Genomic DNA, 56879 nt, shown 5'->3' on the forward strand with positions numbered 1-56879 from the left:
AGCGATGACTTCGCTTGCATAGACTTCAAGATCTTCGCGGCCGAGCAGTTGCGCCGCCCATGCGGCAAGCATGCGATTGCGGCGTGCGGTATTGCGGAAGCGCATGGCCTCCTGATGGGCAAAGGCAGCCTCGAAGGCCTGTTCACGGTCGTAAAGCAGATTGGCCATATCACGTCTCCCTTGTCCTTGATGTCGCAACCCGAAGCGGCGCGATTTCTTTGGAATTGTCAAAAGGATGACGCTAAAACTGACGATTGAAAAGCACCCTGTTGAAGCTAATTCGATTGAAATTCTTTAGCTTAATCGATTTTTATGACTCGGCTTCTCGCCACAATGCGCGATTAGGGTTGGAAATATGTGCGCCCGCATTGAGTATGAATTGCATTTTCGCTATTGCGGCGCTTAATAAAAGAACTGCGCAGACATTCTGCTGCGCCAACGAAGCGAGTTCATCATGAATCGTCGCCGCCGCGTCTATGAGGGCAAGGGCAAGATCCTCTATGAGGGGCCTGAGCCCGGAACATTGATCCAGTTTTTCAAGGACGACGCCATAACCGTGCCGGAAGCCCGGGCCGAGACCATTGATGGCAAGGGCGTATTGAACAACCGCATTTCCGAATATGTCTTCACCCATCTCAACCAGATGGGTATTCCGACCCATTTCATCCGCCGGCTGAACATGCGCGAGCAGCTGATCAAGGAAGTCGAGATGATCCCGCTCGTCGTTGCCGTGCGCAATGTCGCCGCCGGTTCCTTTTCGCGCCGCCTCGGCCTTGAAGAGGGGACTATTCTGCCGCGCTCGATCATCGAGTTCAATCTGAAGTCCGATGAGCTTAACAACCCGCTGGTCTCGGAAGAACACATCACCGCGTTTGGCTGGGCAAGCCCGCCCGAGCTTGATGACATGATGGCGCTGGCGATCCGGATCAATGATTTCCTCTCGGGGCTCTTTCTTGGCGCCGGTATCCAGCTTATCGACTTCAAGATCGAATGTGGCCGCTATTATGAAGGCGATACGATGCGCATCATTCTGGCCGATGAGATTTCGCCCGATTCCTGCCGCCTGTGGGATATTTCCAGCCGGGAAAGGCTGGATCGTGACCGGATGCGACTGGACAAGAGCGGCGTCTTGAGTGCTTATTCCGAAGTCGCCCGCCGACTTGGCATCATCAATGAGAACGAACCTGCCCGCGCCAGCGGACCGGTTCTGGTTAAATAGTGTTGGGGAAATAGCAGTGATTAAAGCACGCGTAATCGTCACCCTGAAGAACGGCGTTCTCGATCCGCAGGGAAAGGCTATCGAAGGAGCGCTTGGCACGCTCGGATTCGGCGGCGTCAGTGAAGCGCGTCAGGGCAAGGTTTTCGAACTGTCTCTCGACACCTCCGATGCGGACGCCGCCCGCACCGAAGTCGCCGCGATGTGCGAAAAGCTGCTGGCCAATACGGTCATCGAGAATTACGCAATCGAGATCGCCTGAGCGACGCCGAAGGACTTCTGCCATGAAAACCGCCCTGATCCAGCTTCCCGGCCTCAACCGCGACCGTGATATGATGGCCGCCATCACCAAGATTTCCGGTGTTCCTCCGGTGACGGTCTGGCAGACGGAAACGGAATTGCCTGATGTCGATCTGATCGTCATTCCTGGCGGCTTTTCTTATGGTGACTATCTGCGTTGCGGCGCCATTGCGGCACGCATGCCAGCGCTGCAGGCTGTGGCTGAGAAGGCGCGTCAGGGCGTGCGCGTCATTGGCGTATGCAATGGCTTCCAGATCCTTGTCGAGGCGGGGCTCCTGCCCGGTGCACTCATGCGCAATGCCTCGCTGAAATTCGTCTGCCGCGAGGTCAAGCTTGAGGTCGCCAATAACAAGACGGCTTTTACCAGTAACTACGCCGAAGGCCAGATCATCCGTTGCCCGGTTGCCCATCATGACGGCAATTATTTCGCTGAGCCGGAGACGCTCGCAGCGATGGAAGACAAGGGCCAGGTTGTCTTCCGCTACGCAGACGGCACCAACCCCAACGGTTCGGTTCACGATATTGCCGGCATCGTCAACGAGGCCGGCAATGTTCTCGGCATGATGCCGCATCCCGAGAACCTGATCGAAGCCGCCCATGGCGGCAGTGATGGCCGTGCCTTGTTCGAGGCGGCGCTTGGCATCGTAGAGCCCGCCTGATCACCGTTTCTTTCGGAAACTGAAATGCAAAAAGACGCCGGGCAAAACCCGGCGTCTTTTGGTTCATCTTTCGTCGCCGAAAGCTCAGGAACTGGCCTCAGACTTGCGGCTGCGGCTGCTCCGCTTCGACTTGCCTTCACCCTTTGGCGCATCAGCCTTGAGTTCCGACGGCTTGACCGGTGTCGAATCCGGAATGGCTTCCAGGACCAACTCGCTGGCAGCGCCTTCCGTTTTCTTGACGGTAACGCGAACGATCCCGCCCTTCTTCAGCTTGCCGAACAGGATCTCATTGGCCAGAGGCTTCTTGATGTGTTCCTGAATGACGCGCGACAGCGGCCGTGCGCCCATCTTCTCATCATAGCCACGCTCGGCCAGCCATTCGATTGCCGCATCTTCCAGTTCGAAGGTGACGTTGCGATCGGAAAGCTGCGTTTCCAGCTGCATGATGAACTTCTGCACGACCTGGTGGATGACCTCGGTGGGCAGCGGCGCGAAGGGAATGATCGCGTCGAGACGGTTGCGGAATTCCGGCGTGAACATACGGTTCAGCGCTTCTTCATCATCACCCGTCCGCTTTGATGAGCCAAAGCCGATCGCGGATTTCGACATTTCTGTCGCACCGGCATTGGTGGTCATGATCAAGATCACATTGCGGAAGTCGATCTTCTTGCCGTTGTGATCGGTCAGCGTGCCATGATCCATGACCTGCAGCAGGATATTGTAGATATCCGGATGCGCTTTCTCGATCTCGTCAAGCAGCACGACACAATGCGGGTGCTGGTCGACGCCATCGGTCAGCAGGCCACCCTGATCGAAGCCGACATAGCCGGGAGGTGCGCCAAGCAGACGGGACACCGTATGGCGCTCGCCATATTCGGACATGTCGAAGCGGAGCAGTTCCACGCCAAGCGAGGAGGCCAGCTGCTTCGAGACTTCCGTCTTGCCGACACCGGTCGGGCCGGAGAAGATATAGGAGCCGATCGGCTTGTTGGGTTCGCGCAGGCCCGCACGGGCGAGCTTGATCGCGGTCGCAAGCGCATCGATCGCCGCATCCTGCCCGTAAACGACAGAGCGCAGTTCCTTTTCCAGATTGGCAAGCACCTGCTCGTCATCCTTGGACACTGTCTTCGGCGGGATCCGGGCCATCGTCGCAATCGTCGCCTCGATCTCCTTTTCGGTGATCATCTTGCGGCGCCGCGATGCAGGCAGCAGCATCTGTGCCGCACCGCTTTCATCAATCACGTCAATGGCCTTGTCCGGCAGCTTGCGGTCAGTGATGTAACGGGCCGACAGCTCGACAGCCGCCTTGATCGCCTCATTCGTGTAGCGCAGGTTGTGATATTCCTCGAAATAGGGCTTCAGCCCCTTCATGATCTCGATGGCATCATCAACGCTTGGTTCATTGACGTCGATCTTCTGGAAGCGGCGCACCAGCGCCCTGTCCTTCTCAAAGAACTGGCGGTATTCCTTGTAGGTGGTCGAACCGATGCAGCGGATCGTTCCGGAGGAAAGCGCAGGCTTCAGCAGGTTGGACGCATCCATCGCCCCACCCGAGGTCGCACCTGCACCGATGACGGTGTGGATCTCGTCAATGAACAGCACCGCGCCGTCATATTCTTCGAGTTCCTTGACCACCTGCTTCAGACGCTCCTCGAAGTCACCGCGATAACGCGTTCCCGCCAGAAGCGTGCCCATGTCGAGCGAAAAGATCGTCGCATCAAGCAGCGCTTCAGGGACCTTGCCCTCGACAATGCGCTTGGCCAGACCTTCGGCAATCGCCGTCTTGCCGACGCCGGGGTCACCGACATAAAGCGGATTGTTCTTGGAGCGGCGGCACAGAACCTGAATGGTCCTATTGACTTCCGATTCTCGGCCGATCAGTGGATCGATCTTGCCGCTCATCGCCTTCTCATTGAGATTGACGCAATAGGCCTTCAGCGCATCCGGCTGCTTGCGGCCGGTTTCCTCGCTGTCGCGCGGCTGGCTGGCCTCGCTTTCTTCCGACGCGCCGGAAATACCGCGTGGCGGCCGGCTCTCCGATGTACCCGGCTTCTTGCCGATACCGTGGGAGATGAAGTTGACGGCGTCGTAGCGCGTCATCTCCTGCTGCTGCAGGAAGAAGGCAGCATGGCTTTCACGTTCCGCGAAAATCGCCACCAGCACATTGGCGCCGGTCACTTCTTCGCGGCCGGACGACTGGACATGAATGACAGCACGCTGGATCACGCGCTGAAAGCCCGAGGTCGGTTTGGAATCCTCATCATAACCGGTGACCAGATTGGCCAGTTCGGTATCGACATATTCGGTTACGTTCTTACGCAGGACGTCGAGGTCTACACTGCAGGCGCTCATGACGGCAGCGGCATCCGAATCATCGATCAGCGCCAGGAGAAGATGTTCCAGCGTTGCATATTCGTGATGCCGTTCATTTGCATAGGTCAGAGCCTGATGCAGCGCCTTTTCAAGACTGGGAGAAAATGTTGGCACGATCAGAACCTCACTTCTTTTCCATGACACATTGCAATGGATGCTGATGCTGGCGGGCGAAATCCATGACCTGACTGACCTTGGTTTCAGCCACTTCATAGGTATAAACACCGCATTCACCGACGCCATTATTGTGGACGTTCAACATGATGCGGGTCGCCGCCTCGCGATCCTTCTGGAAAAAGCGCTCCAGAATGTGAACCACGAATTCCATTGGCGTATAGTCATCGTTCAACAGGAGAACCCGGTAGAGGCTGGGTTTTTTAGCCTTGGGCTTTGTGCGCGCGATCACCGCTGTTCCGCGGTTCGGATTGCCCCCTTTTTCGGGTGGATCATCTTGCATCCGGATCGGCATCGCGATCATTTCATCTGGCTCCGTTTATCCTTTCGGGTCTCAACGAAGATATCATCAGGCCCATGCTTCTTATCTCTATCTGTTCGTTCCGAGTTCGTTTTCAAGCTCCCTTCGACAAATACGATCTTAATGCTCATCGCGCGACGTTGTCATTAAGAAAATATGTCCGACCTGCCGGACGTCAGTTCTGTCCAACCGGAATTTGACGGGCCGAAATCAAAGCAACATTACGCGGTCTGAAGAGATCTCTTCAGTCTGGTCGCTTCCGATCTCATCTAAGGCTGTGGAAGTGAGGTTGAGGCGAATAGAACGATGACAGGCACGCCGTCAGTCGAAACCTCCGGACGCGCCTTTTCTCGCAAATGGTATCGATCAATGGATGTTTCAATGCATCGCGTTGATGAAGCCAGGCCGATAAAAATAATTTATCGGTGGCGGCAGCAGTTCGGTTGGAGTGGAAATACCCCCACCCCTATTCACAATAGTGCTTGCCGGAGTTGCGCTGCATCAGATCGAGGTGCAGATGGTCGTCGTGCTCAGGATAGCCGGGGCCGAGCACGGTATTGAAATAGGAGCAGCTGTCTTTGCGGATGGCCGTCAGCAATCCCCTCTCCCGAAAGGCAAAGATGCTCTTTTTTGAGACCTCGATGGTCTTGCCGTTTTTCAGAGTCAGGCCGCCAATATCAATTGCGTTGCCGGTTGCATGTTCCGACCAGTCGGTGTTTTTCTTGCCATTATTCATGCGGCGGCATGAATAGCCCCCCATTGTGTTGATGGAGGCAATGCCGGTGAGGTAGCGCACGCGCACGGCCGGTGCGACGTCATTTTGCACCCATTCGGCAAGCGACAGTGCCGTTTCGCAATTGATCGTGACCGCAGGCGAAACCTTGATGTCACCCGAAAGTCCCCTGAGTTTGATCGGATAAGGCACGTCGCAGTGAACGCCGTTGGCAATGGCTTCCATTTCGGCAAACGTCACGCCCATTTTGGCAAGTTCGCTGCGGCACTGGCGCTCGGCAAGCGGCATGATCTGCGGCAGCTTGCTCTGTGAAGGGGATTGCGACGCGGGCGGCATCTGCGACATGTCAGGGCGCGACACAGGCGCGATTGACGCGGTTTCAATCGGGTCGACGTTCGGATTGCTTTCGGCAATGACCGCTGCGACTGCATCCTGCGTTGAACCGGTGGTGCTGATCTCTGCCCTTGTTACTGTCACAGACGGTTGCTCGGCGGCAAAGCCGAGATAGCCATCAATAGAAGTGCCCTGCCCCGCTGATGTCTGTGCAACGACCTGATCTGCAGATGGTGTTGCGACGGTCTTGGCTGTCGAGCGAGCGGGGGTTGCTGTCGCGGTCTGACCGGGTGCCGGCGTCGGGATCGGTGCCTGCTGCGGTGTTGCTGTTGCGACCCTGGTTTGCGGCGGTGGAGACGTGTCCTTCGTGTCGATCGAAAATGAAGTCATCAGCCCCGAGACTGAACACGACGTCAGGGCAGCCGTAAGGGCGGCTATAGAAGCCGTCCGCCGAAGGAGCGAGGGATACGCCATACTATTCCGCTCTTTTTTCTCAAACCGATAGAGGGATTAAAGCAGAGAAGCGTAAACAAATGCTTTGTTCTCGGCGCTTTTGCATGGCTGGCTTGCGCTTTGTCATCTTGTATCGGCAGGACGGATTTCTCATGTTCCGCACAGTTGCCTCACACAGGCTGAGGGCGAAAACGACCAATTCAGGAGTTGGAGATGATTGATACTGGGTCGCCGAAGGGCGAACTGACCATGCGGACAGTCGCGATGCCGGCAAATGCCAATCCGGCAGGTGATATTTTTGGCGGCTGGGTGATGTCGCAGATGGACCTTGCGGCCTTTGTTCGCGCTTCGGAGCGGGCTGCCAACCGTACTGTCACGGCCGCGGTCAACTCCATGTCTTTCAAGCTTCCGGTCAAGATTGGCGATACGCTCTGCGTCTATACCCATTTTGATCGGGTCGGACGCACCTCCATGACTGTCGATGTTGAGGCCTGGGTGCATCGCCATGACAAGCCGAAGCGTGAAAAGGTGACGGAAGCGCAGTTTGTCATGGTCGCGGTCGACAAGGACGGTCAACCGACACCGGTGCCACCGCAGCACTGACAGAGGCACCTTCAGCGTTGAAGGCAGGGGCAATCTCGCGTTACAGCTTGTAAATACAGCCAATGTGACGAATCGGAACGACCTGATGCCTGCCACAACGCCGCCAAAATCCGGCCTGCCCCGCTTTTTCCTGCGTCGGACGGGGGCTTTCATCATCGACAGCCTGATCTATTCGGTGCTGTTCACCTTTCTGGTGGGGGCCGTGGGCTTTCTGCTGCCCGCGCTGCAGCCGGCGCTTGGGACGTCATTTCTGAACAGCCGAACCTGTTCCAGTACCGATGTGCCAGCCATTGCCGGCGATATTGAATCGCTCTGGCCTGATGCCGGCGGCGATGGCCTCAAAGCACAACGCTGTATTGTCGACAGTGTTTTCATGGCGAAGAAATATTATGTCGTGGTCACCGAAACCCGGAAGGGTGGCGATGGAACCGATGAGACGCGCTCGGTTTCGATCCAGACCGATGCCGCCGGGACGCCGATTTTTCCACCTCCCTTTGCAGACCGCCTGACCAGCCTGCTCGATATCGCTTTTCTGCCGCTCTATTTTGCTGTTGCCACGGGGCTGTTCGGCTGGACGCCGGGTAAGCGTGTTCTCTCCCTCATCGTCACCCGCCAGCCCTATGAAAAGCATCCGGAATCCATTGGTTTTGCTGTTTCCGTGAAGCGTGAATATCTGAAATTCTGGCCAATCTGCGTCTTTGCTGTCATTCAGTTCGTCCTGTCGGGAGCTGCGCCGGAGATCCATTCGATTGCCGAGGCTGTGGCAATGCTGGACGTGATTGCCACGCCGAGCCGCGCCCTTGGCCTCTCGTTGCTATCCGGTTCGGCTACCATTCTGGTTCTGTTCGTCTGGTGGGTCTTCCCGCTGACATTGTGGCGCGGCCGCATGTATCACGATGCCATGTGCGGCAGTTTTGTCGTGGCGCGCAACTGAAGCTGAACTTAACCGTTCAACTGCGTTTCCATGGCGGAATAGCTGAGTCCGGGAAACACGGTGTTGGCCAGCGTGCTGCGGGAGATCCCGAACTGGCGGGCGAGCATCAGCGCAAAGATTTCGCGGACGTCGGCAGTCGGCTTCAGGTCGCGATCATCGAGAAGGTCACCATCCTTCAGTCCGGGCCAGTTGGTGATAATGCGGCCGCCGGGGATCGCGCCGCCCGCCAGAATGGCACAGCTGCCGGTTCCGTGATCCGTGCCGCCCGTCCCGTTCTGGCGGGCCGTGCGGCCGAATTCGGTTGTTGCGATCACGGCAGTGTGGCGCCATGCCGCTTCTCCCATCGTCAGCTTCAATGTCACAATGGCGTTCGCCAGCGTGTCCGTGGCGCTGTCGAATTGCTGCTTCTGGTTGACATGCGTATCCCATCCCAGCACCGAGAAGGCTGCCATGCGATATTCATCCTTCAAGAAGCTGCCGGCCATGCGGGCAAGGCCAATTGTCGAAGCGCCGGGCTTGCCCTTGCCGAAAATGGAACGGGTGTTCTGATCGGCGTCCAGTGCCTGACGGAAGGCGGCAGCAAAGTCCCGGTCGCTGGAAAACAGGTGCTGCAGCATGGCAATCTCGTCACCCGACATGCCGATGCCGTCGCGCGGCGACCAGATTTCCGCGGGGCTATTGCCCTGAAGGATGAGGTCAGCGCCGGTCGCAACATCAATTGCGCGAATATCACCGCCACGCACCAGGCCAACCGCACGGTTCAGCCAGCCGCTGCTTTCGGCATGGCTGCTGCCGCCGGTTTCAAGAATGTCCTGACCATCGAAATGGCTGCGCTGATTGCGATAGGGGGTCGAAACAGCATGTACGAAGCTCAGTTCCTGTGACCGGAACAGTGGATAAAGCTCTTTTGCGGCCGGATGCAGACCGAAGCGTCCATCGAGGTCCAGCAAACCTTTATCGGGTGTCAGCGCCAGTTCTGGCCGAAGGGAAATCAGCCGCGGATCACTATAGGGCTGAACCAGATCAAGCCCGTCCATCGCGCCGCGCAGAACAATGGCGACGAAGCGATTTTCGCCCTCCCCCTTCGCCAGCGCGAACCGGCTGGTGAGCGGCAGGGCAGCGAGAGAGCAGGCACCGGTGAGAAAGGCGCGGCGGCTGCTATTCGTAACAACATCCATTGATCATCCTTCATCGCTGATTGAATTGCGGGGATGCCAGAATGGCGAGCCGTGCAGCCTCACGGCTTGGTGCACGAGCGATAACGTTCTCAAGTGTCGCTGATGTCAGCGGTCCCAGCGCATTGTCAGCCAGCTGAGCAGGCTCGATTTGTGAATTGATATGCCGTGTCAGTTGTTGTGCGAGCTGCAGCCGCGCCGCCAGCTGATGTGCGGTAATCCAGCTCTCGCGGTCCTCGTCAAATCCCCTTGGACTTGGCGGATCCCATATGTCCTGCCCCATTGATGGAAGCGCTTCGTTGAATAATTGGTCAATATCGCTGCCGGCAAGTGTCCTGCGACTGACCGTCAGGGCACGCAGCGATGATATGAGATAGTCGCAGGGCTGTTTTGCCTTGCCAAATTCGGGTGACCACGCAGATGGATGACACAGCATCACCCAATAGACCTGATCCAGCGCGCCGCCGCTTTCGACCCAGGTCTGCGTCATGGCGGAAACCAGTTGCTCATCCGGCTGGTCGGATATGAAATGAACGGCCAGCTTGCGGCTAATGGTTTCGGCGGTTTGCGGCGCGACCGAAAGATCGGTGAGAAAGCGATCAATATCGGAAAGATTGTGCCCGTCGGCCGCGTAGCGACGCCCCATTATGGTAAATGGCCCCGCTGCACTGCGTGACGGATCGAAAACAGCGCGCATTTTCGGGCGCTCGACTGTCAGTCCGGCAAGCAGATAAGCCGCCTGGCGCACATCATCCTGCGTGTAGCCGCTGCCAGCCCCAAGCGTATGGAGTTCCAGAAGCTCTCGCCCGAGATTTTCGTTGATGCCCCGGTCCTGTTTTTGCCCAGCGCGGGAATCTGGATCCATGGATGTCGTCTGATCGAGATAGATCAGCATGGCCGGGTCAAGTATGGCGGCGCGCAGAAGCATGGCGAAGGACCCGGCGATATTCGGCCTGATGCGCTCAGCCTCGAATAATGGAACCATCAGACGGAGCTCCGGCGCCTTGCTGCTGGCTATACTGAAGTGATCCGACCAGAAGCGAACAAGTCGCTGGCCAAAGCCATCGGATGACATGACTGCATCACGCAGCATCATCACGCGGTCCTGTTCCATTGTGCGCGAAGCGGTGACGCGGAGCTGACGAAGCGCCTCCCTGTTGCTTTCGTCCTGCAATTGGTGCTGGCGGCGGGCCGTAAATTGCCCGACATAGCTATTCAACTCCCGCTTGCGCTTATCAATGCCGCCAACGGGATATGACGCCCGGGTGCGCGCAACGGTATGTGCCATTTGCAAGATAGACTGGGGGCTGCCGAACTTGCCATGATCTGCTGGCAACCCGTAGCCGAAGCGAATGGCGGCGATGGTGACTTGACTATCATGCATCTGCTTTGAAATCCGGCCCTGTGTCGCAGTCATCGTGCAGGCGCACCGATTAAGAATCGGTTGAACTGGCGTACGCCAGCAATCTTGCTGCACCGTTCGCTAACGGTTACAGTTTAAATGTGGAGAAAATGAAGAAGGTTCATGGCAATTTGCTGCACTGCGGCTAAAATTCGCCCGAGCGTCGGATTTTCCAGGCTTTGTCCGGTCTGGGGCTGATGTGAGATCAGCTGCTCAGGATCGAAGTTCCGTTTTCGTTCTGTTTTTGCCGGGCGGGCTCTTCCAATTTTGCGGGGAAGCGTCCATATTCCGGTCATGGCCAGATCACCAAAGAAACCAGTACCTGATAACGGCTTTGAGGAAGCGCCTCAGGCCCCGTTTGAGGCGGCACCCTTTGAGGGTTCCGTCAGCGACTGGGTGAAAGATCTTGAGCGCGAAGCGGAAGCCGAAGCGACGGATTCTCAGCGCAAACTCGCCTCCCGCGCCGGCAAGCATCGTGCCCGTGCTTCCGATGGTGCCAGCACGCGTGGCGGCCGGGAAAACCCGACAGCGGGACGGACCGCGCGCGGTGTTTCGCTTGGCGCTTCAAATGACCCCAAAACACGCGCTGCCGCAGGTCTCAATCCGGTTGCCGGTGTCGATGTTTCACTCGAAGAAGCCGGTACGCTTGCGACCGGTGCCGTTACAGCGACCGTGGATGCGCTTTCAAAACTGATCGAGAGCGGCAATCCGCTGTTCAAGGATGGCAAGATCTGGACGCCACACCGTCCCGAGCGGCCCGAGAAATCGGAAGGCGGAATTCCGCTGAAGATGGTGACGGAATATAAGCCGTCAGGCGATCAGCCGACGGCAATCGCCGATCTCGTCGAGGGGTTGGGTTCCGGTGAGCGCAGTCAGGTTCTGCTGGGCGTGACCGGATCGGGCAAGACGTTCACCATGGCGAAGGTCATCGCGGAGACGCAGCGCCCTGCCGTCATCCTGGCGCCCAACAAGACACTGGCAGCGCAGCTCTATTCGGAGTTCAAGAACTTCTTTCCCGACAATGCGGTGGAATATTTCGTTTCCTATTACGATTACTACCAGCCCGAGGCCTATGTGCCGCGCTCGGATACCTATATCGAGAAGGAATCCTCGATCAACGAACAGATCGACCGCATGCGTCACGCGGCAACACGCGCCATTCTTGAGCGTGATGACTGTATTATCGTCGCTTCCGTTTCCTGCATCTATGGTATCGGTTCGGTCGAAACCTATACGGCGATGACCTTTCAGATGGAGGTCGGTGATGTGCTCGATCAGCGCCAATTGCTAGCCGATCTCGTGGCCCAGCAATATAAGCGGCGCGACATGGATTTTCAGCGCGGCTCCTTCCGTGTTCGCGGCGATACGATCGAGATCTTTCCGGCCCACCTTGAGGACGCGGCCTGGCGCATTTCGATGTTCGGTGACGAAATTGACCAGATCACCGAATTCGATCCGCTGACCGGGCAGAAAACCGGTGATCTGAAATCTGTCAAAATCTATGCCAACTCGCATTATGTGACACCGCGGCCAACCCTGAATGCAGCGATCAAGGCGATCAAGGAAGAGTTGAAGCAGCGCCTGGAAGAACTTGAAAAAGCTGGACGTTTGCTCGAAGCACAGCGGCTGGAACAGCGCACGCGCTATGACCTGGAGATGATGGAGGCGACGGGATCCTGTGCCGGTATCGAGAACTATTCCCGCTATCTGACCGGTCGGCGCCCAGGGGAGCCGCCGCCGACATTGTTTGAATATATTCCCGACAATGCGCTGATTTTCATCGATGAAAGCCACGTCACGATCCCGCAGATAGGCGGTATGTATCGCGGTGACTTCCGGCGAAAGGCGACGCTGGCGGAATATGGCTTCCGCCTGCCCTCCTGTATGGATAACCGGCCGTTGCGCTTTGAGGAATGGGATGCGATGCGCCCGGATACGGTTGCCGTATCGGCGACGCCCGGCAATTGGGAGATGGAGCAGGCTGGCGGCGTCTTTGCCGAGCAGGTCATCCGCCCGACCGGCCTGATCGACCCGCCGGTGGAAATTCGCCCGGCCAAGGCGCAGGTCGACGACGTGCTGGGAGAGATTCGCGAGACCGCGCAGAAGGGATATCGCACGCTGGTCACCGTTCTGACCAAACGCATGGCCGAAGATCTCACCGAATATCTGCACGAACAGGGTGTTCGGGTGCGTTACATGCATTCCGATATCGATACGCTGGAGCGGATCGAGATCATTCGCGATCTGCGGCTCGGCGCCTTCGACGTACTTGTCGGCATCAACCTTCTGCGCGAGGGACTGGATATTCCCGAATGCGGTTTCGTTGCCATTCTCGATGCAGACAAGGAAGGTTTCCTGCGATCGGAAACCTCGCTCATTCAGACCATCGGTCGCGCAGCGCGAAATGTCGACGGCAAGGTCATCCTGTATGCAGACCAGATCACCGGATCGATGCAGCGCGCAATGGACGAGACCGCGCGACGGCGCGAGAAGCAACTCGCCTATAATGAGGAGCACGGCATCACGCCGGAATCGGTCAAGGCCAAGATTTCCGACATTCTCGATTCCGTCTACGAAAAGGATCACGTCCGCGCCGATATCGGCGGCAAGGATGGCAAGGGCTTCGCTGCCGGAGGCCATCTGGTTGGAAACAACCTTCAGGCTCACCTTGATGCGCTGGAGAAGAATATGCGCGATGCGGCGGCCGATCTCGACTTCGAGACGGCGGCGCGCCTGCGTGATGAGATCAAGCGGCTGAAAGCGGCTGAGCTTGCCAATATGGACGACCCGATGGCGAAGGAGGAAGCGCGCGGTGCCGAGACGCGCAAATCTGCATCGGGCTATTTTGCCAAGCCGTCTCTTGATGACATGGGGCCGGGAACCGACACCGCCAAACCGCTGTTCCGCAAGAATACACTGGATGAGATGACGGTGGGACGCACGGAAAAGCCTGCAGGAGGCGATGCAAAGCCGGTGAAGCGTGGCAAGATCGGTGCTGGCAGCTATGAGGATCCGGCCGAATCCAAGGCACGTGGGCGGCGCAGTGGCAAGACCGGAAAGCCGGGACAATAAATACGCCTGCTACGGCTATGCGACAGGGATTTGCCCTGTTTCATTTCGATGTTGAGCGGCCCCAGCTCTCTTGTCTTGAAAGGCGGAACCAGCTGGCCGAAAGCATTGCTGGTATTGGAGGCAAGCCAGTCTCCACGCCGCGCCTTTCGCCATCAATCGAGCGACCGTTTTGGTTTTGGCCGACAAAAGATCTGGCGCTGCTTTGAGCAGCAGCGCTTTACGCTACGATCGATCTGAAAATGCCCGCTCTATCTCTGCAGCAATGGCCACGGTTGCATCAACCGGTTCATAGGAATAGGGCTCGATCTTGCCTGAAAGCGAGCGCACAAGTTCCTTCTTCGTAAGACTTTCCAGGAAATGTTCGAGTTTGGGATTTATGCCCTCAGGACGAATGGTGAAAACCGGCTTGCCGGTGAAGAGCGCCTCACCCACCATATTATGGCTGTCTGCAGTCACCGCAAGATAGTCGGCGCCGGCCAGAAGCGCCTGATAGGGGTTCTCCCCCTCGCCCGTCCAGATCCAGTGCGGAACATCTGCAAGCAGGGTTCTGACAGCGCCGATCAGATCTTCCGGCGTGCGTCGTGACGTCACCACAGCCACGCTGCCGACAGCAGGCAGGGCCTGACGGACGGCATCGAGAAACGTTGCCAACGCCGTTTGCCGGTTGCTGGCGCGCGACAGCGGATCGCCGAGAATCAACGCAAGACGCGGCGACGGCAGTTGCATGAAGGGCCAGTCCTGCGACTGAAGCGCTTGGTCCAGCCCTTCACGTGTCAGGCGGTGGGGTGCCGTGTCGGTGACGATGACATTCTCACCGCGCAGTCGGTCATGTGCCGGCACCCAGATCAGATCGGCATCGGACGTTCCATGGCGCGGATCCTTGAGGAAAACGGTAAAGGTCCTGCCGGCAGAGGCCTTTCTGATTGCGCGCAGATAGGCGACCAGCCGTCGTCCCGACGCGATGACAAGATCAGGAAATGGCGGCGCAATCGGGCTTGTCGGCACGCTTGGCCGGTGGCCTGGCGGAATGGGCCCGGCAGGCATGAACCACTCCCAGGGGGGCCCTGGCAGGATGGTCTTTTCGACAACGGAAACACCAAGCCGGTTGGCAACGCCAAGGCACTGAACCCGGTCCCCGATCTTGCCATCGGTCAGCAGCCAGGCTGTCTTGCCCTGAAGCTTATGTGCTGAAACCGTCATGCGCCACGCACCATCTGGGCAATTTTCACCGCATAGCGATCCGTCATGCCGGAAACATAGTCAGACAAGGCATGCAGCGCTGTATAGGTATCGCTTACATTTCGCAGGTCGATGCCCGTGGCACGAGCCAGTTGCTGCGGATAGGATTTCAAGTCTTCTACCTTCCAGTCGGCCGCAGAAAGTGCATCAAAAACGGGCATCAGCCCGTCCAGAACCTGATGCACGACATTGCGGCCCATGACTTCCAGTTCGGTTTTACGGGGCGAGGTGAAGATGCGTGTATTGGCAAGCGTTGCGATTTTATCGAAGCGCTCTCCGAGCTCTGAAGCATCAATCAGCGCATCCGAGAAAGTACCCGCCATGATCGCGTCATAATGCGTGCGAAACGCCTCGACACTTGCCGCGATGGACTGACTTATCGCCATGGCGCGAAGAAAGGCAATGTTTTCAGCCTCGCTATTGCCAGCAATCGGTTCGCGCCCCGCCAGGTCGGAAAGAAGGTCCAAGACCTCATGATAACCCAAGTCACGCGATGTGAAAGCGTCCTCGAGATCGAGGATATTGTAGCAGATATCGTCAGCAGCCTCGACCAGAAAGACTAGCGGATGGCGTCGCCACCAGGGGGCGCCATCCGGCGTCGCCTCGGCGATCAAACCGGTTCGTTCCGCCACGCTCTCAAAATTTCGCGCTTCGCTTTCGAAGATGCCGAATTTCTTCAGGCCGCAATAACGCTCCGTGAGCGTCGTTCTTCGCCGCGCTGTCACCGGATATTTGCTGAAGGTCGCAAGCGTTGCATGGGTGAGCCGCATGCCGCCATCACCACGATACATTTCAAGGTTTGTCAGGATCCGAAACCCTTGCGCATTGCCTTCAAATGCTTCGAATTCCTCGGCAAAGACCGATTGCCGGTCAGCAAACAGACCGCGTCCGGCATCAAATCTTGCAGAAAACCAGGCGCCGATCGCATCTTCGCCCGAGTGGCCAAAGGGCGGATTGCCGATGTCATGCGCAAGGCAGGCCGCATGAACGACACCGGCAAGCACCATACGCTCGCCAGCGCCGATCAGGCCCTGTTCTTCAAGGAAATTGCCGACATCAATGCCGAGCGAGCGCCCGACACTTGCCGTTTCGACGCTGTGAATCAGACGGTGGTGAATGTGGTCATTATCGTAGAGCGGATGGACCTGGGTTTTGTTGGCAAGGCGGCGAAACGGCGCGGAAAAGGAAATCCGGTCGGCATCCTGATCGAATGCAGGCCGGTGGGGCTGGTGCCGGTAGGATGGATGGCCAAGCCTGCCAAGATCGAGAAGCCGGTCCCACTCCATCACATGCGCCATGTCTCAAAACCCCGTCCTGTTCTTGTCAATCATTCAAGCTTCCCCTGCCCGCAACCGGTCACCAGACCGTTTTATTCGGCGGCCTTGCCGGATGGCGCTTCAAGCGAATAGCCGTCATCCGCTTCATCATCGCTTTGAAGTTCATAGGCATAACCCTCCAGCATGGTATAGGCCTGCTCGATGAACTCGATCTGCTGCTCGGCACTGTGAATGGCCTCGGAGATCGACTCGGTGCGCGCTCTCAGCATGGAGCCGAGCACGTCGCTGCCGCCGGCCTTGTTTTTCTTGCGCGCCAGCCTGTCGAGATGCTTGCGTACCCGTGTGCGGTGACGTTCAAGCTCCAGGATATGGAACCGGTTCTTGAGGATGTCGTCCGACAGCTTGCGGCGCATTGCTGCAACCGGATCGAAACTGCCCGGTTCGCGATCATCAAGGATCATCTCGTTGACCAGCGGTTCCAGCAGCATCAGACCTTTCAGATCCTTCGGGTCGGACAGCTCCGGGTCGAAACCCGTATCATCGAAGATCTTGCGGCGAACCGGATCCTTCAACAGGTCATAGGATGCCTGCAGCCGGGCGAATTGTTCTTCGTCGCCGCCGCTGTCTGGATGCGCCTCTTTTGCCAGGCGCCGGTAGGCTGTGCGAATTGCCTTTTCATCGGCACTGCGCTCAAGACCAAGTACTTCATAAGGGTCGATCAACATTCCACCCGCTTCGAGATCCATTTTGTGCTCTTCCACTAGCGCGCCGTCCTGCCGGGTTCAAGACGCAAAGCGGCCGCATGCAGATTGCTGCCATTTCGACCGACGTTTGACGGCCAGGATTTCATTGCCTTACGAGTGGGCCGTTTTATGACGCCAAAGCCGTGATTTGACATTCCTTCGCCATAATTCTAAACAGCGGCAGTCGCTATTTACATGTTTTGACGTCTGTCATTTCGCGACGCGGATCGCCTTTGATCCTTACGGTTTGCAGCATTTGCCGTCTCTGATGGCAGCGGGCGCAAAAGCCTCAGCGCTGCAAAGGGTTTTGAACCCGTCGGCTTTCTCCTGCAAAGCCGTGCCGTTTTACGTGCGTTTTCCCGGCCCTTTCCGGGACCTTGCGCCGACAACAATCAAACTGGCCACGTCATTGACGCGCAATATTGCGGCAATGCGGGCGAAGGATGTGCATGAACGTTAAACTGAGTGCTCAGAACGTATCGAAACTGTTCAATGACAAGCAGGGGGAAGGTGCAAGCCGACTTGCCAGTGGACAGTCCAAGGAAGAAATCTTCCGGGAAACCGGCGTTACCGTCGGTATCAACAATGTCAGTTTTGAGGTCAATGAAGGTGAAATCTTCGTGATCATGGGACTGTCGGGCTCCGGCAAGTCGACGCTTGTTCGTACGCTGAATGGCCTGATCCGCCCGAGCTCGGGCAAGATTGTGATTGGAGATACCGACGTCGCCTCGTGCGGAAAAGACGCTTTGCGTGACGTAAGGCGAAAGAAAATCACTATGGTTTTCCAGCACTTCGCTCTGTTTCCGCATAAAACAGTTCTGGAGAATGTCGCCTTCGGCCTGAAGCTGAAAGGCGTTGCGCGTGACGAGCGTAACAAAGCTGCGCTGAATTCGCTGGCGAAGGTCGGGCTTGATGCCTACGCCGACAGCCTTCCGGATCAGCTTTCCGGCGGCATGCAGCAGCGCGTCGGCCTGGCCCGCGGTCTCGCCAATGACCCGGAGATCCTTTTGATGGACGAGCCATTTGGTGCGCTCGACCCGCTTATTCGCCGCGAAATGCAGGATGAGCTGATCGTTTTGCAGCGCGAGCTGAAGAAGACCATCATCTTCATCACCCATGACCTCAATGAGGCGATGATCCTCGGCGACCGGATTGCGATCATGAAGGACGGCGCCTTTGTACAGGTGGGAACCGCGCAGGAGATCGTGTCCGAACCGGCCGATGATTATGTGCGCGCCTTCGTCGCCGATATCGATCGTTCGCGCGTTTTCAAGGTTTCCGACATTGCCTCCGATGCAGCCTGGGTCAATGCCGATGCGACAGCTATAGACGCGCTGAAGGTCATGGACCGACAGAAAAGCGACCTTGCTTATGTGGTGCGCGCCGGTGTTCCGGTGGGGCTGTTGATCCGCTCCGATGCGATGGAATGTTCGAAACTCACGCCCGTGCGTGACATCATGCAGGCCGAGCCCCCCGTGGTTGCCGAAGAGGCCTATCTCAACGAAGTCTACGCCGCCGCCCAGACTGGCGTTCCCATGGCCGTGACCAATGAAGACGGTAAGCTCGTCGGCGTTGTATCGCAGGAACAGATTTTCGAGCAGCTGGCAAGTGGCCCCGCCGATGAGGAGAGCGCGGAAAGTGACCCCGCAGCCCCCGCCGGCAAGGTCGCCGAGTAATCTCAGGAGCTTATATGTTCGATCCTTCCGACTATCTCACCATTCCCTTCGACGATTGGGTCAACCACTTCGTCCGCGGCTTTCTGGTGCCGAATTTCCGGCCATTTTTCCGGGCGCTGCAAGTGCCGGTCAATGAGGTCCTGACCGCATTCGACGCATTCTTCAACTGGATGCCGATGCTGGTGACAATGCTGATTTTTGCATTGATTGCCTGGCGCGTCGTCGGCCGCTCGATGGCCATCATCACCGTGCTCGGTTTCCTGTTTGTCGATCTTATCCAGCTATGGCCGGATACGATGACGACACTGGCGATGATCATCACATCGGTACTGTTCTGCACGATTATCGGCGTTCCCGTCGGCATTCTTGTCGCCCGCAGCGATACCGGCTGGAAGATTATCCGGCCGATCCTGGATATCATGCAGACCGTGCCGAGCTTCGTTTATCTCGTGCCGATCGTCATGCTGTTTGGTGTCGGTATGGCGCCGGGCATCATTGCGACGATTATCTTCGCCCTGCCGCCGATCATTCGCATGACCAATCTCGGCATTCGCAATGTCCGCAAGGATCTGATCGAGGCGGCCGAAGCCTTTGGCGCGACCGGCTCACAAACCTTGATCGAAGTGCAGATTCCGCTGGCGATGCGCACCATCATGGCCGGATTGAACCAGACCCTGATGCTCGCCATGTCGATGGTGGTGATTGCCGCGCTGATTGGCGCAGGCGGTCTTGGCCAGGTCGTCAATACCGGGCTCGGACGGCTGAATGTCGGCGGGGCAACAGCGGGTGGCGTCGGCATCGTTATCCTTGCAATCGTGCTCGATCGTATCACGCAAGGTTTTGCTGAACCGGGCTCGCCCAACCGTATGACGCTGTGGCAGGCGCTTGCCACCTTTGTGCGCGGCCAGAAGACCGGCGAAGCCTGAGGGCCAGAATTTCGGCAGCCACCGCGGTGGCTGCCGCATATATGGATGGCGCTGCCATCCCAAGGGATCTCCGATCCCGCTCTAAACGTGTTGCCGCCCCTCCCGGCGGCAATGCCGCAACACGAACGAAACGGAGAGACACTCATGAACCTCAAACTCACCACGATCGGTGCAGCGCTCGCATTGTCGCTGGCCTCACTGGCTCCGGCCATGGCTGCCGACCAGCCGGGCGCCGGCAAGACCATCAAGATGGCTCAGGCAACCTGGGATACCGGCTGGTTTCAGGCTGAAATTTACAAGCAGATGTTTGAAGATCTCGGCTATGATGTCAGCGGTCCGATGACGCTTGACGCAGCCGCTTTCTACCAGGCGGTGTCGCAGGGCGATGTCGATCTTTGGGTCAATGGCTGGTTCCCCCTGCATGAAACCTACAAGCCGACCTTTGAAGGCTATGCCGAAGTCGATGGTGCTGTTGCCGTTGGCGGCGCGCTGCAGGGCTATCTGGTCGACAAAGCGGCCATCGATGAATTCGGTATCAAGACGCTGGATGATTTCAAGCGCCCGGAAGTCAAGAAGGCCTTTGACCGTGATGGCGACGGCCGTGCCGACCTGGTTGCCTGCCCTCCCGGCTGGGGCTGCGAGGTCACCATCACCGACACGCTGAACGACTTCGATCTCAATGATGACATCGAAGCGATCAAGGCTGGATACTCCGCCTCCATGGCCGATGCGATTGCCGCCTATCAGAATGGTGAACACATTCTGTTTTACACTTGGACGCCGAACTGGACCGTGAACGAGCTTCAGCCCGGCAAGGATGTCATGTGGATCGAAGTCCCGCAGAAGGATGGCGTCGACATGCCGGCGCCGGCTGAGGGCCTTGATACCTGCGTCGCCGATCCCTGCTCCATGGGCTTCGTCGCCAACGATATTGTTCCGGTGATCAATACCAAGTTCAAGGAAGCCAATCCGGCCATCGATGCTCTGCTGCAGGCAGCCTCGATCCCGCTTCAGGATATCTTTGCGCAGAATGCCGCCATGAATAATGGCGATGATGACGTGAAGGCTCAGGCGACCGCCTGGATCAAGGCCCATCAGGAACAGGTTGATGGCTGGCTCGATGCAGCCCGCGCGGCCGCAAACTGACAATCACGTCTGAAACATCGGATAACAACGAGCGTTGCCCGGTGTTTTGGATCCAGCTGATTTGGCTGAAAAGGAAAGGCCTGGAGCTTTGGTACTCCGGGCCTTTTGCCGTTTTATGCCTGAAGCCGCCGCCAGAAGGCCCATCGTGGCATGGGCCGCAATGCGGGGATGAGAACCTGTTTCTTGCGCAGCCGCTTGGTCAGGTGTTTGGCTGCACGGTTCCACCGCCATTGCATCTGATCGGCAATGAGACGGCGGATCTCGTCAACGGGCTTGCCGATTGCATTCTGGGCGATGCCAAGATCACGGCGAAATCGGTCGAGTAGTAGTGGATCGGCATTGCGGAGCAGGCTCAGTGTCAATGCCGGGTTCAGCCGAAGGGATTCGGCCAGCATAGAAAAACCCGAAATGTTACCCTGCGAGACATTGGTGAAGTAAAAACGCCTGGAGCAAGCCATCGCGACAAGATCTGTCAGCGCATCAATATTGCGCTTGAATGCGCCCTCACGACCGAGCTCATGGCCAGGCAGACCACCAGTGTCGGGTATTTGGCTCAGCATCAGCACGTCGGCACAGCCCGCCAGAAGCGCCGGCGCTTCTTCCTGGACTTGCGGACTGTCTGTGCACAGCAGGACGCGGCGCCCTCTCACTGAAGGTGCCAGTCGTTTCAGGAAGTTTCGATAATCTGTCTGGTAGTCGGTGTGGCGCACATGAATTGCGTCATAGCCGAGCTTGAGCGAGAGCAGCCGTTTGACAATCTCGTTTGCTAGGAATGGTTGCAGACAGACATGTTGTAAAAAATTGAAGGAATCGCGCCCGCCGCCACACTGTTCATGAACCAGAAGTTGTTCCTTGTGGTCCGCCGCCATATCAAATTGGACGGGAACCTTTTTATCGGCAAGGACATAGCGTTGCTCGATGAATTTGAGCTTATAGGTTGATAATTGATGTGTGACCGCCGCAGGCCTGACGCTGTCAATCTGGTTGAGGTCCTGCACCACATCAGCTGAATAGAGCCTCAATGGAACGCCAAAATGGGCAAGTGGTTCAAAATAGATATGAAAGTCGTCCTTGAGGTTGCCCGCATTGGTATCAATGATAAGCGTCCGGCCGAAACGCTGCGCATAACTTCTGCACAGCTCAAGTTGCACAAGGCTGTCATTCAATCCGCCGAGCGGTCGAGCGAGAAGAAGCTTTTCAAATTCCATCAGGTTACGTAACAATTATTGACTTACGCATGTCAACTAAACGAATTCTAAAATTTTAGCAATAAAGCATATCTCAAAAAAACAACCAGGAATTGATTTTCTATCAATCGACCTATACCCGACGCTATTGTGCGGCCAGCTCGTTGCACGTCTTGATCACATGGCCGTAGAAATCCTGCAGACCATGGCAGAGATAGTGAAGACCGGCTTCGCCATCGGAGGTTTTAAGGAATCTGTCCTTCGGGCAGTGCCCCCAGCAGAGCTGGAGATAGCGACACTGCTGGCATTTTTTCGGCAGGTTTTTTGACTTGTCGAGACCAAACCGCATCTGTTTTTCACCAAAGGCCAGGTTGCCTTCATGCTGGTCGAGGATATTGCCGATTTTGAACTCTGGATAAACAAAATGGTCACAACTATAGATGTCACCATTATGCTCTACCGCCACGGCCTTTCCGCAAATTCGGCTGGTGACACATTGCTGTGATCCGCGACCAAGCAGCATCGAGAGCACGTTTTCGAACTGATCGATGAAAACCTTGCCAAAATCACGCTCCCGCCACTCATCCCATACGGTATTGAGGAAATGGCCCCACTGCTTTGGGCTAACCGACCAGTCGGCAACGACGGACCAGGATTTGCCAGGCTGGGCGGCGGGCGCATTTTCACGGGGCAGAAGATTCGGGTCCCAATGTTGCGGTGCAGTCTGGAAAAAATCCTTCTTTTCCATGCCGGGAATGAACTGGATCAGCCGTGGGCGGATTTCATCACGCAGGAACCGATAGACTTCCAGCGGATGTTCTGCATTGGCATTGTTGATCACGCAGAGCGCGCTGAAGGGTATCTCATAGGCCTGCAAAAGCTTTGCAGCGGCGAGGACCTTCTGAAAGGTCGGCCGCCCGGCCTTGTTAACGCGGTACCGATCATGCAGATGTTCAGGACCATCAATCGAAAGGCCGACAAGGAAATTATGCTCCTTGAGAAACTGGCACCATTCCTCGTCGAGCAGAACGCCGTTGGTCTGGAGATCATTTTCGATCCTCTGGCCCGCCTTGGCATGGCGCTGCTGCAAGGCAACCACTTTCTTGAAGAAATCGAGCCCCATCAATGTCGGCTCACCGCCCTGCCAGCTGAAAACGACCTCATCGCCATCCTGCGCCTCGATATACTGGCGAACATGTTGTTCCAGCACCGTATCGCTCATGCGCGGTGACTTCGGCTGGTGGAGAAGGCCTTCCTTATGCAGATAGAAGCAATATGTGCAATCAAGATTGCACTGTGCGCCCGACGGCTTCAGCATGGCATGAAAGCGGTGCGTCTGTCCCTTGGCGGCATAGCGGGAGGGATCAAGCGCCGGAAATGCCTTTTCCTCGTCCGTCGCCTTTTCGCTCAGATCCATGACATCCTCCATTTGGCCTTGGTTGAAGAGTTCGAGAAATGCACCGCCGTGTCAATGGCCTTGCGACCTTCCCGCCCGGACCCGGCTGTATAGCGCTTCTGCATGACCGAAGAGCGAGACGGCAGATAAGGCGTCGTCCCGCCGCACCCCAGCTAATCTTGCGGAAAGATTTCAGCCCAGTCATTTTTCATGCTGATGATTAGCCAGCCCTCACTGCCGGCATCATCCAGGCCCTTGTCGAGCCTGCCGAAATGGCTGTTGCGATCATAGGCATATTCGCGCGCGCTGTCATCGTGATGGACAATCATACCCAGCGTCCTGCCCGGGCCGCTCTTGGTCCATTGCAGCATCTGGTAATCGCCATCTGAATTGCCGAAAGCGGCGATCGGGCGGCGGCCGATATGGGAGAGAATGCCGACAGGCTTGCCTTCCTTGTCGTCGATGAAGGCTACTTTGCCCGTGCGCTGAAGGCTGGGGACGCCGTCAACGACCTGATATTCCGAAACAATCGAAGAGCCGACAACCTGCTCGGGCGGGATGCCATAGACCTGTTCCGTCCAGGGGCGCATGAACTCAATGCCGCCGCCAGAGACGATATAGGTCTTGAAGCCATTTGCCCGCAGATAATCCATCAATTCGAGCATGGGTTCGTAGACAAGCGAGGTGTAGGCTTTGCCGAAATGCGGGTCCCTGGCCGTGGCTATCCAGTCCGTGACGATTTTTTCGAATTCAGCCGTGCTCATGCCGGCATGCGTCGCGGCGATAATCTCCATGAGCCCCTTCTCACCGGATTGGCCAAGTGCTGTGATGTCATTCTCAAGCACGGCCTGAAAAGGCTGGGTTGTACTCCATTCAGGGTGTTCGCCAGCGAGCTGGTGAACACGGTCGATCGCGAAGGCCAGCTGCGTATACATCGGCTGCTCAACCCAGAGCGTTCCGTCATTGTCAAAGGTTGCCACGCGCTCAGCGACCGGAACGTAATCGGCGCTGTCATCACTCGTGACATCCGTGACAAACGCGATAATTGCCTGTTTGCTGGCGCCGTCATTCCAGGATGGCAACGGATCGTCCTGCGCAAAAGCGGCGACCGAGACAAAAATCCCGCTGCAAATGGTCGCAGTCACGGCGATGAAAACGGATCGGATCTGCATTGTATATTCGCTCCCATTGGCAACGCCATGAGTTTGGTCGAATAGGCATAAGCCCCCCGCCGCGACAAGCCGCGACGGAGGTGTCTTTACAAAGCGTGATCAGTTTCCGGTGGGAAGACCGATACTGAAGCCGTTTTCTTTCAGCGAATCCTGAATGTATTTCAGATTCTGATACTGGGTGATCGTGATCGGCCCGGTATAGGTCTCGCTCTGCAGTTTCCGAGGCGGATATTGAATGTAGGTCTTCATGATCGTGGACATCGCTTCATTGGCGGGAATCATCGCCCATGTGGTTTCGGTGAAGTTGTTCATGAAGATGTCGTAGCGTTCCTGCGGGTCAGCAGCCAGATCGAAGACCTGCGGCACAGTGGCGACGTATTTCTCAGCGCCTTTCCAGCCAAGATTGGAATCGACGGCAAGACCACCGGTCGTCATACCATTATCGCCACGCAGATTGAACACATATTTGAAGTTGTCGACCCGGACGGCGCCAGGCGACAGTTCATTCTCGGTGAAGTAGAACCATTCGCGACGCTTGTCCGGCCCCGTTCCTTCGAGAACCGGCGTCATATCATAACTGTCAAAAATGGTCGGTTTGCCTTCGCGATCCTCGGTTGGCAGGGTGATGCCAGCGGCAGAGGCGAAGGTTGCCATCAGATCCAGCCCACCGGCAATGTCATCGCTGCGCGTGCCAGGCTTCACATGGCCGGGCCAGCGAACAATTGCCGGAACGCGGCTGCCGCCTTCACGGTCCGTCCCCTTGGTGGAACGGAACGGCGTGTATCCCGCGTCGGGGTAGACATCCTGCCATGCGCCATTGTCAACTGTGTAGAAAACGAGCGTGTTGTCGGCCAGTCCAAGCTCATCCAGCTTGTCGAGAATGTTGCCGACACGCGAATCCAGTTCGACGACCGAATCGGCATATTTCGATTTGGATATCGATTTGCCGATGAAATCGGGATGCGGCAGGTTCGGCTGATGGTTCTTCATGAAGTTTACATTGATGAAGAACGGCTCAGATTTGTCCTTGGCAGCCTCCTCAAGGAAACCCATCGTGGCTTTTTCCACATAGGCATCCAGATATGGAATGCCGACAACACCCTTGTCAGGAGTGTCGACATATTGACCGTTAACCTTGAAATCTTCGGTCGCCGTTTCACCCGCATTGCCGGAAAGCGCACCTTTGGTCGCTTTGACATACACGTCGCGTATATCCTGGCTCATATTGGGGAAGAATTTCGGGTCAGTGTAGGTGTAGGCATTGAGATGATAAAGAAAGGCATATTTCATCTCGTCATAGCCCTGCGCATTCGGCAGGGCGTAGTCGGCCTCACCCAGATGCCACTTGCCGGTGAAATATGTCTTGTAGCCGCCGGTCTTCAACACGGAAGCAAGCGTCCACTCGGCTGCAGGCAAGCCGCCACCCTGCCCCTGAAAGGCAACGGTGGTCATGCCGGAGCGGTTGGGAATGCGCCCCGTCTGCATTGCGGCACGGCCGGGGGTGGAGCTCGGCTGACCATAGAAATTGGTGAAGAACATGCCCTCAGCGGCCAGCTTGTCGAAATTCGGCGTCGGCATGCCGCGCGCTGCGCCACCGAGGTAAGGCCCCAGATCCCCCCAGCCCGTATCGTCCGATACGATCAGAAGTATATTCGGTTTGGCCTGTTCCTGTGCTGCGGCCTGGCCAGCGGTCAGTGCAATGGCTGAGCAGGCAAAGAGCGATTTGACAATAGATTTCGTTTTCATCCCGTATCTCCAATCTGGATGATGGCATTTCGGATTGCTTGCTGAGCATCGCCTTCACACGTGAAAGCAAAGCTCGGAGGTACCGACGGGATCCTGGTTGTGTATTTTTTTGGCCTTTCGTTCCAACAGGCTATCCCCCGGGGTAAGCTGAAACAATTCTTTCACCTCTTCAGAACACCAATTCTCAAAATGGTTTCGACTTATGTTTTTTTGTCGAATATTTTGAGCTATTCAGAAGACGTTTAAAGATGACCCATATTTTTTTAGTATCATCTATTATGATTCCTATTTCAAATCAATGCCCTGTGTATACGTCTGAAAAACAATCATTTAAATTCAGAAAAAACTAAATTTTTCAAAGAATGGAAATCAAATATGAACTTGATTATATCGTTTTATCAAATGTTTGAATGTGTCGATTCTTGTCGTATTTGTCGCTAACTACTTACGCTTAGTGGGGCTTACGAAGCGCCAGTTGGCGCAGTTTCAACGCCAGATGCGCGGATAGGTCGCACCCGAGTGTGGAGGGATCGAAGCCTGGAAGGATCGCACGATCGATGCAGGTCGAGCGCACGACCTATGTCTTGGGGTGCGGCGAAAAATCAATCGTAAACGGTGACAATATGTCGGTGATGCGCAAGACGTGAAGCATTGCTGCCGACCGGCCCTACTTGCCCGCTCGCTGTAAACACAAGGGGTTCGCCGGGCTTGGTCGCAGCCATTGCAAATCATGGCTATCTCTGATCGTTCAGAGACTAAAGCGAGCAAGATCTATCCCCGCAGCGGCGATTGCGGGAAACTGGCTTGAACAGTGATGTACAGAGAAAGCGGCCCCCAACGCATGGATTTATCGGGGTGCAAAAAATAACAGCTAAGTTATTGAGAAAGTTAACTCTCCTGGAGAGAGATGGTGCAGCTGAGCGGAGCAACATAGAACCGGAATCTCTGTCTGACATCTTTACTGAACTGGAAAATTGGGAGGTCATTCTCCGGGCCGATCCGCAAGCTGCGCAGGCACTTCTGGCGCTGAAAGACACGGATAGCGGCGTTACGGAAACACCGAAGCGAGACTGTGGGCAACTGTCCAGGGTCCGGGGGCCATCGCCATGAGCGCCCTCGCCAGCACCTTCACCAAAACCGCCAAGAACAAGGGCGGCGCGCGCGCCGGCCACAAGACGACACGCGACTGTCCGCGTGTCACCGTCCGCTTCTCGCCGGACGATTATGAACGGCTGCAGGAACTGGCTGACGGCATGGCGCTTGGCGTCTATATCCGGGCGATGGCGCTGCAGGAGGAACTGCCGCGCCGGAAACCCCGCTCGGCGGCCTCGGTGGCCGACAAGGCCGCGATCGCGCAGTTGCTCGGATTGTTGGGGCAATCGCGGATCGCCAATAATCTGAACCAGCTTGCCTACCATGCGAATATCGGCAGCCTGACAATCGACGACAAGGCTCTGGGCCGGATCGACGAGGCCTACGCGCATGTGCTTCTGATCCGGGCGACGCTGATGCGCGCCCTTGGGATGCGGGAGTGACCCGGCATGATCCTCAAGGGCAATCAGCGGGCCCATGGCCGGGAACTGGCCCTGCATCTGCTCAACACCGAAGACAACGAGCATGCGGTGATCCACGAGCTGCGCGGCTTTCTCGCCGATGACCTGATCGGCGCGTTCAAGGAAGCCGAAGCCATTTCGCGCGGGACGAAGTGCGAGCAGTATCTGTTCTCGCTCAGCCTCAATCCGCCGAAATCGGCGAAAGTGTCGATCGCCGAATTCGAGACGGTGATTGCCGATATCGAACGGCGGCTCGGCCTCACCGGCCAGCCGCGCGCCATCGTCTTCCACGAGAAGAAGGGCCGCCGCCATGCGCATTGCGTCTGGTCGCGGATCGATGAGGCATAATCCTTCGTCCAGACGATATGTCCGACGATCCGGAAACCGGCCTCGTCCCATGCGGCGGTAAAGTCCGGCAATGCCGTCCAGCCGCAAAAGCTGATGCAGAGCGTATCCTGTTTCAGCACCCGGTGGATTATCATGCGTCAGCGCCGAGGTCGCAGTACCCGGGATCTGTTCAATGCAAAATTCGTTCTTCTTACGAAGAATGGTCTTCTTGCCCAATTGACACGAAGAAAGTGCGTCGAACTTGGCGTCGCGAGTCCTTCCTCCATACCGCCAGTCGTACATCGACGTGTTTTTTCGACTTCAATTTGGCTTCGCACGGGCCTTGGAGCAGGCAACCTCGAAATACCGAAGCGCCTTCTTTTGGCTAGTTGCGAGCAAGTTCTTGCAATACGGCCGGGCGTTGTAAATGCGGTTCGACAGATCACACAGCAACTTGGAGACGAAGCGAAAATCCGGCAACTCGATTTACTTGTGTCACGCGACCGAAGCGCACAGATGTTGATGGACAAGACGTTGGGTGCGGCAAGCGTCCCTAACGCCGACAACATTTCCGAACTTTTCAACGAGATGTTGCATCCTTATCTCGAAGAAGAACGGCGGCAACACAAGAGTACCTTGAACGAGGAACGGCAAAGAGCACTGGAGCGAAGCGCAAAGGACCATGAGAAGATCAGGACGGAGGCCGGCGCCCGACAATCTCTCGAGGAAGAACTGTGCCAGCAGCGGCGTGAAGATTTTACGGCGCACAAATCACTCTGCCGAGACGTTTCGATAATCCTCAGACGTCAGCAACGTACCAAGAAGGCCGTTGCGTGGCTTGGCGCATTGATCTTGGCAATTATGACTTTCCTTCCCCTCCCTGACTATATCGAGCCTAAATGGGCGTTCCGTCTGGCGGGTCTGATCGCTACGATCATGATGACCTATTTGACAATAACCGGCAACAGCCTGCTTCACCTCGGTATCAGCAAGGAAAAAGCACTAAAAGAGCTTAAACGACAGGCACGAAAACGTGCCCTTGATCAAAAGCTAGAGCGGCATGATGTCGTATGGGAGGGTGACAGTTTTACTCTTGCTAACAATCGCGCTAAGGAGCACACAACGCTATTTTGAGTTGCCTCGGAAGGCTATACCTTCCCGTCGGAGGCAGGTTAGGTAGAATCACCGGATTTCAAACGTCAGCGACCTAGTAGCCGTCTCTCTGGCTGGCTCCGGCACTAGACACGCCTAAATCGCAGTTGACGTCCGAAGGAGAATCCGCGAACAAAACAAGAATGTGGATAATTAATAATTATATTTTTTCGAGAGCGAGATGATCGTAAGAATATTTGATAATCTCCAACCCAAGGGAAAGTAAAATCGGCATGATGCGCGATACGGTCTTCATCTGTCATGCGACTCCTGACGACAATACGTTCGTTCGGTGGCTTGGCGCGCGGCTGAGTGGGCATGGCTATCGTGTCTGGGCAGACCTGTTCGAATTGAAAGGGGGGACTCCCTTCTGGCGCACAATCGAAGAAGCGCTCCGGCAGCGAGCCATAAAAGTCATCTTCGTCGTTTCGCGCCAGAGCGTAGACCCTGCGCGATCGGGCGTCCGCAATGAGCTCTCGGTAGCGGATACGCTGAAGAAAACCTTGGGTGATCAGGAATTCATCATTCCGGTGCGGATTGATGACGTCCCATTCGGCGATTTTCCGATACAGGTTCACCAACTCAATGCACTCGACTTTTCGCGCGATTGGGGCGTTCGGCTTGTTGAACTGCTGGACACTCTCGAGGTGGCTAATGTCCCTCGGCATCAGGATGATCGTACCGCCGAGTTCGAGGCCTGGCTCGATAGTTTCACCAGTACGGCCGCTCTTGTTGAAAAGACCGAAGAGCCGGTCCTGACTAACTGGTTGCCCATCGCGACGCTGCCAACTTCCGTGAATTTTTACGAGTATGCCGGCTCTGAGGGGGGCATCAGGGATGCATTTCAGGGCGCGGGGCTACCGCATCGTTTTTTCTATAGGCTAATCATATCTTTTCTCGATCTGGCCAGCCTGCAATCCAACTTGCCACCAGCCAGCACGCTTTCACTTCGGGCACAGTTGCCGCTGGCGGGTTTTCTGTCGGGTAAGACGGCGAATGTCACTTCACCAGATGCTGCGGATGCGCGCAATATTGCTACCCACCTTCTGCGCGAGCACGTCGAGAGGCATCTCGTTAACCGCGGACTCAAACGTTATGAGACGTCCTCAGGCACCGCATACTACTTCCCCAGAGGTTTGGTCACTAACGACAAAGTCGCTTATCTGGCTGCCTCGGGTAAAACCACGAGAAAAAATGTCGTTGGACGTAGCGAGCGATATAGGGTGTTCTGGCATCTCGCCATGAAGGTGACTGTTACGCTGGGCGACATCCCATTCGTGCGCTTTAAACCCTATATCTGCTTTTCTGAAGACGGCGTTACCGCCATCGCCGATGTAAGAAAAACGTCGGCAATCCGTCGGCAATTCTGTAAGAACTGGTGGAACAAGCACTGGCGACAGTTGCAACAAGCTTTTTGTGCGTTTTTAGCCGCGGAAAATCAGAACATCCCCATCAGCCTTGGATCTGACGAACTGGTACTGAATAGAGCCCTACTTGAGTTGACGGCAGTGCGCCGGATGACGGACGACCTGATGCTGATGGAACCAGAAGAGGCAGAAGACCCCGCCGAATCTGAGATCGACGAATGCAGTAATGAGGACTTCCTGCTTGAGGACACCGATAAGGAAACATCGGAGGCAGCAGAATGAACGAATGGCGTCTGATTCATATTGATGAACCGCAATTGGCATTCGGCTTTGGCCAGAAAGCAGAACACCCGAAAGATGGCTTGTTCCTGTTCGGGCCGCCGGTCTCTAACCAGAGCCCAGCACGTATGGATATCGGCATCATCGGTACTAAGCGAGCCGCGGCGATCTATGAAAGCTGGGTTCAATCAATCCAGACGAATATCGCCGAACCTGAAAAAGGAAGGCCCGAGAACAAGATGATGTGGCCGGGTTTTCAGGCGGTCTTCGGCATTCCTTGGCCAGCAAAACCTTTCGCTTCATGCCAGATCGATGGCGCAGAACTCAGCCGCCGGATACGAGGCGACGATCGCCATGAGGCAATTTATAAGGCAGTTGACCTGTATGAAGAAGCCCTGCGCAGGTACTTACGAGAAGAAGAAGCGCGACCGCAGCTATGGTACGCGATCGTACCCGAGGAAGTTTTCCGTTATGGTCGACCGCAATCGAATGTGCCACGCGATATTCGTGAGTCTACAAAGGGAGCACTAGGTAAGCGCGTGGCGCAAAAGATTCTTCGTGAGGGCTCCCTTTTTTCCGAAGAGGTCGAGGCTGCAGCAATTTATGAGTATGAACTCAATTTTCACAACCAGCTTAAGGCGAGACTACTTGATACAAAACAGGTAATCCAGGTAGTTCGCGAGACGACACTCGCGCCGTTGCTCGCTGAGGAAGACAGCCGACGATCATTACAGGATACCGCTTCGGTCGCATGGAATCTCGCCACAACGAGCTTTTACAAATCTGGCGGCCGACCGTGGCGCATTGCTGATGTGCGTGAACATGTCTGCTATGTCGGACTGGTCTACAAACGTATCGAAAATGCCAAAGGGCGAGACAATGCTTGTTGCGGCGCCCAGATGTTCCTTTCAAGCGGAGACGGCGTCGTTTTCAAGGGTGCGGTAGGCCCTTGGTACTCGGAGGTCAACGGCCAGTATCAGCTTTCGAAGGAGAAAGCAGCCGAACTCATGGATATGGTCGTCAAAGCTTACTGCGATTCGCATGATCGTCCGCCAACAGAACTTTTCATCCACGGTCAGGCGGCATTCGGCGACGATGAGTGGGCGGGCTTTGCGAGCTCGGTGCCGGAGGGCACGAAACTCGTCGGTGTTCGCATCAAGCGGCAAACCGAGATCAAGCTGTTTCGCTTTGGCGATCGTCCTGTATTACGAGGGACAGCCATGATCGCAGGAGCTCGAAAGGCATATCTTTGGAGCGTAGGATTCACACCTCGTCTAAACACCTATCCTGGTCGGGAGGTGCCCAATCCGCTTACCGTGGACATCGTTCGTGGCGAAACGGATATTGAAACCGTTCTCGCCGACCTTTTATCGTTGACCAAGCTAAACTTCAACAATGCCGGATTTTCGGATGGCCTCCCGGTAACACTGAGATTTGCCGACTTGGTCGGTGAAATTTTGACCGCGGGCCCGACCGACAACACGCCGCCGCTACCATTTAAATATTATATTTAAGCTGGTATTTTCGTGATCAAGTTTTTTATGCCGATGCGGGATCGTAAGCTGAAGGTATCGCGCTACGATATCTGTCTTCTCTAAAAGACTCTTATAATTTGACATATTTATTTTTCAACCTTATCAATTATATATTGTCAAATAAACTGGTTTTCGCGATGAGACACGAGAAGAAGAGGGCGATTGTTGCATACCCGCCAAGCTCGCCTCACTCGATTTTTCCTCCATTTATTGTTGACGCGGGCGCTCTTGGAATTGACCGCTTAATTCGCGCTATAGCTGCAGCTCTTGTGATTACCAAAGGACCTATTTTCGTCATCAATAGTTGCAAGATATCAGCACGCGGGGAGAGAAACGAAGCCGAATTACGCGTGTATGGAAGAATGTTTGATCAACTTAGGGCTAGCGGTTTCCTGGAAAAATTTGAGAGCCAAGTAAAGTTCTATGAATATGAGTACATTCAAGAACTTACGGACACTTCCTCGCAGGTGACCCTTGCAAATTCGCGGACATGTACCGACATAATCACCGAAGCCAGCAAAAGTTATGGCTTTTCAACCGAGGCTGGATTGAGTTATCATGAGGATTCAATATCGCGCTCGGCCCACATAGAAGATCACACGCCTGTAGAAAGTTGGTCAGATATGGTAGAAAAAAGAGAAAAGACCGACTTTGAGAGGGGAATATACGAAGCAATTCGGCCTTATTTCGAAGAATTACAAGTTACATCCAGGGAAATCAGGAAAGATGTAAGACAAACACAAAGCAACTTTGTCAATTTGTCTAGAGATATATCACAGTTAAATCTTTCTGTCACCTTTAACAACGAACTGATTCAAGCCGTTGAAAGGGAATTCCTAAACTTCAAAACGGACGTGCATGCCGACAACGAACTTTTACGCCAAGAGATGGCGGATGACAATAAGAAGCTCCGTGAGGAGATGAGCAAGGGGAATGATGCGCTCCGCCATGAAATCCGTGAGGGTAACGAAAAAACCAATCAAATTCTTCAAGATATTGCCGAACTCCTAAGGAACCAAATGCGTCCGAGTTAGGTTGTTGCTTTAATGAAGAAAAAAATCTTACCAAACGATCTCGATCGAATGGAATACGACGAAAGAGGAAGGCTATATTGGGATGGTGAGCCTGTAGTAACGGATGCAAAATTAGCATTGAATCGGCGTGAGAAACTCTTTGCGATCGTGATAGGTGTGTGCACAGCGTTGGGCGGGATTGGATCTATGATACAGGGTATTGTTGCGATTTTGACCAAATAGCGGTCAATAGATTGCCGAATTCGAAATGACCAATATCGCCATAACATGCTCCGATACACCTTCCACGAAGGAAAGCATGCCGTCGCATGAGACGACGGGCCAGAAAGGGACAAAGGCACCACCAAATCCAGCGGGAAATCGGCGACTATCACACCAACAAGCATCACGTCGCGCTGCCAATCACTAATCTAATTGAGCGGTAATTCAAGGCACCCAACCATCGTTGAAGGCAAAGTGGCTGGTCTTTTATATGAAGGGGATGCAACGGGGCAAAGCCCCTTGCCAAGGTGGTGGGGTCAGCCCCCACACAACCTTGCCTCCGAATGAAATTCGGTCTTCAGGGCCATGTCGCGTCGGGTGCAGGCCGATAGGAGGCTCACGTCCGTGCGCTTGGCAATGCTCTCGTAATAGGTGGACGGGGCAATCGGCAGCAGTCTGCAGATCGGCTCGACCCCGAGCACCGCGCAGTGTTCGTCGATGAAGGAAATCATCGCTTCAGTGGGCGGTCGAGCTCCGACTGGGCAAAATACGCTGAGGCTTTGCGTAAAATCTCGTTCGCCTGACGCAGCTCGCGGTTCTCCCGTTCCAGAGCCTTCATCTTCTCCGAGACATCGCTCGGCAGACCCGCTCGCTTGCCGCTGTCCACCGCGGACTTCTTCACCCACTCATTCAGCGTGGGTGCAGAGCAGCCGATCTTGGCGGCAATCGAGCAGACGCCGTCCAACGGGAGGGATGTTCGGCTTCCTGCTCCGCCACCATTCGAACGGCGCGGGCGCGGACTTCAGGAGAGAATTTGTTCGTCGTCTTGCTTGTCATGGACCCTACTTCTCACGAGTTAGGGTCTCCGGCAAAGCCGGTGCGGTTCATCCCGCCATTGTCCGTCATTCCCTGATTGACCTCGGCATCCCGATCGAGCAGCAATTGGGCGACGTCGCGATGGCCTTGCTGACAGGCAAACATCAGCGCGGTCCAGCCAGTATCCGTCCTTCCCTGATTGACCTCGGCATCCTGGTCGAGCAGCAATTGGGCGACGTCGCGATGGCCTTTCGCACAGGCAAACATCAGCGCGGTCCAGTCTCTGTCCGTAGTGCCCTGATTGACCTCGGCATCCCGGTCGAGCAGCAACTGGGCAACGTCGCGATGGCCTTTCGCACAGGCCGCCATCAGCGCGGTCCAGCCACTGTCCGTAGTGCCCTGATTGACCTCGGCATCCCGATCGAGCAGCAATTGGGCGACGTCGCGATGGCCTTCCGCACAGGCCGCCATCAACGCGGTCCAGCCACTGTCCGTAGTGCCCTGATTGACCTCGGCATCGCGGTCGAGCAGCAACTGGGCGACGTCGCGATGGCCTTCCTGACAGGCAAACGTCAGCGCGGTCCAGCCACTGTCCGTAGTACCCTGATTGACCTCGGCATCCCGGTCGAGCAGCAACTGGGCAACGTCGCGATGGCCTTCCGCACAGGCCACCATCAGCGCGGTCCAGCCTCTGTCCGTAGTGCCCTGATTGACCTCGGCATCCCGGTCGAGCAGCAATTGGGCGACGTCGCGATGGCCTTCCTGACAGGCAAACATCAGCGCGGTCCAGCCTCTGTCCGTAGTGCCCTGATTGACCTCGGCATCGCGGTCGAGCAGCAATTGGGCAACGTCACAATGGCCTTCCGCACAGGCCGCCATCAGCGCGGTCCAGCCAATGTCCGTAGTGCCCTGATTGACCTCGGCATCGCGGTCGAGCAGCAACTGGGCAACGTCGCGATGGCCTTTCTGACAGGCCGCCATCAGCGCGGTCAAGCCAATGTCCGTAGTGCCCTGATTGACTTCGGCATCGCGGTCGAGCAGCAATTGGGCAACGTCGCAATGGCCTTCCGCACAGGCCGCCATCAGCGCGGTCCAGCCAATGTCCGTAGTGCCCTGATTGACCTCGGCATCGCAGTCGAGCAGCAATTGGGCAACAGAGAGGCATCCGAGAAAACTGGCCAACATTAGCCCGCTCCATCCGCCTTCGTGATCGGCCCCGAAATTCCTTAGAACTGATATCAAATCCCCATTAGAAACTTGATGATCTTTGCCCATCTTGTCATGCCGGTTACAAAATAATAGCAGCGCTTCTGCTGCTTGCGAAACAATAATGCCATTGGACGCTCGAACAATCGATTGGGGGGCAACACGGCCAAGCACGCGCGAGGATAGTGTTTCCTGGCCGATGCTCCTCAGTTGCTCCGACACATAGACGGCTGCGACCGAAATCGCTTCGCCAATTTGGTGGCCTGCCGGAAGCCTAGTTGGATCAAGTACGCTTCCCAATGCTTCCCAGGATTGACCGACATTGGGATCGTCCTGATCGTCATTGCCAAGGTTGCGCGCTGTTTGCCGAAGAAATGATAGAAGCTCCTTTGCATCACGATCGATCTGGCTTCTGTCGGCGTGATAAAGCATTTTGAAGAATGTTTGTCTAAATCTTCCCGCAAGACCAAATTCGCGCAGCCACAGAATAAAGAAGCTCTCGCCGAGAATGTCCGGTTCTAAACGCTGTAGTTCGAAACCAACAGCTTTGGACGTTAACTGTGTGCATTGCTGTTTGATGTTGCTCAAAAGGAAATCGAAATCATCTCGATCAGCAAGGTCGCCTGGCAAGCAGTCCACGAGGTCAGCGAAGGAAGAGTCCCGCAGCGCCGTTGCAACAGCGACCATGCACCCCGCCCATTTTCCGCTTTTCCGCTCAGCGTCGGTTCCTGCTTTCCAGGGTAACCGATTGTGGGTTTCCAGATAATAATGGATGAGATCATACCTCTTCCCAAACGTAAGACCGGGGTCAGTCGCCAGCGCATATCCGCGCAGTGCGGCGAATAACGGGCACCATGCGCCTTTGATTTTTTCAAGTTCGTCGATCACCGTATTGACGGTCTGCGTATCAAGCACTCGTCCGTGAAGATGCGACGCACGCTTCAATATCTCGATGAGCAGATCACGTGACTGGTCTGGAGGTTCAAGGTGCAGCGGTGACGAAAGATGAAATCGTTCCTTCTTCAGGTCAAAATCTGTGCCGCCAGTGGAAATTCCCTCGAACCGCTTGTCCTGAAGCAACAGGTCGAAGGATTTGGGGAAAACATGGTCGATCAGCAAAACCCTGACTGGATGGATCGGGCTATTGTGACCGTCTTTTTCCTCTTTCCCCCATCGAGCAAAAAAGACTGCGATGATGTCGGCAAAGTTATGAATATAGTCAACCACAATGAAAGTTGGTCGGTCGGGCTCCCAAATCCTCCAAATCTCCTGATCATTTTGATCAAATTGACGCCACTTTTCCTTGCTGTCGCGGTCCAAAAAACCAATGTTCCAATTGCTGTCACCATATGATTTCCGGAATTCACGCATCCATTCAGTGACAAGACGGGTCTTTCCAGCACCGGATGGTCCTGTAAGCGCCCAGACCTGAAAATTTCCCCTGTTGCTCAGGGCAAAGTCGGTCAGTCTCTTCTTCTCAGTCTCTCGTCCCGTTAACGGCAACGCGTCCTCGACAAGCGGGCTAAGCCAATTTGACTTGTCCGCAGCGATCGGTTGAACGTCAGGAAGCCAGAGAGGGGGCTCCTTGGAGATAGCCTTGTCATCAACCCGTCTGAAAACCTCGATTCCCCGGTCACGCAAATGCTCCTTGAAGACCAACGTATCGATTGTGTCGGCATAGCTCAGATTGTCGAGGAGACTGTGGAAACCATAGTAAATTGCAATTGCATATTCAATTCGTCCGTTGCCACGTTGTAGGTCATCAATTTTGCCATCGTGCAGCGTCTTGATGATTTTCCAATCATTGTCGTCGTCACAGCCGACAGCTTCCAACCAGTTCGTCCATCGACGCTCGGTTTCCGCCTTATTACCCGTTGATTTGAGGGGGCCATATGTACGGAGCCTTGCGGCGTCTTTGCCGATCTTGGTTTTGAATTCCGTAACATGCGGAGCGCCATCTTCGATGAACTCTGTTGGTATTAGCTTTTTAAATTGCGAATATTTCAGAATTGCCGAAATGCCCATTAGGCCGCGTCCTCGCAAAACGTCCGACGCGCATTATTCAAACAATACAGCTAAGGTTCAAGCCTAGGACAGGGGGGTGGTGAAAATGTTTCAAGGTCACGCATGTGGGCTACTCTCAACGTCGCTCCAGTGTCCTTATCTCGCGCGATGTAAGCTACATCATCCGCCGAGGGTGTCTGGAATACATCATTGAATTCTTCCATGACATGAATCCCATTGTCGGGGTTGATCCTCAATTTAGACGGGCCATTCTTGCGGTGCGGGTAGTTGAGATGATGCCAAACAAATTCGTATGGGCGGCCCTCTGCGTCAAAAAGAACGTGCGACGGGCGGCCATCTGGAGGACTGTGCAATTTGCCGCCGAGCTTGATTGTCATCCAGCGCGGAAGGTTGGTCTCCTCATCGACACCAAAATCAAGCTCATATTGCTGCTTTCGAATTCCATTGCTCACACCTTATCATACATTAGCCGGCTAAATAAATTCAAGAAAATAGTAATTTACATAAAAATATCAATATGTTAGTAGATCATCTCTGCGCGTCGCTATTTTAGGGTCTGTGACTGAAAAATCCGGCCTTTTCTCAGACTGTACGATTCCAGAACTTTCCAGAGCATTCCAGAACAGTCCCCGGAAGACCCACCGAGGCCGAGAAGCGATGCTGTTCACAGAGCTTCGGCAATGGATCGAAATGATCCGGCGTCAACGTACGACTAGGAACTCAGCGCTGTTTTCCACGTCCTAGAAGGGACTTTGGAAAATGAAACCGACTACCAGGAAATACGGACTATCGATTTGCACATGTAACCACGATGCTCCGTCGCTCAGGGTGATTAGGTCACCCCTGTTCAACTGTGAGCTTGCCATTGATATCAACGAACTGGACCTATCCGGTGACGGGATTGCCGATTGGGTTCTGACGGAAGTCTTCGAATATCGAACGGGAACGCTGTTCGGTTTCGATGGCAAGCCCTTGCCGGTCGACGAGAATGTCAACCTGACGGACGACCTCTGGGGGGCTGACCAGAAGCGCAGCATCAACCGGTACCGGGATCGCGCATCGAAGCCGTTCCGCTATCGCCTGCAAATGCGGCTGGTCTGGCCGGTCCTGCTGATCCATTTCGCCCGCGAAATCCATCGCTGCCGGACGGAAGGCTGCTGCGCACAACGCTGACACGCAGACCGATCACGCCAAATTCCGCCTCCATCCAGCCCGACGGTTCCGCCGCCGGGCTGGATACTGCCCTCAACACCGGAGACGCCGCTGGCGCCGGTGGAGATCAAGCGCTCCGGAAATTGCACTGACCGGGGCGCGTCTTTCGAAACGATCGGGGTGGATGAGGCGATGAAGCTTGTTTCTTTGAATGGCGCTCCTTTCCATGAAGGTACCAAGGCAATGCTCCAGGCAACGAAGGCGAAGGCGGTCCTGACCGTTTTCGAGGGGCCGACCGTCCCGGCGATCGTTCGGGCGAACTACATGATCATGGCCGAGGCGGCGCTGGCGCGGCACCCGGCACTCCTGAAGCGGATCGATCCGGTCGCGGTCTTCGGCAAAGGAACGATCGTGGCGCTGGCGACCGTTGGCGATCATCTTGAACTCGGCATGTATGCCCTGCGCGGCAGCGACGATGCGGGGTCCCTTCTCTTTTGCAAGGGCTCTGTTTCCTGGGAGCGGGTGAGAGGCGTTGTCCCGGCTTTGATCGCAGCGATCTTCATGGCGGATATGGCCCGATCGGGAGCCTTCGCCTCGGGTCAGGCGATTGCACGGATACTGCCGTATGACGGGGTCAATATTGGCTCCAGCCTCAACTTTGCCCGCGCCGGCTTTTACCCGGCCCGGTCCTATTCGGAACGGATCGAGCTTTCCCAAATCCACCGCGCGGTGAAGGGATCGGCGGAGGAACGTCCGGACGGGCTTTATGTCCGGGCGCTGGAAATGCGCGGCAAGGCCGGGGACATCAAGCGTCGCTCCCGGGAAAACCTCGCCGGCTGGCAGTTGCGCTTTGGTGCGGTGCGCCGATAGCTGAAAACGATATTCGGGATCAGGCCGCCGGGAATGGCGGCCTGATCCCGTTTGTCCGATTTCTGCGAAACGCCCCTCCTCCGAAGCAGCCCACAATCCGCCCAAACCCGGCCCGCTTGGTGTCCTCCGTCCCGCTATTCATCGCACATCACCTTAACCAACAAGGAGACGTGCGATGCCGAATGTCCCTCTTGCCCGCCCCGACCGGCTGACGAAGCCGGAGCGCCGGCCTTATCTGAGCGTGATCCTCACCCTTCTGCCGTTGATATCCTCGGTGATGCTGTGGGTGGCGCTCAACAATCTCGGCATGACCGGTGAAGGCGTGCCGGGCTTTATCAAGACCCTGCTCCTGCCGGTCGCCGCCTATATGGTCAGCTACGCCACCTACCGCATGGCGATCGAGAAATCCGCCACGCTGGTTTCGGTCGGTTTTAATGCGGCGGCCTTTGTCGGGCTGATTTCGATTTTGATCGTCGGCGCCGGAATGTTCATGGCCACCATGCCGGGTCTGATCATCCGGCAGGTCGAGGAACGCCGCCTGCAGGCCTATGTGAGCGAGACGGAACATTATGTCAATGTCCGCAGCGCGGCGGCGGCGCAATCGGGACGGCTGGTGCCGGTCGTAACAGCGATTGCCGCCGATCTCGCAGCCAATGCGGCCTGCGAGAAGCAGAGCTCCTGCGTGTCTCTCAGCGGCGGCGGCGGTTATGGCCCGGCGGCACGAACCCTTGATACGCTCGCGGCGCGTGCGGCTTCGGTCCGCGATGCGATTGCGGGCGGGCTTCAGCAGCGTGACAACGGTCAGGCGGCGCTGGCTGCACAGATGGCACAGATGGAAACCGTGCTGGCCGATGAAGGCACCGATATCTGGAAGCGGCGCACGGCCTTGCGCAAGCGCGATGGCGAGATCGACCCGCTGTTGAGCGGACTGGACGAGGCCGTTCCTGCATCGACGCTTGCCGCCTATGCCGGGGAATTGCGCGGCGGCGTCACTCTTCCGGGACAGCCGGTTGCGACGAAGCGGATCGAAGCCCTGCTTGCCGGCTATGCCGGCAATATCGAGGCGGTTCTCGGTGACATCGGGGCAGATTCGGTCACCCGGCCCGTCTTTCCGGCCCGCTCCGGGGCGATCCAGACCTTTGCCTATATCGGGGACTTCGCGCCGGTTGCCGTTCTGACCTTTGCCGTCGAGCTGCTCTTCCCGCTGACCTTGTGGGCCTATACGGTGATGTCGCTGATCTGGGCCCGCCATCAGGACAATCCTGAAGCGCCCGCACCGCGCGACAGCCCCTTCGAGGACCTGACCAACCTCAGGGCGATCGCGATCCCGAAACAGGACCCGCCGCGTCCGGCGGCGACGACGGCGCGGCGCAAGCCGGGGCCACGCCGGCGGCAGGCCGAAGACTGAGGACCGGGGGGGAGCGCAGGCTCCCCCTCTTCTTTTGCCCTGATCCATATCGCCCTTTCCGAACAATCCGCCCGAACCTGGCCCGCATGGTCCGCGCCGAAGGTCTAGCCATGGGATGCCGCAGCGATGCGGCGTCCCATTGTCCATGAACCGATACGGAGTTCGTCCATGCCCATCGATATCAGCACCTTGCCCATATCCGGCCGGGTTATCGTCGCCGGCCTCGTCTGGGCCGGCGTTTCGGCCTTCGCGCTCGGACCCTTGCTTGCCGAACGCACCGCAGAGAAAATCGGCTGGCAGGAGGATTGCCAGCACCAGGTCGTTGCGGCGATTGCGGCACGGCAGCCCGAACCTGAGGCTGGCCCCTCTTTCGGCTGCGATCAGGTCTTCGGGAGCCTGCCGCCCGAATACCGCCAGCTCATGGACATGTTCGGCGCGGGCATGGCCTGCGACGCGCTCGATCAGGCGAATGCCCAGAAAGAGCGGCTTCTGGAACTGCGCCGCCAGCATCTGGAAAACGTCGCCCATGAGGCCGGCTCCAAATGTTCCTGCGCCGTTACCTCTTTCGCCATGACCAAGCGATGGGACCTGGCGCTGGCGGCGGGCAGCGCTCGTCTTCTGGTTCCGGCATCCGTCTCGAACATGCACGCCTCGCTGCTGGAGGCGCTCACAAGCCCTGCCTGCGCCAACCTTGCCAAAGCGGAGGACTGAGCGATGATCTTCGGTTCTCTCTCCATTGACGGCGGCGTCATTCACACGCATCGGGACAGCTATCTGATCAAGGGTCTCAGCGTGATCTCGGTCCGCCGGCCCTTCCTGCCGACAGGGCTTTTGATTGCCGCCAGCATCGGCGGCTTCGGGCTTGCCTATGGCGATCTTCTGCATCCTGGCGAACGCATCATCATCGCCTTGATCGCGCTTGCAGCCCTTGGCGGCGGTTGGACGCTCGGACAATTGCAGCTCCTCAGCCGTGATCTGCGCGGTTCGGAATTGTCGGGCGCAATCTATGGCTCCTATGGCCACCTGAACCGCCTGCGCCGGCAGATCGTCGCGGCCAAACACGGCGACAGACCGGAGGGCGCGGCATGAGCAACCACCGCCCCGGTCTTCGCGACATTGTCGGGATCAATCTCAAGATTGTCGGCGGCCTCGGCCTTGCCGTTCTCGCCCGCTGGATGTGGGCGCATGCCTCGGTCCTCTGGTGGGGGCGCTGGCCGCTCTCGATCCTGTTCGGCCTTGGCGCACTGACCGCTTTCGCCGACGCCATCGGCGCGGTCAAGGCCCTCGTCCATCACGATCTTGAGCAGCGCTCCTTCCGCCGCAAGGGCGTCGCTCCCCGATCCGACCGTCTCGTCTCCCCGGACACCCTGCGCAAGAAAGGCCTGATCAAATGAGCTGGTCCTTCGGAAAAACAAAGGGGCTCCGGTTCGCCATGCCGGCGTCGGCGGTTCGCATGCCGGTCGATCCCGGCGGACGGCGGCTTCTCGGGCTCACCTTCGACGGCGAGCCGATCTGGGCACCCAGAGGGCATTCGTTGCTGCTGTCAGCCAATGGCGGGCACAAAACGACATCTGGCGCAATGGTCTGGCTCTATTCGGTGCTGTCTTCCGCGAACCGTCCTGCCCTTCTGGCGCTCGACAGCAAGGACGCCGAGATGGCCGCTCAGGCCGCCCCGATGATCGCCGAGATGGGCCTTCCGGTCGCCATCATCGACGATATGGGCGTGCTTGGCGACGACAATCCCTATCGGGTTTGCCTCAATCCGCTGGGCGGGGTGGTGTCGACCTATCAGCACAATCCCGAAAACCTGGTCTTTTCTTCGGAGAATGCCAACCATGCCCTGATCCCGGAACCGCCGGATGATGCGAAAAATCAATACTTCAGGGACAATCCCCGCACGCTGATCGAGTTCGCGACCTATGCCCTGCTGAAGCGCAATCCGCGCCTTGCAACGCCGGGCGGCGTCTGGGGTCTGATCGCAAATCCGGTGATGCTCCTGAAGATCGCTGCCGTCGAGGCCGATGAAGGCGATGCCATGCTGAAGGCGCTCGCCATGGACGTGATCGACATGTCCGGTCATGAGCATTGGCCGCAGCATCGCTCCGCAGCCCTGAAGGCACTCCGCATCTTTGCCGCCGGATCACGGCTCTATTCCGCCGGGCTTGAGGCCGATACCACCCATGCCGAGCTGATCCGCAAGCGGGCGGTGATCTTTCTTGTCGGTCCTCAGGCCTTCATGAACCGCCTCGGCTCGTTTTATGCGCTTCACATCATGGCCTTCAACGAGGCGCTTTATGCCGGGGCCGGTCCGCTGACAATGATCGGCGACGAGTTCACCAATGCGCCGTTGAAGTCACTGGTCGAATCCCTGACGACCTTACGCGCTTACGGCGGCGAGCTTCTGATGATCGCCCAGAGCCGCTCCGAGATCGAACGGCGGTTTGGCCGGCTCGAAACCGAGACAATCGAAGAAAATGCCATTACAAAACAATGGTTTGGGCTCAGCTCCTTTACTGAGGCCGAGCGCGTTTCGAAGGCCATGGGCGAGGAAATAACGGTCTCGTCGAGCCTCGGCTCCACCACCGGCGATCTGCGGCTGCAAACCACGTGGCAGACAGGTAAGGCGCTGGTGATGACGCCGTCCGAACTGATGGCGATGCCGTCCGACCGGCAGCTCATCCACATCAAGGGTATCGGCTTCATCCTCGCGCTGAAGATCGGGATGCAGAACATCGCCCCCTATTGCCACCGGATCGGCGCCAATCCGCTCGAGGGCGGCGTCCTGCCGGCCGATCCCATCATCACACTCAAAACGCCAACACCGGAGACGGAATAATGACCATCTTTCGCTATCTCGCATTGCTGGCATGGATCGCCGTGCCTCTCGCCGCCTGGGGTGTCTATGCCAGCAAAGGCCTGCCGCATGTCATCGTCGAATACACCTTCCTCGACAATGGCCATCCTTACGACCTGGCGGTGGAGCGGCATTATCTGACCTGCACCTTTTGGGGGCCTTACGGCACCTTCCATGTCGATGCCGAACAGGGCAAATGCGCCTGGGTCCGGTTCTTCAGGCAGAGGCGGGCGGGTAAATGAACCGAGCGAAGATAGGGCGCGTCGACCGGCTCGGGGATGCGGTGCTTGAGGGCGAACATCTGCGTCAGCTCGATACGCGCGAGCGTCTTCAGCCCTTTGAGGACAAGCGCCTGGGACACCGTGCCGCTGGCGATCAGATCGTCACAATGCGCCCGGTCCTGCAACGTCAGGCAGTAAGGTTCCACAGCCTCCCAGAAATCAACGTAGTCAAGAGGCGCCAGCCACGCCACCACATCCTGAATATCCTCGAACACGACCATAGCGACAGTTTAGCAAAAAGCGGATTCGCGACGCAAATCCGGCCAAAGAGGAGATGATCCGATGCCATCGAACATTGCAGGCGAACTTGCCGCCACCTTCGACCTCGCCATTCGCCGCCATGAGGCGAAATCGCTGACGACGGGAGAGGACTGGAAAGCCTTTGGCGAGATCGAAAACCGCTTCGAAACCGCCCGGACGGAAAGCGAGGCGCGTTATCGTGAGGAATACCGCACGCGCTTCGAGAAGGCGCGGCAGGACATCATCGACGAGAAGGCCAGTCCGGCGCACACGATCCGCACGCCCTTCGGGACCGACCGGTTCGACAAGGACATGATCGCCCGTCAGGCCCATCGAAGGGTCGAGCGGGACCACCAGGCCGAACTGGCCGCGATCGACGCCGCCGAAGGCGCGCGGATCGAGGCGCTGATGCGGGACGCCGAAGAGCGGCATGCCCTGAAGACCGTGGCGCGCGATGACTTTAACCGCAGCGCCGATCGCCGGTCCGGCCCGGATCGGCGCGGCCCCAGACGATCATACTGACATTCAACATAAGGATTGAGGAAAGGAAGCCGACCATGAGCGATATCGAACCGAATCTCCGCGAAACCATCCGCAACAGCCCTGCCGGCAAGACCTTGACGGAAAGCCAGTTCGACGAGGCCCTGATGATCACCGGCATCATCGACCGGGAAATCCACAAGAGCGGCGCCTTCCGCGAAAAGCTGACCGCTTATGCCGGGTCTTTTGCCCAGGGCCAGCCCTTCGACGCCCTGAAGGGCGAGGCGATGATCCGCGATATCTACAAGGCCCGCTATGGCGAGACGATGAACGCCGTGCGCGAAAAGCTGGTCGAACGCGAGGCGCAGGTCCATGACGCTCTTCGCCAGGACGCCCTGCCCGCAGCGCGCTCTATCCTCACCCGCATCCGGGAGGGCGAGACCATGCCCTTCTACCGTGCCCATGACGATGCGGCGATCGCGCTTGCCGCGAAATGGAGCGTTACCGAGCAGTCCGCCAAGGTGGCGATGCACGAAACCTTCCGCGAGAACGAAGGCCGCGAACTCTACGAGGCCGGCAAGGAAGCGGAGAAAACCTATCATCAGTCCGCCCGCGACGCCGGGCGCGCCGAACGGAGCGCCGTTCCGGCGGAAAAGCGCCGGCTAACCCGTCAGCGATAGGCGGATCATCCAAGCCCTTCTTTCCATAACGCATTGAATAAAAGGAATAAATTCCTTGACGAATGGACAGGATTCCCATTAGTGTTCTTCTTTTGTTCTTACCACAAAGGAGAACGTGAAACAAAACGGAGCCGAGATGATGAGCCACACGCCGCAATCCCCAGACCATCCGCACCGGCCAGCAGATGACCGGCCGGTCTGGAAACCCTGTTCGCCGTCGTCCTCGGTTTTGTCGATCTCGGCTTCAGGCTCCATCCCCTGCAGCAATGCGACACCTTCCTGAAAACGGGCTTTGACGATGCCGCCTGTGGGCAGAATGACGAATTGCGTCGGATCATCGTGGAACAGATGGTAAACTCGAAAGAGATGCCGCCCGCCGCCGCGCCGGCCCGCCGCACCTCTTCAACCCACCCAAAAAAGGAGACGATCCAAGGAGGACACCATGACTGACGAAACCACCAAGACCGGGCCCTGTCCCGAAGACGACCTTATTGCCGCGATCAGGGCGGCGAAGGACCGTTACGACAAGGCCACGGGCAAGAAGGCCGATCCGCTGCTGATCCTCGATGACGAGGAGCATGAATGATGGCCGGACCGGACGAACAGCCGGCAAAGGCCGTGATCTATTGCCGGGTCTCTTCGAAGGGGCAGGAATCGGACGGTCACGGCCTTGAAAGCCAGGAGACCCGCTGCCGCCAGCATGCGGCGGCAAAGGGCTACCAGGTTGCCGCCGTCTTTCCCGACACGATCACCGGCGGCATCGACTTCATGAAACGTCCGGGCATGAAGGCCCTGCTCAGCTTTCTCGACGCCCAGCCGGACGAGCGCTTCGTCGTCATCTTCGACGATCTCAAGCGCTTTGCCCGCGACACCCGTTTCCATCTCGATCTGCGCGATGCCTTCCGCGCCCGGAAGGCAACGATCGAATGCCTCAACTTCCGCCTCGACGAGACACCGGAAGGCGAGTTCATCGAAACCATCATTGCCGCCCAAGGGGCGCTGGAACGCAAGCAGAACGGCCGGCAGGTCGCCCAGAAGATGCGCGCCCGCATGGAAAACGGCTACTGGATTCACAATCCCCCGGTCGGCTATCAATACGTCACGATCAAGGGGCGCGGAAAAGTCCTTGTTCCGAAGGAACCGCTGGCGACCATCGTCCGCGAGGCCTTCGAGGGCTATGCCGCTGGCCGCTTCCAGTCGCAGGCCGAGGTCAAGCGCTTCTTCGAAAGCTGCCCTTCCTTTCCGCGCACCAGAGCCGGCATCGTCACCCAGCAACGCGTCACGGAAATCCTCACCCAGCCCCTCTATTCCGGCTATATCTGCAGCGACATCTACAGGCTCGACTGGCTGAAAGGCCAGCACGATGCCCTGATCTCGCTTGCGACCTTTGACAAGGTGCAGGAACGCCGTTCCGGTGTCGCCAAGCTTCCGGCGCGCAAGAATATCGGCGATGATTTTGCCCTGCGCGGCTTCGTCTGCTGCGCCGGTTGCGGCGTGCCGTTCAGAAGTTCCTGGGCTAAAGGCAATACCAAGCGCTATCCCTATTATCTCTGCCAGACGAAGGGCTGTGAAAGCTATGGCAAGTCGATTGCCCGCGACCGGCTCGAAGGCGATGTCGGCGCGATCATCAAGTCCCTTCAGCCAGGCCCGAAACTCTTCGAACTGGTCAGGGTGATGTTCCGCGATGCCTGGAACCAGCGTCTCGCGCTTGCCGACGACATGCTGAAATCCGGCAGGGAGCGCCTGCGGCAGACCGACAAGCAGATCGACACATTGCTTGCGAGGATCATCGACGCCACCAGCCCGGCCGTCATCCGCGCCTACGAAGACAAGATCGCCGGGCTCGAACGCGACAAGCTCAGACTGAGCGATCAGCTCGCCAATCTCGCCCCGCAGCCCGGCACCTTCGACAAAATGCTAGAACTCTCGCTAGGATTCCTCGCAAACCCTTGGAAAATCTGGGAAACAGGCAATGTCACGCTCAAGCGGACCGTGCTCAGACTGGCCTTCGAGGACCGGCTGAAATACCATCGAGAAAAGGGTGCTAGAACCCCCGAAAATCGCTTTACCGTTCAAAGCTTTAAGGGGGGATTATACCTTGCAATTGCAAGGTGGTGCGGTCGAGAAGACTCGAACTTCCACGGGTTGCCCCACAGCGACCTCAACGCTGCGCGTCTACCAATTCCGCCACGACCGCATCGTGGTAGGTGCCGGTTCGTCCCGGCGCCGCTGCATGTAGCAAAAGCGATGACGCCGCACAAGCGCCTGTGACACATTTTTTTCATTTATTCCGCATTGCCCTAACTGTCCGCCACGCGATGTCTGCTCAAGGGGCTGGCGAAGCTTGCCGCAAAGCCCCAAATCTGCGAAGAAATGCGCAAAAAAGGACCGTTTCATGCAAAGACAGGATATTCAAATCGCCATGCGGGCCGAAGACGGTTCTGCTCCCGTGCGCTGGTGGATAACCGACAACCCGGTCTCCTATCCCTATGCTCTGGCCGTGATGGAGCGGGAAGTGGAAAGAATCGCTCATGGAGAAGCTGATGAACTGGTCTGGCTGGTCGAGCATCCGCCGCTCTACACCGCCGGGACGAGTGCCAATTCCGGCGATCTTCTGATGCCGGGTCGGTTTCCGGTCTACGAGACGGGGCGCGGCGGCGAATACACCTATCATGGCCCGGGCCAGCGCGTTGCCTATCTTATGCTCGACCTGAAACGCCGGCGCAGGGACGTCCGTGCCTTCGTATCGGCGATTGAGGAGGTCATTATCCGATCGCTAGACAGCATGAATGTGCGCGGTGAGCGACGCGAGGACCGTGTCGGTGTCTGGGTGCGCCGGCCGGAAAAGCCGCTGCTCGCCGACGGTCAGGTCGCAGAAGACAAGATTGCCGCGATCGGCATCCGGCTGCGGCACTGGGTGAGCTTCCACGGGCTTTCAATCAATGTCGAGCCTGAGCTGGAGCATTTCAGCGGCATCGTCCCCTGTGGCATTGCCGGCTATGGTGTCACCAGCCTTGTTGATCTCGGTCTGCCGGTTACCATGGGCGATGTTGATGTTGCGCTCAGGGCCGCCTTTGAAGAGGTCTTCGGGCCAACGGCGCGATGTCCTGGCGCGGACCCGGCCGAACCTTGATCGGGTCACGTGAAGTGTTGTCTGTCTACCGTCGCATTCTTCCTGTAGTCTTTTAGCAAGGCCTTGAAAGCGGGAGGAGACCGATATGGACGGGCAATTCATCTGGTACGAATTACTGACTTCTGATGTCGCGGCTGCGGGTGATTTTTACAGCAGGGTGACTGGCTGGCAGCGCCGCGATAGTGGCGTCGCTGGCACGGACTATGCGCTTTTTGCCGTTGAGGGCTTCGAAATGGCTGTCGGTGGGTTGATGGCGCTGACGCCGGAAATGATCGGGCGCAAGGTGCCGCCAAATTGGAGCGGCTACGTCGATGTTGCGGATGTGGACGGCAAGGCCGCTGAATTTGAAAAGGCAGGCGGTCAAATCCTCGTTTCGCCACAGGATATTCCGAAAACCGGTCGATTCGCCGTACTTGCAGATCCCTTCGGCGCCGTGATCAATCTTTTCTGTCCTGCCCCGATGGATGGCCCGATGCCGGAAGGACCGAAACCGCCCTCACCCGGCACCTTCGCCTGGCACGAGCTCTACACGAGCAATCCCGATGCGGCGATGGCCTTTTATGCCGATATGTTCGGCTGGCAGGCCGATGAACCCTTCGATATGGGGGAGATGGGCCAATATCTGCTGTTTTCGGCGGGCGGAAGGCAGATCGGCGGCATGATGCGCAAACTGCCGGATATGCCGATGTCTTTCTGGAACTATTACGCTGTAGTCGATGCGATCGATGCCGCTGCTGCCCGCGTTCGGGACAATGGCGGCCGGATCATCAATGGTCCACATCAAGTGCCGGGTGGAAGTTTCATTCTGCAATGTATTGACCCGCAGGGCGCGATGTTTTCGCTCACGGCATCAAAGCGATAGGCTGCGCTTCAGGATAACGCGATCGTGTCGATTTCTCGGCCTGGATTGTCGTTGCGGGGCTTGCTGCGCGCTTCATCTCCGTGGCAGATGTGTCAGCGAGGAAATACTTATGCATATTGAAGGAGAGAACGCTCATGGACGTGCGCGCAGCAGTTGCCGTTGAAGCCGGCAAACCCCTTGAAGTCATGACTGTTCAGCTGGAAGGCCCGCGGGCCGGAGAAGTGCTGATCGAGGTCAAGGCCACCGGCATCTGCCACACGGATGATTTCACGCTTTCGGGCGCTGATCCTGAAGGGATTTTTCCTGCGATTCTCGGTCATGAAGGCGCAGGCGTGGTGGTTGATGTCGGCCCCGGCGTCACCTCGGTGAAGAAGGGAGATCATGTTATCCCTCTCTACACGCCGGAATGCCGGGAATGCCCGTCCTGCCTTTCGCGCAAGACCAATCTGTGTACCGCGATCCGCTCGACCCAGGGTCAGGGCCTGATGCCCGATGGCACGTCGCGATTCTCGCTCGATGGCAAGCCGCTGTTTCACTATATGGGCTGTTCGACCTTTGCGAACTACACGGTTTTGCCGGAGATCGCGGTCGCAAAGATCAACCCCGACGCACCGTTCGACAAGGTCTGCTATATCGGCTGCGGCGTTACCACCGGTGTTGGCGCCGTCATCAATACGGCCAAGGTGGAAATCGGCGCAACGGCGATCGTTTTCGGTCTCGGCGGCATTGGCCTGAACGTCATTCAGGGCCTTAGGCTCGCCGGGGCTGACATGATCATTGGCGTAGACCTCAACAACGAAAAAAAGGCCTGGGGCGAACGTTTCGGCATGACGCATTTCGTCAATCCAAAGGAAATCGGCAAGGATCTGGTGCCCTATCTGATCGATTTGACCAAGCGTGGCGCCGACACGATCGGCGGAGCTGACTACACCTTCGATTGCACCGGCAACACCACGGTAATGCGTCAGGCGCTCGAATCATCCCATCGTGGCTGGGGCAAGTCGGTCGTGATCGGTGTCGCTGGCGCCGGCCAGGAAATCTCCACCCGCCCCTTCCAGCTGGTGACTGGCCGCAGCTGGATGGGGACGGCTTTCGGCGGAGCACGCGGACGCACCGATGTGCCGAAAATCGTCGACTGGTATATGGACGGCAAGATCGAGATCGATCCGATGATTACCCATCTTCTGAAGCTTGAGGATATCAACAAGGGCTTCGACATGATGCATAGTGGTGAAAGCATCCGTTCGGTCGTCGTTTACTGAGGACCGGGACGAATAGAAGCATGACCACGATCTATGTCGATGCCGATGCCTGTCCGGTGAAGGCGGAAATAATGCGGGTTGCCGAACGCAACGGGCTGCCGGTCATTCTGGTCGCTAATTCCGGGCTTCGGCCATCGCGTGATCCGATGGTTCGCAATGTCATCGTCGGCGCTTCTTTTGACGCCGCCGATGACTGGATCGCCGAACGGGCCGCTCCGGGCGATATCGTCGTGACGGCCGATGTGCCGCTGGCGGAGCGCTGTGTTCATGCCGGCGCACTGGTAACAGGACCGACGGGCCGCATTTTTGACGCGGCCAATATCGGCATGGCCCGCGCGATGCGTGATCTCGGCCAGCACCTGCGTGAAACGGGTGAGAGCAAGGGCTATAATGCAGCCTTCTCGGCGCGTGACCGGTCGCAATTTCTTCAGACGCTTCACCGCCTTTGCGGTCAGGCAAAAAGCCTGCCCAAGGGCACGGCGTGATGCATAAGGAGTTTTCATGAAAATCCTGTCCGAAAGTACCGCCTTTGGCGGCATGCAGGGTGTTTTTGCCCATGATTCGGAAGTCTGTGGCTGTGAGATGACTTTTGCGGCCTTTATTCCACCGCAGGCAATCACAGGGCCGCGGCCGGTTCTGTGGTATCTGTCCGGCCTCACCTGCACGCATGCCAATGTGATGGAAAAGGGTGAATATCGCCGCCTTGCCGCCGAATATGGCTTGATCGTCATCTGCCCGGATACCAGTCCGCGTGGTACGGATGTTCCCGATGAGCTGACCAATTGGCAGATGGGCAAGGGAGCTGGGTTCTATCTCGACGCCACCGAAAAACCCTGGTCCGAAAACTACAGGATGTACAGCTACCTCACCGAGGAACTGCCGGCGCTTATCGCCTCAAGTTTCCGTGCCGATATGGAAAGGCAGGGCATATTCGGCCACTCAATGGGCGGTCATGGTGCAATGACGATGGCGCTGAAAAACCCTGATCGCTTCAAGAGCTGCTCTGCCTTTGCGCCGATCGTGTCGCCTTCAACGTCGGACTGGTCGATCCCGGCGCTGACGAAATATCTTGGTCCAGATCAGGCCGCATGGCGCAGCTATGACGCCTGCGCGCTGGTTGAAGATGGCGCCCGCTTCCCTGAATTTCTGATTGATCAGGGCAAGGCTGACGGTTTCCTGGAAAACGGGCTGAAGCCCTGGATGTTCGAAGAGGCGGTCAAGGACACAGATATTGCTCTGACGCTGCGCCTGCATGAACGCTACGATCACTCCTATTATTTCATCTCCACTTTCATGGATGACCATCTCCGCTGGCATGCGGATCGTTTGCTCTGACGATTTGCATGGCACGAAACAAAAGGCGACGCGGAAAACGGGTCGCCCAGACTTTTGCCAAAGTCATTCAGATTGCCTGTTTGGGGTGGCGCTGCCCCTCCGTCGTCATCCCCGTGCTCGTCACGGGGATCCAGGCTCTTCAGAGCGTTGGATAAACGTATCTTTCGCCTCGCAGTCGCGCGCCAGCTAGGTGGCTGTGAAACGCACAGGCATGACGTCAAAAAAGGGGTGAGATTTGTCAGCGATCTGGGCGACCCGGAATTGCGTCGCCTTTCTTCGAAATTCGGGTTCTCGCGAAACTCTGTCAGCTCTGCATGGTCTTCAGCACCGTATAGGCCGTCACCATATCGATATAGCGCAGCTCCCGACGCTGATCGGCTTCTGCGTCATGGCCCCAGTGCTCAATCGTCCAGTCTTCTTCCAGATGGGCTAGTTCCCAGGCCTGCTCAAGGCTGATTTCCTCACGCGCCACGGCCAGCGCCAAGATTGCCGAGCCCGTCAATGTCGTCATGACATGCATTGAAGCCAGTGTGAAAGGCTCTGCATGCTGCTGAAGAGCGTTCCTGAAAGAATCAATACTTTCTGCAGGTTGTTGTACAAACATAACGCTGTTTGCGAGCTTGAATCGTGCAGAGAATGAGCGCGCCATCCAGTTCAGCAGCGGATCCCAGCGATCTTTTTGACGCTGAACCAGCTCGGTCGGGCTCGATACGCGATAAAACAACAGATCGTTGCCGCAATAGGATACGATTTCGTCGAAAACAGCTTCGGCATTGTCGGAAATGCCGTCGAGTGTTGTATTTGCCAGTCGGGTCAGCGGCATCGTTGCCGGATCAATGACGTCAGCCTGGTCCTTCCATTCACGGCAGATGAGATCTGCCAGCACGGCATTGGGCAGCTGCAAGGCGTGTCCGGCCGGTGTCTTGACGCCGCGCCCATCCAGTTCGATGGCGAAACCGCCACTGCCAGTCGCGACAAAACTGGCTTCATTGTAGAAGCGCCGCGGCAATTCGGATCGCATCAATTCCTGAGAACGCCTGACCGGATCAATCGCCGCCAGTTCCCTCTCGAAATTGTCAGTGTTCAAATGGTCTCGCATGATCTTCTCCGATCAGCTGCACTAGAATGTCATTCGGTGATGTCAGAATCCGCTCGGCGCCGGCTGACATCAATGCATCGGTTTGGCCATAACCCCAGCTCACACCCAGCGCCCGAGCCCCGGCTGATCTCGCCATCTGCATATCAAAAACAGCGTCGCCGATGACTGTCGTGTCAGCAGGATCAATTCCGGCTTCCGAGCAGCATTCCAGCACCATGGCCGGATGCGGCTTTGAGGGACAGTCGTCAGCCGTGCGCGTTACTGGAAATCGGCTGAACCAATTATGAACATCAAGCATATGATTGAGGCCGCGCCGTGATTTTCCCGTGACGGCGCCGATCAAAATTTCATCTTCTTCAAATAATCTTTCCAGGACATCCGCGATGCCTTCGAACAGACTTTCCTGCATCGACGGATCAGCCCTGACCTCAGAAAATAGCGAACGGTAATGCGCCATCATGGCGCGGGCCTCTTCATCAATCGCAGGCTTGTCCAGCAGGCCCGCAATGGCCACATCCAGCGTCAGGCCGACCGTTGCGCGGGTGGCCTCGACAGCCGGGGCCGCGTAACCGAAGTCGAGGAAGGTTCGCCTCATCGTCTCCTGAATGATGACAAGGCTGTCAACCAGCGTTCCATCGCAGTCAAAAAGAACCAGTTTCATTCCTGTCCTGTCGCAGCAGGGGTAAATTCTCCTGCTTATCAACCATTTCTTTCATATCACAACACAAGAGAACGGTGAATAAAATTTACTAGATATAGTTGAGGATGTCTTCGGGGGAGCCGACGGTCATATCCGCACCTGCCGATTTGAGGGCATCAACCGTGCCATATCCCCAGGCGACGCCGATCGCGTCTGCACCGGCGGCCTTGGCCATCTGCATATCAAAAACCGCATCGCCGATGACGAGGGTCTGTGCCGGGTTGAAATCGAGCTCGGCGCAGCATTCCAGAACCATGGCCGGATCGGGTTTTGAGGGGCAATCATCGGCGGTCCGAGACACACGAAAATGGGCCGAGAAGCCGTGCAAGCTCAGAATATGATTGAGGCCCCGCCGGGAATTGCCCGTCACCGCACCGATGATGACATCATCGCGTCGCGCCAGCGCATCGACAAGCTCGGAAATGCCGGGAAAAAGCTGCTCGGTCATGGCCGGATCGGCATGGATTTCGGCAAACAGCGATTTGAAATGCAGGCGCATCGCCATCGCTTCTTCGTCCACCGTTTCGCGACCAAGCAGGCGGGCAAAGCTGATATCGAGCGAGAGGCCGACGATCGACTTGACGTCTTCAAGGCTCGGAGCGGGATAGTTGAAGGCAATGAATGTGCGGCGAAAGGTTTCGTGGATCCGCCTGACACTGTCGACAAGCGTTCCGTCACAATCAAATAATACGAGCTTCATTCTAGTCCTTATCAAGGTCTTCCCGGTTGGCATCGAAACCGAGCAGGTTCCAGCTCTGTATCATATGCGGCGGCAGAGGTGCGGTGATGCGCAGCCGCCCGCCATCGGGGTGGGGAATATCGATATGACGTGCATGCAGATGGAGGCGTTTCTGCATGCCGCCGGGGAAATCCCAGTTGGGATCATCGTCGAAATATTTCGGGTCGCCAATGATGGGGTGACCGATGTGGAGCGCATGAACGCGCAGCTGGTGCGTGCGTCCGGTATAAGGCTCCATCTCGAGCCAGGCCAGGCGGTTTGCCGCCGTCTCGACCACCCGGTAATAGGAGACGGCATGGTCGGCGCCATCATCGCCATGTTTGGCGATGCGCATGCGGTCGCCGTCCGGTGTCTGCTCCTTGGCGAGCCAGGTGGAGATCTTGTCCTCGCTCTTGCGCGGCACGCCCTTCACCAGCGACCAGTAGGTTTTCTTGGTGGTCCGTTCGCGGAAGGCTTCGGTCAACTTCTGGGCAGCACCTCTGGTGCGCGCAATCACCAGAACACCGGAGGTGTCCCGGTCAAGGCGATGCACAAGGCGCGGCTTCTCGCCCTTTCTGCTGGTCCAGGCTTCCAGCATCTTGTCGATGTGGCGAACAACACCCGAGCCACCCTGGACTGCAAGTCCGGCGGGCTTGTTGAGCACGAACAGCCGGTCATCTTCATGCAGCAGCATGCGGGCCAGAAGTTCAGCATCAGGTGAGTGTTTCAGCGCCTTTGAGGCAATCGGGCCGCTGGCCTTCTGGTCGACACCCATCATCGGCGGCACACGCACCATCTGCCCCGGCTGAATACGGGTGTCGGTCTTGACCCGGCCGCCATCGATGCGGACCTGACCGGATCGGAGCAGTTTTTGCAGCGCACCAAAACCAAGGCCGGGATAGTGGATCTTGAACCAGCGATCGAGGCGCATTCCTGCCTCGTCATGGTCAACCTTGATATGTTCGATACCCGCCATCCGAATTGTCGTCCTTATGAAACACGGCCTGCCCGGGCGCCGTTCACGAGGCAGCCCGAGTCATGAATGAATGCTCTAACGCATATTGGCAATCATTGAAACGGGCAGTCAGAAGGCGGCACGTCCGATCATCAGGCCGCCAAAGGCTGCGACAAGACCAAGCCCCACGCTGGCGGCAACGTAAAGCGCGGCCGTAGCATAGTCGCCGCGTTCAACCATGGTCATCGTATCCAGCGAAAAGGATGAAAAGGTGGTAAAGCCGCCGAGCACACCGGTGACGAGGAAGACGCGCATATCCGCCGACTGGTTGAGCAGCCGCGCGACAACCTCGACCAGCAGGCCGATCATCAGCGAGCCGACAATGTTGACGATAAAGGTTCCCCAGGGAAAGTTGGGTCCGGCCAGCCGAATGGCGGCGATACCGACGAAGTAACGTCCAGCCGCACCAATCCCCCCGCCAAGCGCTGCAAGAATGGCATGCGTAAATGTCTGAGACAAATCTGTTTCCTGAATGTCGTTCCAATTTTCCTGCGACATTCGCATGCTGCCGCGCACACGGCAAGAGCCCCTCGCCGTTCGCCGCACGCAAGCCTGCCCTTCCCGGTTCGCTCGCCTGTGGGAAATAAGCCTGCAAGGCGGTGATTTTCACACCTATGGGGAATGAACCTCTTGCAAATCTGTTCATCTGCCTGATAATCGGGCCAAACATCGTATTGGGAGAATCCGCGGGACTTTTCGCGGTGCCGAAGGAGCAACTGCCCCGGAAACTCTCAGGCCAAAGGACCAGTGCGATGGCTAGACTCTGGAGACAAGGCGGGTAACCGCTGGCCGAAGGGATAATATTCTCAGGCGAACAGGACAGAGGGGGCTCATTCGCGCGGCACGTCTTCAATCGTTGCCCAACCCCATGAGCCAGCGCCTGACCCGCGCTATCCGGAGGCATTCTTGAATACGCCAAACACTCTTAAACAAACGCCGCTTCATGCGCTGCATCTCCAGCTCGGCGCACGCATGGTTCCTTTTGCCGGCTATGACATGCCGGTGCAATATCCCGCCGGCGTGTTGAAGGAACATCTTCACACCCGCGAAAAAGCCGGT

54 protein-coding genes, 1 tRNA gene, 2 pseudogenes, 1 riboswitch and 1 other annotated feature (2 of these 59 cut by a window edge) are annotated in these 56879 nt (G+C 57.0%); of the genes and pseudogenes, 34 read left to right on the forward strand and 23 right to left on the reverse strand.

Going from position 1 to position 56879, the window contains the following annotated elements:
• Positions 1–168: the 5' portion of a DUF1476 domain-containing protein gene (locus FJU08_RS00525; RefSeq protein WP_141147025.1), read on the reverse strand. The gene continues 150 nt to the left of window position 1, outside the view; 168 of the gene's 318 nt are visible here — the first part of the coding sequence; its start codon is at positions 166–168; the stop codon falls past the left edge of the window.
• Between the two features lie 286 nt (positions 169–454).
• Here FJU08_RS00525 and FJU08_RS00530 point away from each other — a divergent pair, with 286 nt between their 5' ends.
• From FJU08_RS00530 to purQ, 3 genes are read left to right on the forward strand one after another with little or no spacing between them, the layout of a single operon-like run.
• Complete coding sequence (locus FJU08_RS00530) at positions 455–1219, forward strand: phosphoribosylaminoimidazolesuccinocarboxamide synthase (protein ID WP_141147026.1); 765 nt, start codon at positions 455–457, stop codon at positions 1217–1219.
• A gap of 16 nt (positions 1220–1235) precedes the next feature.
• Positions 1236–1478 carry a phosphoribosylformylglycinamidine synthase subunit PurS gene (purS, locus tag FJU08_RS00535; protein WP_141147027.1) on the forward strand — a complete coding sequence of 81 codons (243 nt, stop codon included), beginning with the start codon at positions 1236–1238 and terminating at the stop codon, positions 1476–1478.
• Positions 1479–1500: 22 nt separating this feature from the next.
• Positions 1501–2175, forward strand: coding sequence for a phosphoribosylformylglycinamidine synthase subunit PurQ (gene purQ / locus FJU08_RS00540; RefSeq protein ID WP_141147028.1), 675 nt, complete (start codon positions 1501–1503; stop codon positions 2173–2175).
• An 84-nt stretch (positions 2176–2259) separates the two neighbouring features.
• Here the strand turns inward: purQ and clpA are convergent, their stop codons facing one another.
• The 3 genes from clpA to FJU08_RS00555 all read right to left on the reverse strand — a co-directional run bounded on the left by clpA (position 2260) and on the right by FJU08_RS00555 (position 6479).
• On the reverse strand, positions 2260–4662 hold the full coding sequence (gene clpA, locus FJU08_RS00545; protein WP_141147029.1) for an ATP-dependent Clp protease ATP-binding subunit ClpA: 2403 nt from the start codon (positions 4660–4662) through the stop codon (positions 2260–2262).
• Positions 4663–4672: 10 nt separating this feature from the next.
• Complete coding sequence (clpS, locus tag FJU08_RS00550; RefSeq protein WP_141147030.1) at positions 4673–5026, reverse strand: ATP-dependent Clp protease adapter ClpS; 354 nt, start codon at positions 5024–5026, stop codon at positions 4673–4675.
• Positions 5027–5489: 463 nt separating this feature from the next.
• Positions 5490–6479 (reverse strand): extensin family protein, encoded by a 990-nt coding sequence (locus FJU08_RS00555; protein ID WP_181409696.1) that lies wholly within the window; start codon positions 6477–6479, stop codon positions 5490–5492.
• Positions 6480–6755: 276 nt separating this feature from the next.
• Between FJU08_RS00555 and FJU08_RS00560 the strand changes: the two genes are divergently transcribed.
• The gene (locus FJU08_RS00560; protein WP_141147032.1) at positions 6756–7145 is read left to right on the forward strand and encodes an acyl-CoA thioesterase; all 390 of its coding nucleotides are present in this window, start codon (positions 6756–6758) and stop codon (positions 7143–7145) included.
• 85 nt (positions 7146–7230) lie between these two features.
• Complete coding sequence (locus tag FJU08_RS00565) at positions 7231–8079, forward strand: RDD family protein (protein ID WP_141147033.1); 849 nt, start codon at positions 7231–7233, stop codon at positions 8077–8079.
• An 8-nt stretch (positions 8080–8087) separates the two neighbouring features.
• Here the strand turns inward: FJU08_RS00565 and FJU08_RS00570 are convergent, their stop codons facing one another.
• The 3 genes from FJU08_RS00570 to FJU08_RS22645 form a co-directional block, all read right to left on the reverse strand.
• On the reverse strand, positions 8088–9257 hold the full coding sequence (locus tag FJU08_RS00570; RefSeq protein WP_141147034.1) for a DUF1501 domain-containing protein: 1170 nt from the start codon (positions 9255–9257) through the stop codon (positions 8088–8090).
• A gap of 10 nt (positions 9258–9267) precedes the next feature.
• Entirely contained in the window at positions 9268–10638 is a 1371-nt protein-coding gene (locus FJU08_RS00575; RefSeq protein ID WP_181409697.1) for a DUF1800 domain-containing protein, read from the reverse strand.
• Positions 10639–10751: 113 nt separating this feature from the next.
• The gene (locus tag FJU08_RS22645; RefSeq protein WP_181409698.1) at positions 10752–10952 is read right to left on the reverse strand and encodes a hypothetical protein; all 201 of its coding nucleotides are present in this window, start codon (positions 10950–10952) and stop codon (positions 10752–10754) included.
• Between FJU08_RS22645 and uvrB the strand changes: the two genes are divergently transcribed.
• Complete coding sequence (uvrB, locus tag FJU08_RS00580; RefSeq protein ID WP_141147036.1) at positions 10951–13728, forward strand: excinuclease ABC subunit UvrB; 2778 nt, start codon at positions 10951–10953, stop codon at positions 13726–13728. The genes FJU08_RS22645 and uvrB overlap by 2 nt on opposite strands.
• A 222-nt stretch (positions 13729–13950) precedes the next feature.
• On the opposite strand, the gene FJU08_RS00585 is transcribed toward uvrB, so the two are convergent.
• The 3 genes from FJU08_RS00585 to FJU08_RS00595 form a co-directional block, all read right to left on the reverse strand.
• The gene (locus FJU08_RS00585; RefSeq protein WP_141147037.1) at positions 13951–14928 is read right to left on the reverse strand and encodes a mitochondrial fission ELM1 family protein; all 978 of its coding nucleotides are present in this window, start codon (positions 14926–14928) and stop codon (positions 13951–13953) included.
• A complete protein-coding gene (gene dgt, locus FJU08_RS00590) occupies positions 14925–16265 on the reverse strand; it encodes a dGTP triphosphohydrolase (RefSeq protein ID WP_210245168.1) in 1341 nt (446 codons plus the stop codon). Before dgt ends, FJU08_RS00585 begins: the two co-directional genes overlap by 4 nt.
• 71 nt (positions 16266–16336) lie before the next feature.
• The gene (locus FJU08_RS00595; protein ID WP_141147038.1) at positions 16337–16990 is read right to left on the reverse strand and encodes a J domain-containing protein; all 654 of its coding nucleotides are present in this window, start codon (positions 16988–16990) and stop codon (positions 16337–16339) included.
• 446 nt (positions 16991–17436) lie between these two features.
• On the opposite strand from FJU08_RS00595, the gene FJU08_RS00600 reads away from it, so the two are divergent.
• The 3 genes from FJU08_RS00600 to proX all read left to right on the forward strand — a co-directional run bounded on the left by FJU08_RS00600 (position 17437) and on the right by proX (position 20735).
• A complete protein-coding gene (locus tag FJU08_RS00600) occupies positions 17437–18663 on the forward strand; it encodes a quaternary amine ABC transporter ATP-binding protein (protein WP_141147039.1) in 1227 nt (408 codons plus the stop codon).
• 14 nt (positions 18664–18677) lie between these two features.
• Positions 18678–19589: an ABC transporter permease gene (locus tag FJU08_RS00605; protein ID WP_141147040.1), complete on the forward strand. Its 912-nt coding sequence runs from the start codon at positions 18678–18680 to the stop codon at positions 19587–19589.
• A gap of 144 nt (positions 19590–19733) precedes the next feature.
• Positions 19734–20735 (forward strand): glycine betaine/L-proline ABC transporter substrate-binding protein ProX, encoded by a 1002-nt coding sequence (gene proX, locus FJU08_RS00610; protein ID WP_141147041.1) that lies wholly within the window; start codon positions 19734–19736, stop codon positions 20733–20735.
• 113 nt (positions 20736–20848) lie between these two features.
• Here proX and FJU08_RS00615 read toward each other — a convergent pair whose 3' ends face one another.
• From FJU08_RS00615 to FJU08_RS00630, 4 genes are all read right to left on the reverse strand, one after another.
• Positions 20849–21943 carry an O-fucosyltransferase family protein gene (locus tag FJU08_RS00615; RefSeq protein ID WP_141147042.1) on the reverse strand — a complete coding sequence of 365 codons (1095 nt, stop codon included), beginning with the start codon at positions 21941–21943 and terminating at the stop codon, positions 20849–20851.
• Between the two features lie 124 nt (positions 21944–22067).
• Positions 22068–23339 (reverse strand): anaerobic sulfatase maturase, encoded by a 1272-nt coding sequence (locus FJU08_RS00620; protein WP_141147043.1) that lies wholly within the window; start codon positions 23337–23339, stop codon positions 22068–22070.
• Positions 23340–23491: 152 nt separating this feature from the next.
• Entirely contained in the window at positions 23492–24490 is a 999-nt protein-coding gene (locus FJU08_RS00625) for an HAD family hydrolase (protein ID WP_141147044.1), read from the reverse strand.
• Positions 24491–24589: 99 nt separating this feature from the next.
• Positions 24590–26236, reverse strand: a complete 1647-nt coding sequence (locus FJU08_RS00630; RefSeq protein ID WP_141147045.1) for an arylsulfatase — start codon at positions 26234–26236, stop codon at positions 24590–24592.
• 1106 nt (positions 26237–27342) lie between these two features.
• On the opposite strand from FJU08_RS00630, the gene FJU08_RS00635 reads away from it, so the two are divergent.
• The 6 genes from FJU08_RS00635 to FJU08_RS00660 all read left to right on the forward strand — a co-directional run bounded on the left by FJU08_RS00635 (position 27343) and on the right by FJU08_RS00660 (position 33483).
• Complete coding sequence (locus FJU08_RS00635; RefSeq protein WP_141147046.1) at positions 27343–27771, forward strand: plasmid mobilization protein; 429 nt, start codon at positions 27343–27345, stop codon at positions 27769–27771.
• Between the two features lie 6 nt (positions 27772–27777).
• Entirely contained in the window at positions 27778–28137 is a 360-nt protein-coding gene (locus tag FJU08_RS00640; protein WP_235890529.1) for a relaxase/mobilization nuclease domain-containing protein, read from the forward strand.
• Between the two features lie 132 nt (positions 28138–28269).
• Entirely contained in the window at positions 28270–29250 is a 981-nt protein-coding gene (locus tag FJU08_RS00645) for a hypothetical protein (RefSeq protein WP_141147047.1), read from the forward strand.
• Positions 29251–29501: 251 nt separating this feature from the next.
• Entirely contained in the window at positions 29502–30917 is a 1416-nt protein-coding gene (locus tag FJU08_RS00650) for a toll/interleukin-1 receptor domain-containing protein (protein WP_141147048.1), read from the forward strand.
• Positions 30914–32428: an argonaute/piwi family protein gene (locus tag FJU08_RS00655; RefSeq protein WP_181409699.1), complete on the forward strand. Its 1515-nt coding sequence runs from the start codon at positions 30914–30916 to the stop codon at positions 32426–32428. Before FJU08_RS00650 ends, FJU08_RS00655 begins: the two co-directional genes overlap by 4 nt.
• 158 nt (positions 32429–32586) lie before the next feature.
• Positions 32587–33483, forward strand: a complete 897-nt coding sequence (locus tag FJU08_RS00660; protein ID WP_141147049.1) for a hypothetical protein — start codon at positions 32587–32589, stop codon at positions 33481–33483.
• Positions 33484–34034: 551 nt separating this feature from the next.
• Here FJU08_RS00660 and FJU08_RS00665 read toward each other — a convergent pair.
• From FJU08_RS00665 to FJU08_RS00675, 3 genes and pseudogenes are all read right to left on the reverse strand, one after another.
• Positions 34035–34521: pseudogene (locus FJU08_RS00665) on the reverse strand (transposase); the annotation flags it as partial.
• Positions 34122–34238 (reverse strand) — a sequence feature (AL1L pseudoknot). (Overlaps the previous pseudogene by 117 nt.)
• A 12-nt stretch (positions 34522–34533) precedes the next feature.
• Positions 34534–37731: an ankyrin repeat domain-containing protein gene (locus FJU08_RS00670; RefSeq protein WP_141147050.1), complete on the reverse strand. Its 3198-nt coding sequence runs from the start codon at positions 37729–37731 to the stop codon at positions 34534–34536.
• 50 nt (positions 37732–37781) lie between these two features.
• On the reverse strand, positions 37782–38183 hold the full coding sequence (locus FJU08_RS00675; protein WP_141147051.1) for a hypothetical protein: 402 nt from the start codon (positions 38181–38183) through the stop codon (positions 37782–37784).
• A 307-nt stretch (positions 38184–38490) separates the two neighbouring features.
• Here FJU08_RS00675 and FJU08_RS00680 point away from each other — a divergent pair, with 307 nt between their 5' ends.
• The 13 genes and pseudogenes from FJU08_RS00680 to FJU08_RS23285 form a co-directional block, all read left to right on the forward strand.
• Entirely contained in the window at positions 38491–38904 is a 414-nt protein-coding gene (locus FJU08_RS00680) for a hypothetical protein (RefSeq protein WP_141147052.1), read from the forward strand.
• Positions 38905–39075: 171 nt separating this feature from the next.
• Positions 39076–39753 carry a hypothetical protein gene (locus tag FJU08_RS00685; protein WP_141147053.1) on the forward strand — a complete coding sequence of 226 codons (678 nt, stop codon included), beginning with the start codon at positions 39076–39078 and terminating at the stop codon, positions 39751–39753.
• 175 nt (positions 39754–39928) lie between these two features.
• Positions 39929–41161 carry a hypothetical protein gene (locus FJU08_RS00690; RefSeq protein ID WP_141147054.1) on the forward strand — a complete coding sequence of 411 codons (1233 nt, stop codon included), beginning with the start codon at positions 39929–39931 and terminating at the stop codon, positions 41159–41161.
• A 168-nt stretch (positions 41162–41329) separates the two neighbouring features.
• Complete coding sequence (locus FJU08_RS00695; protein WP_141147055.1) at positions 41330–41872, forward strand: hypothetical protein; 543 nt, start codon at positions 41330–41332, stop codon at positions 41870–41872.
• Between the two features lie 3 nt (positions 41873–41875).
• Positions 41876–42250 (forward strand): hypothetical protein, encoded by a 375-nt coding sequence (locus FJU08_RS00700; protein ID WP_141147056.1) that lies wholly within the window; start codon positions 41876–41878, stop codon positions 42248–42250.
• Positions 42247–42555, forward strand: coding sequence for a hypothetical protein (locus tag FJU08_RS00705; protein ID WP_141147057.1), 309 nt, complete (start codon positions 42247–42249; stop codon positions 42553–42555). The genes FJU08_RS00700 and FJU08_RS00705 overlap by 4 nt, the downstream gene beginning before the upstream one ends.
• Positions 42556–42614: 59 nt before the next feature.
• Positions 42615–43997 (forward strand): type IV secretory system conjugative DNA transfer family protein, encoded by a 1383-nt coding sequence (locus FJU08_RS00710; protein ID WP_141147577.1) that lies wholly within the window; start codon positions 42615–42617, stop codon positions 43995–43997.
• Positions 43997–44257: a hypothetical protein gene (locus tag FJU08_RS00715; protein ID WP_141147058.1), complete on the forward strand. Its 261-nt coding sequence runs from the start codon at positions 43997–43999 to the stop codon at positions 44255–44257. The genes FJU08_RS00710 and FJU08_RS00715 overlap by 1 nt, the downstream gene beginning before the upstream one ends.
• Positions 44254–44574 carry a hypothetical protein gene (locus tag FJU08_RS00720; protein ID WP_141147059.1) on the forward strand — a complete coding sequence of 107 codons (321 nt, stop codon included), beginning with the start codon at positions 44254–44256 and terminating at the stop codon, positions 44572–44574. Before FJU08_RS00715 ends, FJU08_RS00720 begins: the two co-directional genes overlap by 4 nt.
• Before the next feature lie 4 nt (positions 44575–44578).
• Complete coding sequence (locus FJU08_RS00725) at positions 44579–45058, forward strand: hypothetical protein (protein WP_141147060.1); 480 nt, start codon at positions 44579–44581, stop codon at positions 45056–45058.
• 35 nt (positions 45059–45093) lie between these two features.
• Positions 45094–45696 carry a hypothetical protein gene (locus tag FJU08_RS00730; protein ID WP_141147061.1) on the forward strand — a complete coding sequence of 201 codons (603 nt, stop codon included), beginning with the start codon at positions 45094–45096 and terminating at the stop codon, positions 45694–45696.
• Positions 45697–46138: 442 nt separating this feature from the next.
• Complete coding sequence (locus FJU08_RS22650) at positions 46139–46282, forward strand: hypothetical protein (RefSeq protein ID WP_181409700.1); 144 nt, start codon at positions 46139–46141, stop codon at positions 46280–46282.
• Positions 46282–47301: pseudogene (locus FJU08_RS23285) on the forward strand (recombinase family protein); the annotation flags it as partial. The gene FJU08_RS22650 and the pseudogene FJU08_RS23285, both read left to right, overlap by 1 nt.
• 507 nt (positions 47302–47808) lie before the next feature.
• Here FJU08_RS23285 and FJU08_RS00740 read toward each other — a convergent pair.
• Positions 47809–47893 (reverse strand) — tRNA-Leu (locus tag FJU08_RS00740).
• Between the two features lie 198 nt (positions 47894–48091).
• On the opposite strand from FJU08_RS00740, the gene lipB reads away from it, so the two are divergent.
• The 5 genes from lipB to fghA all read left to right on the forward strand — a co-directional run bounded on the left by lipB (position 48092) and on the right by fghA (position 52288).
• A complete protein-coding gene (gene lipB, locus FJU08_RS00745) occupies positions 48092–48829 on the forward strand; it encodes a lipoyl(octanoyl) transferase LipB (RefSeq protein WP_141147062.1) in 738 nt (245 codons plus the stop codon).
• 85 nt (positions 48830–48914) lie between these two features.
• Entirely contained in the window at positions 48915–49691 is a 777-nt protein-coding gene (locus FJU08_RS00750; protein ID WP_141147063.1) for a VOC family protein, read from the forward strand.
• 134 nt (positions 49692–49825) lie between these two features.
• Positions 49826–50953, forward strand: a complete 1128-nt coding sequence (locus tag FJU08_RS00755; protein ID WP_141147064.1) for an S-(hydroxymethyl)glutathione dehydrogenase/class III alcohol dehydrogenase — start codon at positions 49826–49828, stop codon at positions 50951–50953.
• Between the two features lie 20 nt (positions 50954–50973).
• Positions 50974–51438 (forward strand): YaiI/YqxD family protein, encoded by a 465-nt coding sequence (locus FJU08_RS00760; protein WP_141147065.1) that lies wholly within the window; start codon positions 50974–50976, stop codon positions 51436–51438.
• 16 nt (positions 51439–51454) lie between these two features.
• Positions 51455–52288 (forward strand): S-formylglutathione hydrolase, encoded by an 834-nt coding sequence (gene fghA, locus FJU08_RS00765; RefSeq protein ID WP_141147066.1) that lies wholly within the window; start codon positions 51455–51457, stop codon positions 52286–52288.
• Between the two features lie 304 nt (positions 52289–52592).
• On the opposite strand, the gene FJU08_RS00770 is transcribed toward fghA, so the two are convergent.
• The 5 genes from FJU08_RS00770 to crcB all read right to left on the reverse strand — a co-directional run bounded on the left by FJU08_RS00770 (position 52593) and on the right by crcB (position 56279).
• Positions 52593–53387 (reverse strand): ATP12 family chaperone protein, encoded by a 795-nt coding sequence (locus FJU08_RS00770; protein ID WP_141147067.1) that lies wholly within the window; start codon positions 53385–53387, stop codon positions 52593–52595.
• The gene (locus FJU08_RS00775) at positions 53365–54048 is read right to left on the reverse strand and encodes an HAD-IA family hydrolase (RefSeq protein WP_141147068.1); all 684 of its coding nucleotides are present in this window, start codon (positions 54046–54048) and stop codon (positions 53365–53367) included. Before FJU08_RS00775 ends, FJU08_RS00770 begins: the two co-directional genes overlap by 23 nt.
• Positions 54049–54136: 88 nt before the next feature.
• The gene (locus FJU08_RS00780) at positions 54137–54787 is read right to left on the reverse strand and encodes an HAD-IA family hydrolase (RefSeq protein ID WP_141147069.1); all 651 of its coding nucleotides are present in this window, start codon (positions 54785–54787) and stop codon (positions 54137–54139) included.
• 1 nt (position 54788) lies between these two features.
• Entirely contained in the window at positions 54789–55781 is a 993-nt protein-coding gene (locus FJU08_RS00785; protein WP_141147070.1) for an RluA family pseudouridine synthase, read from the reverse strand.
• A gap of 108 nt (positions 55782–55889) precedes the next feature.
• A complete protein-coding gene (gene crcB / locus FJU08_RS00790) occupies positions 55890–56279 on the reverse strand; it encodes a fluoride efflux transporter CrcB (RefSeq protein WP_235890531.1) in 390 nt (129 codons plus the stop codon).
• Positions 56280–56485: 206 nt separating this feature from the next.
• A riboswitch (glycine riboswitch) is annotated at positions 56486–56577 on the forward strand.
• Positions 56578–56726: 149 nt separating this feature from the next.
• On the opposite strand from crcB, the gene gcvT reads away from it, so the two are divergent.
• A protein-coding gene (gene gcvT / locus FJU08_RS00795) for a glycine cleavage system aminomethyltransferase GcvT (protein ID WP_141147072.1) crosses the window boundary here: on the forward strand, positions 56727–56879 show its start. It continues 990 nt past the right edge of the window; the window shows 153 of its 1143 coding nt (coding positions 1–153); the start codon lies at positions 56727–56729; its stop codon lies beyond the right edge, outside the window.

It is taken from the genome of Martelella alba, from assembly GCF_006516955.1.
Classification (GTDB): Bacteria; Pseudomonadota; Alphaproteobacteria; order Rhizobiales; family Rhizobiaceae; genus Martelella; species Martelella alba.

What these genes read in the sequence shown, in the direction of transcription:
- FJU08_RS00530 (WP_141147026.1), top strand. Translation starts at nt 455, where the DNA reads ATGAATCGTCGCCGCCGCGTCTATGAGGGCAAGGGCAAGATCCTCTAT.
- purQ (WP_141147028.1), top strand. Translation starts at nt 1,501, where the DNA reads ATGAAAACCGCCCTGATCCAGCTTCCCGGCCTCAACCGCGACCGTGAT.
- clpS (WP_141147030.1), bottom strand. Translation starts at nt 5,026, where the DNA reads ATGATCGCGATGCCGATCCGGATGCAAGATGATCCACCCGAAAAAGGG.
- FJU08_RS00555 (WP_181409696.1), bottom strand. Translation starts at nt 6,479, where the DNA reads ATGACTTCATTTTCGATCGACACGAAGGACACGTCTCCACCGCCGCAA.
- FJU08_RS00560 (WP_141147032.1), top strand. Translation starts at nt 6,756, where the DNA reads ATGATTGATACTGGGTCGCCGAAGGGCGAACTGACCATGCGGACAGTC.
- FJU08_RS00565 (WP_141147033.1), top strand. Translation starts at nt 7,231, where the DNA reads ATGCCTGCCACAACGCCGCCAAAATCCGGCCTGCCCCGCTTTTTCCTG.
- FJU08_RS00570 (WP_141147034.1), bottom strand. Translation starts at nt 9,257, where the DNA reads ATGGATGTTGTTACGAATAGCAGCCGCCGCGCCTTTCTCACCGGTGCC.
- FJU08_RS00575 (WP_181409697.1), bottom strand. Translation starts at nt 10,638, where the DNA reads ATGCATGATAGTCAAGTCACCATCGCCGCCATTCGCTTCGGCTACGGG.
- uvrB (WP_141147036.1), top strand. Translation starts at nt 10,951, where the DNA reads ATGGCCAGATCACCAAAGAAACCAGTACCTGATAACGGCTTTGAGGAA.
- FJU08_RS22645 (WP_181409698.1), bottom strand. Translation starts at nt 10,952, where the DNA reads ATGACCGGAATATGGACGCTTCCCCGCAAAATTGGAAGAGCCCGCCCG.
- FJU08_RS00585 (WP_141147037.1), bottom strand. Translation starts at nt 14,928, where the DNA reads ATGACGGTTTCAGCACATAAGCTTCAGGGCAAGACAGCCTGGCTGCTG.
- dgt (WP_210245168.1), bottom strand. Translation starts at nt 16,265, where the DNA reads ATGGCGCATGTGATGGAGTGGGACCGGCTTCTCGATCTTGGCAGGCTT.
- FJU08_RS00595 (WP_141147038.1), bottom strand. Translation starts at nt 16,990, where the DNA reads ATGGATCTCGAAGCGGGTGGAATGTTGATCGACCCTTATGAAGTACTT.
- FJU08_RS00600 (WP_141147039.1), top strand. Translation starts at nt 17,437, where the DNA reads ATGAACGTTAAACTGAGTGCTCAGAACGTATCGAAACTGTTCAATGAC.
- FJU08_RS00605 (WP_141147040.1), top strand. Translation starts at nt 18,678, where the DNA reads ATGTTCGATCCTTCCGACTATCTCACCATTCCCTTCGACGATTGGGTC.
- proX (WP_141147041.1), top strand. Translation starts at nt 19,734, where the DNA reads ATGAACCTCAAACTCACCACGATCGGTGCAGCGCTCGCATTGTCGCTG.
- FJU08_RS00615 (WP_141147042.1), bottom strand. Translation starts at nt 21,943, where the DNA reads ATGGAATTTGAAAAGCTTCTTCTCGCTCGACCGCTCGGCGGATTGAAT.
- FJU08_RS00620 (WP_141147043.1), bottom strand. Translation starts at nt 23,339, where the DNA reads ATGGATCTGAGCGAAAAGGCGACGGACGAGGAAAAGGCATTTCCGGCG.
- FJU08_RS00625 (WP_141147044.1), bottom strand. Translation starts at nt 24,490, where the DNA reads ATGCAGATCCGATCCGTTTTCATCGCCGTGACTGCGACCATTTGCAGC.
- FJU08_RS00630 (WP_141147045.1), bottom strand. Translation starts at nt 26,236, where the DNA reads ATGAAAACGAAATCTATTGTCAAATCGCTCTTTGCCTGCTCAGCCATT.
- FJU08_RS00635 (WP_141147046.1), top strand. Translation starts at nt 27,343, where the DNA reads ATGAGCGCCCTCGCCAGCACCTTCACCAAAACCGCCAAGAACAAGGGC.
- FJU08_RS00640 (WP_235890529.1), top strand. Translation starts at nt 27,778, where the DNA reads ATGATCCTCAAGGGCAATCAGCGGGCCCATGGCCGGGAACTGGCCCTG.
- FJU08_RS00645 (WP_141147047.1), top strand. Translation starts at nt 28,270, where the DNA reads ATGCGTCAGCGCCGAGGTCGCAGTACCCGGGATCTGTTCAATGCAAAA.
- FJU08_RS00650 (WP_141147048.1), top strand. Translation starts at nt 29,502, where the DNA reads ATGATGCGCGATACGGTCTTCATCTGTCATGCGACTCCTGACGACAAT.
- FJU08_RS00655 (WP_181409699.1), top strand. Translation starts at nt 30,914, where the DNA reads ATGAACGAATGGCGTCTGATTCATATTGATGAACCGCAATTGGCATTC.
- FJU08_RS00660 (WP_141147049.1), top strand. Translation starts at nt 32,587, where the DNA reads ATGAGACACGAGAAGAAGAGGGCGATTGTTGCATACCCGCCAAGCTCG.
- FJU08_RS00670 (WP_141147050.1), bottom strand. Translation starts at nt 37,731, where the DNA reads ATGGGCATTTCGGCAATTCTGAAATATTCGCAATTTAAAAAGCTAATA.
- FJU08_RS00680 (WP_141147052.1), top strand. Translation starts at nt 38,491, where the DNA reads ATGAAACCGACTACCAGGAAATACGGACTATCGATTTGCACATGTAAC.
- FJU08_RS00685 (WP_141147053.1), top strand. Translation starts at nt 39,076, where the DNA reads ATGAAGCTTGTTTCTTTGAATGGCGCTCCTTTCCATGAAGGTACCAAG.
- FJU08_RS00690 (WP_141147054.1), top strand. Translation starts at nt 39,929, where the DNA reads ATGCCGAATGTCCCTCTTGCCCGCCCCGACCGGCTGACGAAGCCGGAG.
- FJU08_RS00695 (WP_141147055.1), top strand. Translation starts at nt 41,330, where the DNA reads ATGCCCATCGATATCAGCACCTTGCCCATATCCGGCCGGGTTATCGTC.
- FJU08_RS00700 (WP_141147056.1), top strand. Translation starts at nt 41,876, where the DNA reads ATGATCTTCGGTTCTCTCTCCATTGACGGCGGCGTCATTCACACGCAT.
- FJU08_RS00705 (WP_141147057.1), top strand. Translation starts at nt 42,247, where the DNA reads ATGAGCAACCACCGCCCCGGTCTTCGCGACATTGTCGGGATCAATCTC.
- FJU08_RS00710 (WP_141147577.1), top strand. Translation starts at nt 42,615, where the DNA reads ATGCCGGTCGATCCCGGCGGACGGCGGCTTCTCGGGCTCACCTTCGAC.
- FJU08_RS00715 (WP_141147058.1), top strand. Translation starts at nt 43,997, where the DNA reads ATGACCATCTTTCGCTATCTCGCATTGCTGGCATGGATCGCCGTGCCT.
- FJU08_RS00720 (WP_141147059.1), top strand. Translation starts at nt 44,254, where the DNA reads ATGAACCGAGCGAAGATAGGGCGCGTCGACCGGCTCGGGGATGCGGTG.
- FJU08_RS00725 (WP_141147060.1), top strand. Translation starts at nt 44,579, where the DNA reads ATGCCATCGAACATTGCAGGCGAACTTGCCGCCACCTTCGACCTCGCC.
- FJU08_RS00730 (WP_141147061.1), top strand. Translation starts at nt 45,094, where the DNA reads ATGAGCGATATCGAACCGAATCTCCGCGAAACCATCCGCAACAGCCCT.
- FJU08_RS22650 (WP_181409700.1), top strand. Translation starts at nt 46,139, where the DNA reads ATGACTGACGAAACCACCAAGACCGGGCCCTGTCCCGAAGACGACCTT.
- lipB (WP_141147062.1), top strand. Translation starts at nt 48,092, where the DNA reads ATGCAAAGACAGGATATTCAAATCGCCATGCGGGCCGAAGACGGTTCT.
- FJU08_RS00750 (WP_141147063.1), top strand. Translation starts at nt 48,915, where the DNA reads ATGGACGGGCAATTCATCTGGTACGAATTACTGACTTCTGATGTCGCG.
- FJU08_RS00755 (WP_141147064.1), top strand. Translation starts at nt 49,826, where the DNA reads ATGGACGTGCGCGCAGCAGTTGCCGTTGAAGCCGGCAAACCCCTTGAA.
- FJU08_RS00760 (WP_141147065.1), top strand. Translation starts at nt 50,974, where the DNA reads ATGACCACGATCTATGTCGATGCCGATGCCTGTCCGGTGAAGGCGGAA.
- fghA (WP_141147066.1), top strand. Translation starts at nt 51,455, where the DNA reads ATGAAAATCCTGTCCGAAAGTACCGCCTTTGGCGGCATGCAGGGTGTT.
- FJU08_RS00770 (WP_141147067.1), bottom strand. Translation starts at nt 53,387, where the DNA reads ATGCGAGACCATTTGAACACTGACAATTTCGAGAGGGAACTGGCGGCG.
- FJU08_RS00775 (WP_141147068.1), bottom strand. Translation starts at nt 54,048, where the DNA reads ATGAAACTGGTTCTTTTTGACTGCGATGGAACGCTGGTTGACAGCCTT.
- FJU08_RS00780 (WP_141147069.1), bottom strand. Translation starts at nt 54,787, where the DNA reads ATGAAGCTCGTATTATTTGATTGTGACGGAACGCTTGTCGACAGTGTC.
- FJU08_RS00785 (WP_141147070.1), bottom strand. Translation starts at nt 55,781, where the DNA reads ATGGCGGGTATCGAACATATCAAGGTTGACCATGACGAGGCAGGAATG.